Here is a 56,646-nt window from a genome sequence, read left to right as displayed (position 1 = left end):
AACCCCTCCGATCTTGCCATGCACGTGGTTCTGCCGGAACTGGATGGCCGGATTCTCGCCGGTGCGATTTCGTTCAAGCAGGCGCGGGCGGATGGCGGTGCCAGCCTCCTGAATGTGCCGGAAGCGGATCGTATTGAACAGGTGGCGAACCGCATCGGGGCGTTTCTGCGATTGAAACAGGCTCCGCCGCAGGATCGTCGTATCGTCATTCTGATGCCGGATTATCCGGGTGCGGCACCGGGGCGCACGGGTTATGCCGTCGGTCTGGATGTGCCGCAAAGCGTGCTTGAAATGCTGCGCGATCTTGCCGACGAGGGATATGCGGTGTCGGATATTCCAGACACGGCGCGGGCGCTACTCGACTGCGTTGAACAGCAGGAAGCGACGGTCGATCTTTCCGACTATCGCGATTTCCTGACCGCATTGCCGGCCGCTGCCGCAACTGCCCTGAATGCAACATGGGGAACTGCGGAAAGTGACGATGTGCTTGTCGATGGCGCATTCCGCTTTCGCGTTGCCCGCTTTGGCAATGTGTACGTGGCGCTTGCGCCGGACCGGGGTCGCAATGAGGATCGGCGGGTGGATTACCACGATCCTGCCCTGCCGCCGCGTCACGCGCTTGTCGCTTTCGGCACATGGATGCAGCGGGTAGCGGCTGCACACGCCATCGTGCATGTCGGCGCGCATGGCACGCTGGAATGGCTGCCGGGCAAGACGGTGGCGCTTTCGCGCGATTGCTTTCCGGAAATCGTCACCGGTCCGCTGCCGGTGGTCTATCCCTTTATCGTCTCCAATCCCGGCGAGGCGGCGGTGGCAAAACGGCGGATTGCGGCTGTGACCATCGGCCATGTTCCGCCGGTGCTGGTCAATGCCGGGCTCTCGCCGGAACAATCGGCGCTGGAACAACTGGTTGACGAATATGCGCAGGCCGATGGGCTGGATCGCCGCCGCCGCGATCGGCTGGCGAAACTGATCGTTGAAAAGGCGCTGGAAACCGGGCTTGCGGCAGAGGCGGGTGTGTGTGCGAAGGACGATGCCGATGCGGCTTTGTCGCGCATCGACGCCTTTCTCTGCGACCTCAAGGATTTCGCCATCAAGGATGGCCAGCATATTTTCGGCCGGCACCCGGAAGGCGAGGCCGATCCGTTGAGGCTTGAAAGCGCGAGGGCGGAAAAAGCCGCGCTGCTTGCCGCGCTCGACGGTTGTCACATTCCCCCCGGCCCTTCCGGCGCACCCGCGCGCGGAAGGCTCGACGTGCTGCCCACCGGCCGTAATCTTTATGCCGCCGATCCGCGCACCATGCCGACGCCCACGGCCTTCGAGCTCGGCCGCATGGCGGGTGAGGAGGTGCTGCGCCATCATCTGCAAAGCCATGGCGACTGGCCGAAACATCTGGTTTTTGATCTCTGGGGCAGTGCGAGTCTCCGCAATGGCGGTGAGGATGTGGCGCAGGCGCTGCATCTGATGGGTGCAAGGCCGATCCATGACCCGGCGACCGGCCGCGTTACCGGCATTGAGGTTCTGCCGCCGGCGAGCTTCGGGCGACCGCGGGTCGATGTCACTTTTCGCATTTCCGGCCTGTTTCGCGACATGTTCCCGGCACTGATCGCGCTGCTTGATGCGGCTGCCAAGGCCGTGGCGCGGCGGGATGAAGCGCCGGGCGACAATCCGCTGGCGGAAGAGGCGGCCGCGCTCGGGCATATTCCTGCGCGCATCTTCGGCTCCGCGCCCGGCACCTATGGTGCAGGTATCGAGGAAAAACTCGCCAGCGGAAAATGGGACGAACGCGAGGAACTGGGGCAGGCCTATCTCGATGCGGCAAGCCATGCTTTCGGCGGTGCTGATGGGCTGGAGATTTTTGAAGATGCCGGTTTTGTGGAGCTGGTGCGCCGGGCCGATCTCCTTGTCCATACCGGCGACGACCCCGGTCGTGATCTTCTTGACGGTTCTTCCGATGTGGCCTTCATCGGCGGCTTTTCTGCTGCGAAGGCAGTGTTGGGTGGTGTAGCCGATATTGTGGCGCTGGATACGACCGATCCGGCCCGCCCGCGTGCAAGGTCGATGACGCAGGCGCTGACGCGGGTGGTGCGCGCACGCGCCGTCAACCCGCGCTTCATTGCCGGCCAGATGCGGCATGGCCCACGCGGAGCGGCGGAATTTGCCGAAACGGTGGATAGGCTCGTTGGCTTTGCCGAAACCACCCATGTGGTTTCCTCCTCGTTGATCGAGACGCTTTATGATGCCTATTTCGGCAACGAGGAGGTGCGCGATTTCATCCTGCGGGAAAATCCGAAGGCAGCACAGGTGATGGCCGAACGTTTCCTGTCCGCTCGCCGTCGCGGCCTGTGGCACAGCCGGCGAAATGCGGTGGATGCGGAGCTTGAAATGCTGATCATGCCCCGTTCCGAAAGGGTGGGCGCATGATGGCTGGTGCTGCCGATCCCGTTCAGCCATTCGGTCGCCGTGGTCTTTGCCCGGCGCTCTCGGCACCCATGCGGACCGGCGATGGTTTTCTGTCGCGAGTAGCTTTCGAGGCGGATATATCGCCCCGTGCGATGGTGGTGCTTTGTGATCTCGCCGAGCGGCACGGGAATGGGCTGCTCGACATCACCGCACGCGGCAGTCTCCAGTTCCGTGGCCTGACGCCGGAAAGCGCATGCGCCTTGGAAAAGGATGTGCTGGCGCTTGGCCTGCCGCTGCGCGAAGGGCTGGCGGTCGAGACTTCGCCTCTTGCCGGCCGCGATGATGCGGAAATCGCTGATGGGTGTTTTCTTGCCGACCAGATTCGGAAAGAGGCCGACCGGCTCGCTCTTCATGAAAAGCTCGCCGCCAAGATTTCCATCATCATCGATGGCGGTGGATATCTCTCCATGGGGGAATTACTCGCCGATATTCGCCTGAAAGCAATCCGGCTGGGCAGCCAGACCTTCTGGCAATTGCTTGTCGGTGGGCCGGAAAGCAAAGCGCTGAATGCGGGATTGGTCGAGACGGACTCGGCGGTGGATGTCGTTCTGTCGCTTCTCCTTTATCTTGCCAGCAAAGGGCCGGTCGCCCGAGGGCGCGATCTGGACTATTCTAGCATCAAAGCGGTTTGTGGTGATCGGCTGCTGGATCGGGTGATAAAAAATGAGGCCGTCAGGGCTCCTTCTTCACCGCTGGGATTGATGGTGGCGGGCACGGGTCTTTTTGCCGCCGGCGCCGCGCCTGCCTTCGGACAGGTTCGAGGCTCGGATTTATCGCGTCTATGCCGAGGCGCTGATACGCTCGGTATCAGGGCTTTGCGACCATCACCAAACCATAGCATGCTATTTTTCGGATCGAAATCCGCTTGCGATGCGTTGCTTGAGGCTGCAGGGACAAGTGGTTTTGTTACCAAAGCCGGCGATGCGCGATCTTCCATCGCCGTCTGTCCCGGCGCGCCGGGCTGTGCATCGGCCTTTCTTCCCACCCATGAACTGGCCGCCTTTGCCTCCCGGGAATGCGCCTCGTTGCTCGACGGTTCTTTCACGCTGCATATTTCCGGCTGTGGCAAAGGTTGTGCACACCCTGCCCCGTCGCTTCTGGCCTTTTGCGGCACGGTCGATGGTCTTGCCTTTTCCGTTTCCGGCCGCGCCGGCGACCCGCCCGACGGGATTTTACCTTTCGCACAGCAGAGGACGGCGCTTTCGCGGCTTGCCCGTCTTTACGAAAAAGAACATAAGCCCGGTGAAAACGCCGCCACCCTGCTCGCCCGCCTGGGCGGGCAAGTGATTGGTGCGGCGCTTCGACAGGATGACCGATGACCGACTATGACTATATTCGCGATGGCAATGCGATCTACGAGCGCTCCTTCGCCATTATCCGTGAAGAAGCGGATTTATCCGCCTTTACCGAAGAGCAGGCGGATATCGCCATTCGCATGATCCACGCTTGCGGGCAGGTGGAAGCGGCCAGCCATTTCCGTTTCTCGGCTGACTTCGTTGCCGCTGCACGGGGTGCGTTACTGGCCGGAAAGCCCATCCTCTGCGACGCGCAAATGGTTGCCCATGGTGTGACCCACGCCCGGCTTCCGGCTGACAATGCCGTCATCTGCACGTTGCGTGATCCACGCACACCGGAGCTTGCGAAAAAGATCGGCAATACGCGTTCTGCCGCCGCACTCGATTTCTGGGCGGATCATCTGGAGGGCGCTCTGGTGGCCATCGGCAACGCGCCGACGGCGCTGTTTTATCTTCTCGAGATGCTGGAAAAGGGTGCGCCGCGTCCTGCCGCCATCATTGGCATGCCCGTTGGCTTTGTCGGCGCGGCGGAATCGAAGGATGCGCTGGAGGCAAGCGCGCTCGGCATTCCCTATGCCATCGTCAAGGGGCGCATGGGCGGTTCGGCCATGACGGCCGCCGCCATCAATGCGGTTGCGAGGGCAGGCCTGTGAGTGCGGCTCTTTTTGAACATGCCAAGGGTAAACTGGTCGGTGTCGGCACCGGGCCGGGCGACCCGGAGCTTCTGACGCTGAAAGCGGTGCGCGCCATTGAAAATACCGATGTGCTTGCTTTCTTCTGCAAAAAAGGCGGTAGCGGCAATGGTCGCGGCATTGTCGAAGCCTTTATCCGCCCCGGCACGCTGGAAATGCCGCTGGTCTATCCGGTGACCGTCGAAAGCGACAAGAACGGCGAGGATTATCGCGGCGCGATCGCCGCATTCTTTGATCAGTCGGCGAAAGACATCGCCGCCCATCTCGAGGCCGGGCGCAATGTGGCCGTGCTTTCGGAAGGCGATCCGCTGTTTTACGGCTCCTATATGCACCTTCATCTGCGGCTTTCGCCGTCCTATGATGCAGAAGTTGTTGCGGGTATCACCGCCATGTCCGGCTGCTGGTCCATGGCCGGGCTGCCGCTGGTGCAGGGCGATGACATATTGAGCGTGCTTCCCGGAACGCTGGCGGAAGATATTCTCGCGGAACGTCTTTCCGGCACGGATGGGGCCGTGATCATGAAAGTCGGGCGCAACCTGCCGAAAATCCGCCGGGCGTTGGAAAAGGCCGGCAAGCTCAGCGAGGCGCTTTATGTGGAGCGCGGCACCATGGCAAACAGCCATGCGGTGCCGCTTATCGAGCGTGACGCATCGCCGGCCCCCTATTTTTCGCTGGTTCTGGTTCCCGGCTGGAAAACCAGACCCTCGACAGGTGAAAAGCCATGACCGGCAGGCTCGTCGTCGTCGGCCTCGGCCCCGGCAGTGCAGCGCAGGTAACGCCGGAAGCGCTGGCTGCCGTCGAGGTTTCTGAAGATTTCTTCGGTTATATTCCTTATCTCGACCGCCTGTCGCTTGGTCCCCACCAGCGCCGCCATGCCTCCGATAACCGTGAGGAAATTTCCCGCGCCGAACAGGCGCTGCGGCTTGCGGCCGAAGGTGGCAAGGTCTGCGTGGTTTCCGGCGGCGATCCCGGCGTTTTCGCCATGGCGGCGGCCATCTGCGAGGCGATTGAGAATGGCCCGTCCGAATGGCGCAACATCGATTTTTCCGTCGTACCGGGTGTGACCGCCATGCTGGCGGTTGCCGCAAAGGCCGGCGCGCCGCTAGGCCATGATTTCTGCGCCATTTCGCTGTCTGATAATCTCAAGCCCTGGGGCATCATTGAAAAGCGACTGATCGCGGCGGCGGAAGCCGGTTTCGTGATGGCTTTTTACAACCCGGTCAGCAAGGCTCGGCCGCACCAGCTCGGCACTGCTTTTGATCTTTTGCGTGCCCATCTGCCCGGCTCGGTGCCGGTGATTTTCGGTCGCGCCGCAGGCCGGGCGGATGAGCGCATTCGGGTCGTGCCCCTGTCGGAAGCATCGAGCGATATGGCTGATATGGCCACCTGCATCGTCGTCGGTTCGGTGGAAACCCGTCTGATCAAGCGTTCCGGCAAGGAACCGATCGTTTATTCGCCGCGGTTTTCGAAAAGGGAGAGCTGATGGCGGATGGCGGTGAGTGCAGACGCTATGTCCGGCACCGTCGCGCCCTTCAGGGGCGCGTTGCCGAGAGGTTGCGGCCGCTCGATCATGATGACCGGCAGGCCAAGCCGTCTCGCCGCTTCGATCTTGCCGTAACTGGCGCTGCCACCGGAATTCTTGGAAACCACCGTCTCGATGCGGTTGTCCTCCAGCATGCGGATTTCGTCATCCAGTGCAAAGGGGCCGCGCGCGGTGATGTAGCGCGCATCCCGTACGTTCAGCGGTGGCTCCACGGGGTCGACGCTGCGGATGAGATAATTGTGCCGGGGTGCGGCTTCGAAGGGAAGAAGCTCCTGCCGGCCGAGAGCCAGAAATACACGCCTGCTTTCATCTCCGAGCACGTTAACGGCCTGTTCGACGGTTTCGACGCTCTGCCACCTGTCACCCGGCTGCTGCTGCCAGGCGGGGCGCGAAAGCGCGACGAGAGGAATGTCGGCCAGCCTTGCCGCTTCGACCGCGTTGACGGAAATTCTCGCCGCATAGGGATGGGTGGCATCAACCAGAATATCGAAGCCCTCGGAGCGGATGAAATCCGCCAGCCCCGCCGCGCCGCCAAAACCGCCGCTGCGCATTGGTACCGGTTGTTCGACCGGCGAGAGCGTGCGGCCCGCCATGGACAGCAGAATTCGGTAGCCGGAGTCCTCTGCCAGCCTGCCGGCCAGAATGCGGGCATCCGCCGTACCGCCAAGGATGAGTATGGAGCGTGTCATGACGTCTGAATATTCCGGAACGGCCAGCTCTTCTACTGAAAAGATAGCTTCTACTGAAAAGAGCGCTGCCGCAGAAAAGAAAAAAGAGCCGTGGCTTTCCATCGTCGGCATAGGCGAGGATGGACTTGATGGGCTCGGCAAAAATGCACTTCTGGCGATCGAAGCGGCGGAGGTGGTTTTTGGTGGCAAACGCCATCTGGAATTGGCGGCTGCGGCCATTCAGGGCGAGGCGCGCCCGTGGCCGGTGCCGTTCGATGTGGAGATGAGCGGTGTTCTCGCATTGCGTGGCCGCCGGGTGTGCGTGCTCGCCTCCGGCGATCCGTTCTACTACGGTGTCGGTGTTACGCTTCTGCGGCGGATTCCATCGGAGGAGACAGTCTGCCATCCCTCGCCTTCCGCCTTTTCTCTGGCTGCGGCACGGCTTGGCTGGGCCCTGCAATCGGCCGAATGCGTTTCGCTGCACGGGCGCTCCATCGATCTTTTGCGGCCGCATCTGCAGCCCGGCGCTCGGATCATCGCGCTGACCTCGGATGAGCGTGACCCCGCTTTGATTGCGGGGTTACTGGCCGAGTCCGGTTTTGGTCGGTCGCAATTCATTCTGCTCGAGGCATTGGGCGGAACGCGTGAAAGGCGGCGGCAAGCCCGGGCGGCTGATTTTTCCTTTGATGATATCGACCCGCTGAATGTGGTGGCGATTGATGTCGTGGCGGATGAGGATGCGCGTGTCCTGCCGTTCACGCGAGGGCTCGATGACAGCCTGTTCGAACATGACGGGCAGATCACCAAACGTGAAATCCGGGCGGTGACGCTCTCCTCGCTGGCGCCCCGGCGTGGAGAATTGCTGTGGGACATTGGCGCGGGCTCCGGCTCGATCGGCATCGAATGGATGCTGTCGCATTCTTCGCTGCGCGCCATCGCCATAGAGCAACATCCGGAAAGGGCGGAACGAATCGCCCGCAATGCTGATGCTTTTGGTGTTCCGGGGTTGGAGGTCATGATCGGTGTGGCCCCGGCAGCTTTTGAAGGCTTGCCCACGCCGGATGCTATTTTTGTTGGTGGTGGCGGCAGTGAAGCAGGTGTGTTCGAGGCTGCCATGGAGGCGCTGAAACCCGGCGGTCGGCTGGTCGCCAATGCGGTGACGCTGGAAATGGAGGCGGTCTTGCTGGATGCGAATGCGCGGTTTGGCGGTTCGATGATCCGGCTGGAGGTTTCTCGCGTAGCGGCTGTCGGTTCCATGTCAGGCTGGCGTCCGGCCATGCCGGTGACGCAATGGAGCTGGGTCAAGCCATGGTGACCGTGGCTGGTATAGGCTGCCGCAAGGGTATTCCTTCGGACGCGATCATCACGGCCATACGCGCCGCCGAGCGCACCTCTGGCGTGAAGGTTGACTCTTTGGCGACTGCTCCGCTCAAGGCCGGGGAAGCTGGCCTCGCGGAAGCGGCGAAAGCCCTGTCGCTGTCGCTTGAAATCGTAACGCAGGAACGGCTCGAGGCAGTTGCCGCCGAGACGATGACATTTTCACAGGTCAGTCTCGATCACGCCGGAACGCCCAGCGTCAGTGAAACCTCGGCGCTTGCGGCAGCTGGAGCAGGTGCCCGGCTGGTTGCGCCCCGCCTCATCGTCGGTGATGTAACTGTGGCTATCGCAACGACGGGCAATGCGCCACGTGGTAACGACTGCGCCATTGAATACGGAGAAGAAGAATGACGGTTCATTTCATCGGCGCCGGTCCGGGTGCCGCAGATCTCATCACGGTGCGTGGGCGCGATCTGATCGCTGCCTGCCCCGTGTGTCTTTATGCCGGTTCGCTGGTTCCGAAGGCCTTGATCGATTATTGCCCTCCGGGCGCGCGCATCATCGATACGGCTGCACTTTCGCTTGATGAAATCGAGGCGGAATTTGTTGCGGCGGCAGAGGCAGGCAAGGATGTGGTGCGGCTGCATTCCGGTGATCTTTCCGTCTGGAGCGCCATGGGTGAGCAGATCCGCCGGCTGGAACGGCTGGGGCTCGATTATACCGTCACGCCCGGCGTGCCCTCCTTCGCTGCCGCAGCCGCCACCCTGCAGCGGGAGCTGACGGTGCCGGAAGTGGCGCAGAGCCTTGTGCTGACCCGCATTTCCGGCCGAGCATCGAAGATGCCTGACGGTGAGACGCTGAAGGCTTTCGGCGCAACGGGCACGACACTCGCCATCCACCTCGCAATCCATGCCATCGGTAAGGTGGTGGAGGAGCTGACGCCGCTTTATGGGTCCGATTGCCCCGTTGCCATCGTGGTGCGCGCCTCCTGGCCGGATGAGCGGGTCATTCGCGGCACGCTGTTCGATATTGAGGGCAGGCTTGCAGCCGAGCCGGTGGAGCGCACGGCGCTGATCTTTGTCGGGCGCGGGCTTGCCTCGACGGATTTTCGCGAGAGTGCACTTTATAGTACCGACTATGTCCGCCGGTTCCGTTCTCCGAAAGGAGATGCGGCGGGCTGATGCGACGGTGTGGAGGCGGTGCGCCCCTTGAGCGCGCCCTGACGATCGAAAACCACAATATCGAGCGCGATGGCGGGCGTGTTCAGCGCCGCCGCCGCGGTTACCCAGGCTTTTTCCGCAACGGTCGCCCCGAGGTCTATCCCCGCGCCTTCGGCCAGTTGAAAGGCGTGCGCGACCATATTGGCCTGACGGATGGCAATGGCGAGATTGTCATCCCCTCCCGCCTCCGTGGCCAAAGCCGCCAGTGCTTCAAGGTCGGCAAGGCCTTTCTTGGAATGCACGTCGAGCATGCCCTGGGCGAGCTTGGTCATCTTGGCGACGCCGCCGGCAATCGTCACCCGCTCGACGGGGTGGCTGCGCACATATTTCAGCATGCCGCCGATGAAATCGCCCATGTCGATCAGGGCGGTTTCCGGCAGATCGTAAAGCGCCTGCCCGGCCTTTTCGGAGGTGTTGCCAGTGGCGCCGAGCACGTGGGTGCAACCGGTTGCCCGCGCCACATCGATGCCGCGCCAGATGGAGTGAATCCAGGCCGAGCAGGAAAAGGGAATGACGACGCCGGTGGTGCCGAGAATGGAAATGCCGCCGAGAATTCCGAGCCTGCCATTCAGGGTTTTTTCCGCCAGTCTTTCACCATCACGAACCGAAATCTCGACTTCGAAATCGGCATCCATTCCCGCTACTTCGCGAATGGCGGCCTCGATCATCTTGCGCGGTATCGGATTGATGGCGGGTTCTCCCGGCGGCAGCGGCAGGCCCGGCCGGGTAACGGTGCCGACGCCCTTGCCGGCCTTGAAGGTGATGCCGCTTCCAGGGCCTCCCCGTCTGACCGTGCTTTCAATCAGGGCGCCATGGGTGACGTCGGGATCGTCTCCCGCATCCTTGACGACGCCGGCCCGAGCGAAGTTTTCACCTTTTTCCTCTGTCGCGAGGGAAAATGCCGGCCTTGCGCCGCTTGGAAGTTCGACCTCGACAGGGTAAGGAAATTCGCCGGTCAGAAGGGCGGCGCAGGCCGCCTTCGTGGCGGCCGCCGCGCAGGTGCCTGTGGTCCAGCCGCGGCGAAGGGTCTTTCCATCCGTTTCCATATGAATTCCTATAGCCGGGACGGCTTTTTCCGTCATCGTTAAAAAGCAGCCAAAAAGAATGTCGATACCGCAGATTTTAAACAGCATTGCCGCAAAAGGTCCGGTCTTTGAGGCCGGTCACGTCTGGCTCGCGGGCGCAGGGCCTGGCGACGTGCGGTATCTGACGCTGGAAGTGGCACTGGCGCTTTCGCAAGCCGATGTCATCGTGCGTGATGCGTTGGTCAGCGATGATGTCGTCGCTCTTGGACCTCAAGCTGAAATCGTTTTCGCCGGCAAGCGCGGCGGCAAGCCCTCGGCGACGCAGGACGACATTACCGCGTCGCTGATCGATTTCGCCGCCCGAGGCAAAAAGGTGCTGCGGCTGAAGGGCGGCGATCCCTTCATCTTTGGGCGCGGTGGTGAAGAGGCGGAGGCGCTTGTCCGCGCCGGCATTCCATTCCGCATATTGCCGGGCATGACCTCTTCGCTTGCGGCTCTTGCTTCTGCGCGTATTCCGGCCACCATGCGCGGCATCAGCCGCGCCGTGACGCTCGCCACCGGCCATGCGGCGGGTACTGAAGAAGATCTTGACTGGCTGGCGCTGGCGAAAACGCAGGAACCCATCGTCGTTTACATGGGGCTTAAGAATATCGGCTCGATTGCTGGACTTCTGATGCAGGGCGGCCGTTCAGGCGTCACGCCGGTTGCGGTCATCATGTCGGCGACGACTGAGCAGGAGCGAATATTCATCGGCAAGCTGGAAAGCATAGCTGACGATGCAAAGCGGGAAAACTTCGAAGCCCCGGCTCTTATCGTCATCGGAGAGATCGTTTCGATGCGGGAACGGCTTGGAGTTTCAGGATCATGACGGCGCGGGCGATCATCATCGGTGCACCCCGTTCGGGGTCGGGCAAGACCAGCGTCACCATCGGTCTTCTCAGGGCATTTGCCCGGCGGGGCATCAAGGTGCGAGGCATCAAGACGGGGCCGGATTATATCGATCCCGGTTTCCACACCTTCGCCACCGGCACTCCCGGTCTCAATCTGGATAGCTGGGCTATGCAGCCGGATTTGCTGCGGCATCTATTTTCACAGCAGACCGAGGATGCAGAACTCGTTCTGATCGAAAGCGCCATGGGCCTGTTCGACGGTATTCCGGTGGCGGAAAACCGCACCGGTTCGGCGGCGGATCTGGCGCGGCTGTTCGGCATTCCCGTGCTGCTGGTGTTGGATGTGTCGGGCCAGTCGCAGACGGCGGCTGCTGTCGCCCATGGTTTCGCCCATTACGACCCAGATGTCACCATGGCGGCGGCGGTGCTGAACCGGGCCGGCAGCGAAAGACACCGGACACTGTGCACGGAAGCCATCGAAAAAATTGGCCTGCCCGTTGCCGGCTGTGTCCTGCGCGATCCCTCGCTTATCCTGCCTGAGCGGCATCTGGGGCTGGTGCAGGCCAGCGAACACCCGGAAATCGATGCGCATATAGAACGGCTGGCGGATGCGATGGAAAAATCCATCGATCTTGACGCCTTGTTTTCACTCGCTGCGCCGGTGAATGTGTCTTCCGGTTCGGTGGACGCAGCGATTGCACCGCCCGGCCAGCGCATCGCGCTGGCGGAGGATGCGGCTTTCACCTTCCTTTATCCGCATCTCAGGAAGCATTGGCACGCGTCCGGGGCCGAAATCGTGCCGTTTTCGCCGCTGGCTGATGAGGCGCCGGACGAGAGTTGCGATGTCTGCTGGCTTCCGGGCGGGTATCCTGAACTTTTTGCCGGAAAACTTGCGGATGCGGCCGGTTTCAAGGCAGGCATTACCCGTTTTGCCACGACAAGGCCTGTTCATGGCGAGTGCGGCGGTTACATGGTGCTTGGCGAGGCGCTGGAAGATGCCGAGGGGGTGACCCATGCCATGACCGGGCTTCTGTCACATGCGACCAGCTTTGCGACGCGCAAGATGAATCTCGGTTATCGCCAGGCAACGATTGCGGCAAGTGGGCCGCTCGGCGTGGCGGGGGATGTTCTGCGCGGCCATGAGTTTCATTATGCGCGGGTTACCGATCCCGGCCGTGACGAGCCTTTTGCCCAGATCGCCGACGGGCAGGGTCGTCCGCTCGGGCCATCGGGTGGCAGAAGAGGTCTCGTTTCGGGCACCTTTTTCCACGCCATTGCCAGAAGCGGCTGATTGGCCTGCGTCATAACCTTTCCATGGGATGTGCGGCAAAGTGGAGCAAGCTGCGAAAGTTTGTAGGCTCTGACCACGGGAAAGTGCTATAGATCGCCTCAGGGAACATGAGGAAGCGGAAATAGCGCCTGCGATCCATGTTCCGTGAAGTCTGGTCGGATAGAAAGCTGTTTCATATTTTCCGGCCCGAACCTGCTATCGCGCATTTTGTCCCGAGCGTGCCTACCGATGATAAAGCCCCGATTTTTTCTCTCTGCCGCTCTTGCTGCATCCATTCTGCTGGCTCCCTTCGGTGGGGGGATTAACAGCATGTTCGCTCACGGCGGCGAAGATTATGCGACGCTGGAAAAGCTGGGCGCAGCGCTGTTCGACGATCCCAATCTTTCGATGAACCGGACCATGGCCTGTTCCACCTGCCATATGCAGGCGGCCGGGTTTTCCGATGCACGGGAGAGCGAGAAGGTCGGTCGGGATGTCTCTCTGGGTGACGACGGTATTTCGCTCGGCGACCGCAATGCCCCGACGGCGACCTATGCGAGGTTCACGCCGCCTTTCGGCAAGAATGCGGCGGGTGAGTACGTCGGCGGGCAATTCTGGGATGGCCGGGCCTCGCTGCTGGAAGACCAGGCGGGCGGTCCGCCGCTCAATCCGCTTGAAATGGGCATGCCGGACAAAGCCTCTGTCGTAAAGCGGCTGAGGGAAAATCCTGACTATGTCGCAGCCTTCGGCACGCAATTCGGCAATGATGTCTTCCAGAGCGATGAAACCGCCTATGCCGCGATGACCAAGGCGTTGGCGAGTTTCGAGCGCTCGGACGAATTCTCGACTTTCGATTCCAAATATGACCGCTTCCTGCGCGGCGAGGAAAAGCTGACGGATCAGGAAGAGCTGGGCCGGGTTCTGATTTCCTCGACGCAATTTACCAATTGCAATACCTGCCATGAAATCCGCGGCGCCAAGGGGCTGGAAGACGGCCTGTTTACCAACCACAAATATTTCAATATCGGCGTTCCCGCCAATATGGCGGTCAGGGCTGTGAATGGCTCGAAACCAGATGCGATCGATCTGGGTTTGGCGCAAAATCCTGAAGTGGCCGGCGATCCGGCACAACGCGGCAAGTTCAAGGTGCCGACCCTGCGCAATGTCGCCGTCACCGGTCCTTATATGCACAATGGCGTGTTCAGGGATTTGCGCACGGTGGTGCTGTTTTACGTGAAATATAAAAGCAAAAAGCCCAGCCGACAGATCAACCCGGAAACCGGCAAGACTTGGGATGCGCCTGAGGTGCCTGAGAATATCGCCATGACGGAACTGACATCCGCGCCGGCGCTGGACGACAAGCGGGTGGATGCCATCGTGGCTTTTCTGAAGACGTTGACCGACCGGCGATACGAGCATCTTCTGCCCAAGGAGGATGGGCAGATGGCGGTGCCGCCTGCCCAACCGGTTCCTGTCAGCGTTACGCCGAAAGCGCCTTGAATTCGGCGAGAACCGCGTCACCCATTTCACCGGTGCCGACCTGGCGGCAGCCATCGGCCATGATGTCGGCGGTGCGGATGCCCTTGTCCAGCACGTTGGCGATTGCTGCTTCGAGCTTCGTCGCCTCGTCAACCATGTTGAACGAGTAGCGCAGGCACATGGCGAAGGAGGCGATCATGGCGATGGGGTTGGCGATGCTCTTGCCGGCGATGTCAGGGGCCGAACCGTGCACCGGCTCATACATGGCCTTGCGTTTGCCGGTCTTGGCATCAGGTGCGCCAAGCGAGGCGGAAGGCAGCATGCCGAGCGAGCCGGTGAGCATGGCGGCAACGTCGGAGAGCATGTCGCCGAAGAGGTTATCGGTCACGATCACGTCAAACTGCTTGGGCTTGCGCACCAGTTGCATGCCGCCGGCATCGGCCAGCATATGCTCCAGCTGAACGTCCTTGTATTTGGCGGCGTGGGTTTCGGTGACGACCTGGTTCCACAAAACGCCTGATTTCATGACGTTGCGCTTTTCCATCGAGCAGACGCGGTTATCGCGGGTGCGGGCCAGTTCGAAAGCGACGCTGGCGATGCGCTCGATCTCGAAAGTGTCGTAGATCTGCGTGTCGATGCCGCGCTTCTGGCCGTTGCCGAGATCTAAGATCTGCTTCGGTTCACCAAAATAGACGCCGCCGGTCAGTTCGCGAACGATGAGGATATCCAAGCCTTCGACCAGTTCCGGCTTCAGCGAGGAGGCGGCGGCGAGTGCCGGGTAGCAGATGGCAGGGCGCAGATTGGCGAAAAGTTCGAGGTCCTTGCGCAGGCGCAGCAGACCCGCTTCCGGGCGATGCTCGTAGGGAACGCCATCCCACTTCGGGCCACCGACGGCGCCGAACAGGATCGCATCGGCGGCAAGCGCCTTTTCCATGTCCGTATCGGAAATCGCCACGCCATGGGCGTCGTAAGCGGAGCCGCCGACGAGGCCTTCTGAAACGGTGAAGCCGGCATTGTGCGCGCTGTTCATATAATCGATCAGCTTGCGGACCTCAGTCATGGCTTCGGGGCCGATACCGTCACCGGGCAGCAGGAAAAGCGAACGGACTGTCATGGGAACCCTCCTTGGGCGGCGCGCCGGAAAACATCATGAAGGGTTTTCGGTGGCGGCGAACGCGGCGTCAAACTCGTTCCGTCCTATGCATGCAAAGTCGTATCGCCAGCCGGACGGGATCGAGGGCTTCTTATCTCCGCCTCAAGGGCTTTTCAAGCAAAGCAAAAGCCGATCCGGTACGGTTTGGTACGGGATCGGCTTTTTTGAAGGGCGGAAATGCGGTCAGGCCCAGGGGCGGACCGAGGCGTTCGCCTTTTCGAAAGTGTCGATGGCGCCGGAATGCTCCATGGTCAGGCCGATGTCATCGAGGCCGTTCAGCATGCAGTGGCGCTTGAATTCATCGATCTCGAAAGTGATGGTGCCGCCATCGGGACCACTGATTTCCTGGCGTTCCAGATCGATCGACAGAACGGCATTCGATCCGCGCGAGGCGTCATCAAGCAGCTTTTCGAGGTTCTCGGCGCTGACGACAACCGGCAGGATGCCGTTCTTGAAACAGTTATTGTAGAAGATATCGGCAAAGCTTGTGGAGATCACACAGCGGATGCCGAAATCGAGAAGCGCCCATGGCGCATGCTCGCGCGAAGAGCCACAGCCGAAATTGTCGCCGGCGACAAGAATCTGGGCGTTCTGATAAGCGGGCTTGTTCAGCACGAAATCCGGGTTGGGCGAGCCATCCTCAAGGTAACGCGACTCGGCGAAGAGGCCCTTGCCGAGACCGGTGCGTTTGATGGTTTTCAGATAGTCTTTCGGAATGATCATATCGGTGTCGATATTGACCACCGGCATGGGCGCGGCAACGCCCGTCAGCTTGGTGAATTTTTCCATCTGTCGCTTCCCGTGTTTCCCTTGAACAGATCCGGCACGGGCAATGCCTGCCGGATGTTCTCTCTCGGGAAATACTGCAAAACTCAGCGCTTTAGAAGCGCAAACCCGCGTTCTTCGGTACGCCTGACGCAGCGTCCTCGCATTTTGACCCGATTAAACGATCTCAGAGATCGATAATCGTGCCTTTGCCATCGTTCCAGACGCGCATGTCGCGCTGGTGGCGGGGCTTGACCGGAATGGGGGCCGGCTTAAGGCGCGCGGAAAGCATACGGGCAGCGCTGAGAACGGCGAGCACGCCGATGAAAGCGACCGTGAGCGATGCCGTGAAAAGAGCAGCCATGGCCAGAATTGCGATGCCGGAGGCGGCGATGAAAAATGAACGGATGCCTTGCATGATTCAACCTTTCTTTCCAGACGAATGTGGGCCTTCTTCTTCCGGCTTGCAAGAGGATTCAGTGGATTGTCAGCTTGCAGATGTCACAAAAGCTTGACACAAGTGCGGCATGGTCAATTTTTCTGAAAATATTCTTGTGAGACCGCGTCGCTCGTTGCTGTCGGTTCCGGCCATCAATGTCAGGGCACTCGAAAAAATCCGCGATCTCGATTGCGACGGCGTGATCCTCGATCTTGAGGATTCCGTCGCGCCCGACATGAAGGGCAAGGCGCGGGAAAATCTCCAAAAGCTGTTTTCAGACGCACCCTTTGCCGGGCGCGAGGCGATTATCCGCATCAATCCGCTCTCCACTCCGGACGGGAAGGCGGATTTGCAGCTCGTTCTTTCCTGCCGGCCGGATGCGGTTCTTCTGCCGAAGGTGGAGCAGCCCGCTAATATTCATGAAGTTGCCGACCTCCTGGCGGAGGCGGATGCGCCGCAGGCCATGAAGATCTGGGCAATGATCGAAACGCCGCTCGGTGTCCTTAACGCTGCGTCGATTGCCGATGCCGCCCATACGCCGGATGCGCGGCTTGCCGCTTTCGTCATCGGTCTTAACGATCTGCGCAAGGAAACCCGTGTTCCGGCCTTGCCCGGTCGCGCCTATCTTGTGCCATGGATGATGCAGGTGGTGCTTGCCGCCCGGGCTTATGGCCTCGATATCATTGACAGCGTCTCCAATGATTTCCGCGATGTCGCGGCTTTTCAGGTTGAATGCGAACAGGGGCGAGCGATGGGCTTTGACGGCAAGATGCTGATCCATCCCGCCCAGATCGAACCCGCCAACCGGCAATTCGGCCCGGATGAGGCGACGGTTGCGGAAGCTCGCGAGATTATTGCCGCTTTCGCAAAACCGGAATCTGTGGAATTGAACGTCATCAACATGAACGGGCGGATGATCGAGCGGCTGCATATGGTTGAGGCTGAGAGGCTGGTCGCCATGGCCGATATCATCGCCCAAAGAAAGGCAGAAAAGACGTGAAGGTCTATCGTTTCATAACCGGCCCCGACGACTCAAAATTCTGTCACCGGGTCACGGAAGCGTTGAACAAGGGATGGGAACTTGCGGGTTCGCCGAGTTATGCCTTTAACGCCGCAAGCGGTGTCATGCATTGCGGCCAGGCCGTGACCAAGGTGGTCGAGGGCAAGGAATATCATCCGGACATGAAGCTCGGCGAGCAATAAGACGCGCCGCGGCGGGCTACCGCTCCGCAGCGGCCTCGTCGGCGCTTTCTTCTATCCGCTCCATGTCGTCATCCGACAGGCCGAAATGATGGCCGATTTCATGGATGAGGACATGGGTGATGATATCACCAAGCGTTTCCTCGTTCTCGGCCCAGTAGTCGAGAATGGGGCGGCGATAGAGCGTGATGCGGTTCACCATCTCGCCCGTTTCCATGGTGAAACGTTCGGAGATGCCGCGACCCTCGAATAGTCCTAGAAGATCGAAGGGCGTTTCGAGCGCCATGTCCTCGAAGACTTCATCGGTCGGGAAATCCGCAATCTCGATAATGAGATCCTTCGTTAAGGCGCGGAATTCTTCTGGCAGGTGGCCATATGCCTCGATCGCAAGCGACTCGAAGGCGGAAATTGTCGGCGCATGGCGGTCCCGCCAATCGTCGGTCTGGTCTATGCGGGCCATTTCTGCTCCTTGTTGGTAGGCCCATATAAACACTTGCTGCGCAAATTTCGAGACCTGACTGCTTCACCCGCCGAAAAAGCATGAAATTCTTGGCGTTACAGTTACTTTTCAAGCCGTCGTCATCTTGACATAAACCGGCGTCTCGCGTAATCGGCACCCAAATTGATGGCGTAGTGCGCCTTCTGTTTATTCCGCCCTCAAAGGCGGCTTCACCGGCAGACATTCAAAGGGACGTTCTGTCCCGACGGGTTTCTACCAAATTCCGACTGATAAAAAGACGGCGAGCTTGCTTTGGCGGGCAGAGCCGGAACGAACATGAAAGGATAAAAAATGTTCGCAGTCATCAAGACCGGCGGTAAGCAGTACCGCGTAGCGGCCGACGCCGTGCTGACCATCGAAAAGCTGGAAGCAGAGGCAGGCGCAACTGTAGAATTCACCGAAGTTCTCGTTGTTGGCGAAGGCGCCGACGCCAAGTTCGGTGCTCCCTTCGTCAAGGGTGCCATCGTCAAGGCTGAAGTTGTCGAGCACAATCGCGGCAAGAAGGTTATCGCCTTCAAGAAGCGTCGTCGTCAGAACTCCAAGCGTTCGCGCGGCCATCGTCAGCATCACACTGTCGTCCGCATCACGGACATCGTTGCTGCCTGATCGGCGCGACACGGGAAACAAGGTTTAAAGGAGAACTCCAATGGCACACAAAAAAGCTGGCGGTTCCTCGCGTAACGGTCGCGATTCTGAATCCAAGCGCCTTGGCGTAAAGAAGTTCGGCGGCGAAGCCGTCATTCCAGGCAACATTATTCTGCGCCAGCGTGGCACGCAGTGGCATCCGGGCGCCAACGTCGGCATCGGCAAGGACCACACGATTTTTGCGCTGACCGCTGGCAATGTAAACTTCCGCACGAAGGCCAATGGCCGCGTGTTCGTATCCGTGGCTCCGAAAGCGGAAGCCGCAGAATAAGCCGGTAAGCGTCATATGCAGCCGGTGTCCCATCGACCCGGCTGAGACGTATCAGGTTCAGTCAAGAAAACAGGGGAGATGGGGCACCACCCAACTCCCCTTTTTCTTTAACCTCATGGAGGGACTGAACCATGCAAGCTGAATTGTTAAGGGTCGACCAATCACGGTCACCCGAGGAACGGCCGAGGCCCGATCGGTCGAGGAGCGATTGCCCCGTTTTACTGTCGCAGAGGCTGGTTTTACGCAAGCCTCACGAAGAAGACATCGACGCCCTTGCCCATCTTGCCAACAATGCCAATATCGCGACCATGGTGTCGCGTATGCCGCACCCTTACACGGCCAAAGACGCCGCGGATTTTGTGCGACGCTCCAAAGTTGGCGAGATTGGCAAGTGCGTCTATGCGATTACCCGCATGGACAACGGCGAGTTTCTGGGCTGCTGCGCGCTCGAACCCCAGGAAGACGAAAAGACGCTGGAGATCGGTTACTGGCTGGGGGAACCCTACTGGAACCGCGGCTATATGACGGAAGCGGCGCATGCGCTGATCGACATGGCCTTCCGCACGCGCGAAATCGACCAGATCGATGCCCGTTGCCGGGTCACCAACATCGCGTCGCGCCGCGTCATCCAGAAGTGCGGTTTCCAGTTCCAGGGGTCCGGCATGGTCGGCTCGCTGGCGCTTGGCGGCATGGTGCCGGTCGAATGGTACAGGCTGGACCGCAAGACCTGGGTTTCGCTGAAGAGCTGGGGGGACATGGGATGAGTGCGCTCGAACTGACCCGTCGTCGGGCTGCCACCACCGCGGCGCCGCCCGGCCCCTGCCCCGTCATCGAGACGCAGCGACTGGTGTTGCGGCCGCAGCGACTTTCCGATGCCGGCAGCATTGCGGAATCGCTTGGCGATTTCGCCGTGACGAAGATGCTGGCGCGCGTTCCCGCGCCCTACCACAAGCAGGATGCGCTGGAATGGTTGGTGCTGCGTACCTCCGGCACGCTGCCCGACTGGGATTTCGCCATCACCAGCGGTGACGATACCCTGATTGGCATCGTCTCGGTGGAGTTGCGGCATGGCGAGTGGCATCTCGGCTACTGGCTGAACCGCTTCTACTGGGGCAAGGGTTACATGACCGAGGCGGTTGCTGCCGTGGTCGAGCGGTTTTTCCGGCGCATGCCCGGGATGATCCTTCATTCCGGCGTGTTTGCGGATAACCCCGCTTCGCTGCGTGTGCAGGAAAAACTCGGCTTCCGGGTGACCGGTTGCCACCAGATCTACGCCACGGCGCGGGCCGCGATGGTGGCGCATATCGATACGATGATCACGGCAGAGGATTTCATCCGGCCGCACCGCTGACAATCAAAACAAGGCCGGTTTACCCCAAACCGGCCTTGTCTCACGCAGGGGCTTGCCGCACGATAGTCTTTGACCTCGTGACGAAGCGCTTGTATTCGAAACGACGATATTTTTGTTTGACGCAATGCCATGATTGTTGCGTCCGCAAACCGATAGAACGGCAGTCCGATGAAATTTCTCGATGAAGCAAAAGTCTATATCAAGTCCGGTGATGGTGGTGCTGGCGCCGTTTCCTTCCGGCGTGAAAAATTCATCGAATTCGGCGGCCCTGATGGCGGTGACGGCGGACGCGGCGGCGACGTCTGGGTCGAAGTGGTCAACGGTCTCAACACGCTGATCGATTTCCGTTTCCAGCAGCATTTCAAGGCCTCGATCGGACAGCACGGCATGGGCAAGACCCGCACCGGCGCCAAGGGTTCGGACGTGGTGCTGAAAGTGCCTGTCGGCACCCAGATTTTCGAAGAAGACAACGAAACGCTGATCATGGACCTCACCAAGGAAGGTCAGCGTTTTCGTCTTGCCGCCGGCGGCAATGGCGGTTTCGGCAATGCCTACTTCAAGTCGTCTACCAATCAGGCGCCTACCCATGCCAATCCGGGTCTGGCCGGCGAAGAAAAGACAATCTGGCTGCGGCTTAAGCTGATTGCGGACGCTGGTCTCGTCGGTCTGCCAAACGCGGGTAAATCCACATTTCTTGCGACGGTGACGCGCGCGCGTCCGAAGATCGCCAATTATCCCTTCACCACTCTTCATCCGAATCTTGGCGTGGCGACCATCGATGGTCGTGAATTCGTACTGGCTGATATTCCGGGCCTGATCGAAGGTGCGCATGAGGGCGTCGGCATCGGCGACCGGTTCCTCGGCCACGTGGAGCGTACCCGAGTGCTTCTGCACCTCGTCTCCGCACAGGAAGAAAAGGTCGGAAAGGCCTATAAAACCGTCAAGGCCGAGCTGGATGCCTATGGTGGTGGGTTGACCGACAAGCCGGAAATCGTGGCGCTGTCACAGATCGACGTGCTTGATGAGAAAGAACTGAAGAAAAAGGCCAAGGAACTGGAAAAGGCCTGCGGTCGTCCGCCGCTTCTTCTGTCGGCTGCCGCGCATATCGGCATGACGGAAGCGCTGCGCGCCCTGCGCGATATCATCGTTTCGGCAAGCAATGGCGGCGATACCGCCCTTCCAGACCGGTCGATGCCGCATGAGAGCGAGGTCGAGGAAGAGGACGATCGCCTATGAGCCTGACGCGCAAGCCGCTGGCGAGCCACCACCGGATCGTCATCAAGATCGGGTCGGCGCTTCTGGTGGACCGTAAAACCGGCCTCAAGAAAGACTGGCTGGACGCGATCTGCGAGGACATTGCTGCGCTCAAGAAAAACGGCGCAGATGTTCAGGTCGTGTCTTCCGGCGCCATCGCGCTTGGCCGCACCGTTCTCGGCCTGCCCTCCGGTGCGTTGAAGCTTGAAGAGAGCCAGGCAGCGGCGGCTGTCGGCCAGATCGCACTGGCGCGGGCATGGTCGGAAAGCCTGTCGCGGCATGAGATCGTCGCGGGTCAGATTTTGCTGACGCTCTCCGATACCGAAGAGCGCCGCCGTTATCTCAATGCACGCGCCACCATCAACCAGTTGCTGAAGATCGGCGCCATTCCGATCATCAATGAAAATGATACCGTGGCGACCACCGAAATCCGTTATGGCGACAATGACCGTCTGGCCGCACGTGTGGCGACCATGACGGGTGCGGATCTGCTGGTGCTGCTGTCGGACATTGACGGGCTTTATACCGCTCCGCCGCATCTCGATCCGGATGCGCAATTTCTCGAGACGATTGCAGACATCACCCCCGAAATCGAGGCCATGGCGGGTGGTGCGGCTTCCGAGCTTTCGCGCGGCGGCATGCGCACCAAGATCGATGCGGGCAAGATCGCGACCGCTGCCGGGTGCGGAATGATCATCGCCTCCGGCAAGACGCTCAACCCGCTGAAGGCGATCGAAAACGGCGCTCGTTCCTCATGGTTTGCGCCATCGGGTACGCCGGTGACGGCGCGCAAGACCTGGATTGCCGGACAATTGCAGCCGGCCGGCGAAATCCATGTGGATGCCGGTGCGGAAAAAGCCCTTTATGCCGGCAAGAGCCTGCTTCCCGCAGGCGTAAGGGTGGTGAAGGGCAATTTCGGTCGCGGCGATGCAATCGCCATTATCGGTGTCGAAGGCCGGGAGGTTGCGCGCGGTCTTGCGGGTTATGATGCGGAAGAGGCGCGTCTCATCATCGGCCACAAGTCCAACGAGATCGAGGCCATCCTCGGTTATGTCGGCCGTGCGGCGATGATCCATCGCGACGATCTTGTGATGACCGGCGCTGCCGTCAAAGTGAAACATGCAAAAAAGGATGAGGTCCATGCCTGAACAGGCCGTGAAGCAGAGCCATGATATTGACGCGTTGATGATGACCATCGGCGCTCAGGCAAAAGCTGCTTCGCGACCGTTGTCCATCGCAGGGACGGATCAGAAGAACCGCGCGCTTCTTGCCATGGCATCCGCCATAGAGGCGTCGAGGGATGTGATCCTTGCCGCCAACAAGAAAGATCTGGCGGCTGCGGACACTGCCGGGCTTGCCGCTTCCTTTATCGACAGGCTTACCCTCAACGAGGCGCGGATCGCCGGCATTGCCGAAGGCATTCGCTCGGTTGCTGCGCTGGCCGATCCGGTCGGCGAGGTCATCGCCGCCTGGGATCGCCCTAATGGGCTGAAGATCGAGCGCGTGCGTACGCCGCTCGGCGTCATCGGTGTTATCTACGAAAGCCGCCCCAATGTGACGGCGGATGCCGGCGCGCTCTGCCTCAAGGCCGGTAGTGCCGTCATCCTGCGCGGCGGATCGGATTCACAACATTCATCGCGTGCTATCCATGCCTGCCTTGTGGAAGGTTTGAAGATTGCCGGTCTGCCCGAACATGCCATCCAGCTGGTGCCGGTGACGGACCGCGCCGCCGTCGGCGCGCTTTTGGGTGGATTGAGCGGCACGGTCGATGTGATTGTGCCGCGCGGTGGCAAAAGCCTGGTTGCCCGGGTGCAATCGGAAGCGCGGGTGCCGGTTTTTGCGCATCTGGAAGGCATTTGCCATATCTATGTCGATGCCTCAGCCGATCTTGCTATGGCAAAGCGTATCGTCGTCAACGCCAAGATGCGCCGCACCGGCATTTGTGGTGCGGCCGAAACCCTGCTGGTGGATGCCGCCGCTGTTTCCACGCATCTGGCGCCGCTCGTCAATGACTTGATCGCAGCCGGTTGCGAAGTGCGCGGTTCGCAGGCGGTCCGTCATGTGGTCGAGGGTCTGAAGGCCGCGACGGAAGAGGACTGGCGCACCGAATATCTCGATGCGATCATTTCGGTTGCCGTGGTGGACGGTATTTCGGGTGCGATCGATCATATCGGCACCTATTCCTCCAACCATACCGAGGCGGTGATCGCTGAGGACCCTTACGTGGTCGAACGTTTCTTCAATGAACTCGATTCGGCCATTCTGCTGCATAATGCATCGACGCAATTTGCCGATGGCGGTGAATTCGGCATGGGTGCGGAAATCGGCATAGCCACCGGAAAGATGCATGCGCGCGGCCCCGTCGGCGTCGAGCAGCTCACTTCGTTCAAATACCGTGTGCATGGCACCGGCCAGACACGGACCTGATATTTGCCGACTGAGAAGCGCCTGGACCGACGTTATCTCACCATGCCGCATGCGGAGCGCGGCATGGTTGTCGGGCTGTTCGGCGGCTCTTTTAATCCGCCGCATGCCGGCCATGCGCTGGTGGCCGAGATCGCACTGCGTCGGCTGGGTCTCGACCAGCTCTGGTGGATGGTCACGCCGGGTAATCCGCTGAAAAGCCGCTCCGAACTGGCGTCCCTTGAAGACCGTATAGCTGCCTGCGAAAAACTCGTGAGCGATCCGCGTATCAAGGTGACGGCATTCGAAAAATCGCTGGGCATCAGCTATACGGCCAATACGCTTGCCAAGGTGAAGGCGAGAAATCCGCATGTTCGCTTCATCTGGATCATGGGCGCCGACAATCTGAAAAGCTTTCATCGCTGGCAGAAGTGGCGCACGATTGCCGAGACTTTTCCTATTGCCGTGATCGACCGGCCCGGCTCCACCCTGTCTTACCTCTCCTCCACCATGGCGCAGGCCTTCAGCCAGGCGCGGATAGACGAGGATGATGCGGGGGTTTTATGGAAAAAGCGGGCGCCCGCCTGGGTCTTCATCCATGGTCCGCGTTCGACGCTCAGTTCCACGGCGCTGCGCAATAATCACAAATGATGTATGCGGCGGTCGTTGAAGGCTCCATATCTTGAAAAGTTAATGCTTTGATGCCACCTTTATAAGGTGACGCAGAGAATCGCGTCGCCCAGTATCTGTTTTGTCATTCTTGGAAAGGGAAAACCTCTGACAACAGTACACAGCAAGGGAAAAGCATTTGTTGCTATCCCGAAGGGCCAGGACAGTGGCGACGATGCCGCCGATCATGCCCTCGAAACCGTCCTCGCGAGCCTCGAGGACTCCAAGGCTGAAGATATCGTATCTCTCAACATTGCCGGAAAATCGGCGCTTGCTGACTACATGGTCGTAGTCTCCGGGCGATCGAACAGGCACGTTTCGGCGATTTGCGAGCATCTTCTCAAGGATATGAAGGATGAGGGGTTCGGCAACGCCCGCGTCGAAGGTCTGGAGACCGGCGACTGGGTACTGATTGATGCCGGCGATGTCATCGTTCATGTGTTCCGTCCGGAAATCCGCGCCTTCTACAACATTGAAAAAATGTGGGCGACGCCGGAAATGTCGGAAGAAACGCTGCATTGATGCGGTGAGCCTTTGATCGAGTGCATCGTGTTTGCCGAAAGTCATCTCTGCCTTCGGCACGATACCTCTGGCCGGAAATCGAACCGGCCGCATAGGAATCCGCATTCCATGCTGTTAAGAGCGTGACCCTGTTTGTCACGACAGTTACAGGTTTGCGATGCGGATTTCGATTTTTGCGGTGGGACGGCTTAAAACCGGCCCTGAAAAGGATCTTGCGACCCGTTATATCGAACGCCTCGCGAAGACCGGCCCGGCAATCGGGCTGGAGTTTTCGCGGGTGATCGAGGTCGCGGAAAGTCGGGCGTCGAATGCGGAGACGCGCAAGCGCGAAGAAGCGGCGATGCTTGAAAAACACCTGGCCGACGGTGCAGTGCTGGTGCTGCTCGACGAGCGCGGCAAGGCGCTGGATAGTCCTGCATTTGCCACGTTTTTTGGCGACCTGCGCGATAGCGGCAAGCGGGACCTCATCATTGCCATTGGCGGCGCTGACGGTCTCGATCCCGCGCTTTACGACAGGGCGGCGGCCGTTCTCAATCTCGGCAAGCTCACATGGCCACATCAGATCGTTCGTATTTTGATCGCCGAACAGCTTTACCGCGCCGTCACAATCCTTTCCGGTCACCCGTATCATCGGGTTTGAGCGGGTTTAGGGTATAAAACTCGTCTCAATTTCAACATGAAGCTCCGCGACACGAAAAGGCGCAGATGGCTTTGCCGTTGCCCTCTTTCAGGCCCCTTGGAAGATCGCAGCAAAATCTCTAGTATCAGCGCCTCTGCTTCGGCATCAAAGAAAGATCAAATGGACAAAAGGTCTCAACGAAAACAGCGCGCTGCCCTTGCGGGCGCGGTTATTGCTGCTTTCGTCATGGGGGCCGGTCCAGCCTATTCGCGGGACGAGGCGGGCGCGGTTCCGGCCGAGAATGGCGATTCATCGCCGGACGAATTGCAGACACTGGAGAAGCGCCGTGACCAGAACCGCCAGGATCTGGAGGAACTGGTCGACAGCATCGGCCTTTCGGAGGACAAGACCCGCAATCTTGAGGAAAGCATCGCTTCCCTCAATCAGGACAGCGCCCGCATCCGGGAAGAGCTGATCGCATCTGCGGCGCGGCGCAAGGCCCTGGAAACCAAGATCAGTGACGGTGAGGATCGCCTCGCCAAGCTTTCCGTTCGCGAAGACGGTGTGAAAGCGTCGTTACGTGAAAGGCGCGGCGTGCTGGCGGAAGTTCTGGCCGCATTGCAGCGCATGGGCAGAAACCCGCCGCCTGCCCTTCTCGTTTCGCCGGAGGATGCACTTGCTTCCGTGCGTAGTGCTATTCTTCTCGGTGCCGTCGTTCCGGGCATTCGTGGTGAAACCGACAAGCTGGTGTCCGCTCTCAAAGAATTGACTGATCTCAGGCAGGCAATCGCTCGCGAAAAGGACGATCTTACGGGTATGATGACGGCAAGTCTGGAAGAGGAAAAACGCCTCGACCTGCTGATTGCCGAAAATGAGCGCAAGAACACCCAGACGGCGGCAGAGCTTGAGGCGGAACGCAAACGATCCGAGGAACTGGCAAGCAAAGCGACCAGTCTTGAAGGTCTGGTCAGTTCGCTTGAAGGCGAGATTACGTCAGTACGGGAAGCCATGGAAAAAGCGCGGGCTGAAGAGCAGCGCGTGGCACGTCTTTCGGAAGCCGAACGCGAAAAGGAGCGCGCTGCGGCTGCGGCTGGAATGCCTGATAAAAACCGCATTGCGCCCGCATATCCCTTCGCGAGTTTGAAGGGAAAACTGGAGGTTCCGGTCGCGGGCGAGGTGCTCAGGCGCTTTGGTGATGCTGACGGTACTGGCCATTTTTCCAAGGGAATTGTCGTTGCGAGCGGACCCGAAGCCATCGTAACGGCGCCTGCAGACGGATTTGTGGTGTTTGCCGGAGATTTTCGCAGTTACGGCCGGATGATCATCCTCAACACGGGTGATGGATATCATGTGGTGATGACGGGCATGGACAATGTGAGGACACGGCAGGGAATGTTCGTGTTCTCCGGAGAGCCCATCGCCTCCATGGGTGCAAAAAGAGTAGCGAGTGCAGCAGCATTGGCGCTGGAAACCGACAGGCCAACGCTTTACATTGAGTTCAGGAAAGATGGTGTGCCGGTTGATTCCCAACCTTGGTGGACCGCAAAAAATACCGGAAGGGCGCACAATGATTCGTAAGGTTTCGCTTCTCCTTATCGGTGGGCTTATGGGCGCCACGGCGATGAGCGTGATTTATTCGGCGAGCATGCCGGCACAGGCGGCCGGGCCTTCGACCTACAAGGAGTTGTCGATATTCGGCGACGTGTTCGAGCGCGTGCGCGCACAATATGTGACGCCGCCGGATGACGAGAAGCTGGTGGAAAATGCCATTAACGGCATGCTCAGCTCGCTCGATCCGCATTCCAGCTTCATGAATGCCAAGGATGCCACCGACATGCGCACCCAGACCAAGGGTGAGTTCGGCGGTCTCGGCATCGAAGTGACCATGGAAAACGAACTGGTCAAGGTCATCTCGCCAATGGATGATACGCCGGCTTCCCGCGCGGGTATTCTTGCTGGCGACTTCATTTCGGAAATTGACGGTACACCGGTTCGCGGCCTCAAGCTGGAGCAGGCTGTTGAAAAGATGCGCGGTGCGGTCAAGACGCCGATCAAGCTGACGGTCATCCGCCAGGGCGCTGACAAGCCGCTTGAAATCACCGTTGTGCGTGACATCATTGCCGTTCGTGCGGTCAAGTCCCGCGTTGAGGGTGACAATGTCGGTTATCTGCGTGTCATCTCCTTTACCGAGAAGACCTATGATGATCTCGAAAAGGCGATCAAGAAGATCAAGGCGGATGTGCCGGCCGACAAGCTGAAGGGTTACGTGCTTGACCTGCGCCTCAACCCGGGCGGTCTGCTCGATCAGGCGATCAATGTCTCCGACGCTTTCCTTGAGCGTGGCGAAGTCGTTTCGACTCGCGGCCGCAATCCGGATGAGACCCGCCGCTTCAATGCGACGGCAGGCGATCTGACCGACGGCAAGCCGGTGATCGTGCTCGTCAACGGCGGTTCGGCTTCGGCCTCGGAAATCGTTGCCGGCGCCCTGCAGGATCTGCGTCGTGCTACCGTTGTCGGTACGCGCTCCTTCGGTAAGGGTTCGGTCCAGACGATCATTCCGCTTGGCGATGCCGGTGCGCTGCGTCTGACCACGGCGCTTTATTACACGCCGTCGGGCAAATCCATCCAGGGCACGGGCATCGAACCCGATATCAAGGTGGAACAGCCGTTGCCGCCGGAATTGCAGGGCAAGGTGACCACCGAAGGTGAATCCGGTCTTTCCGGTCACATCAAGGGCCAGAGCGAAACGGATGAAGGTTCGGGCTCTTCCGCCTATGTTCCGCCGGAAGCCAAGGACGATATCCAGCTCAACTATGCGCTGGATCTGTTGCGCGGCAGCAAGACTGATCCGTCTTTCCCGCCGAACCCGGACAAGGCTGTAGTCAACAAGCAGTAAGATAGATGCGCCGGCCAGCCGGCGCATTTTTTCGATTGCTTAGAGCGGGTCGCGATTTCCAGATGCGCTGCCTTTGCTTTAAGTCCCTGTTTTTTCGCATGTCATCCTCGCAAACTGCCGCATAGTTTTCTGCGTGACATGCTTTGACCGTTTGGACGGACCGTTCATTGCCTTCGGACCTGCGAAAACCGCTTCTGGGTCGTCAGAAAAAAAGCGTCGGTATCAACCGGCGCTTTTCCGTCATTATGGTTTTGTCCGTGCTTGCGGTTTTCTCAATCGGCGGGCTCTCCGTCTATACCGCGCTCTCGCCAGGCAACCTGCAGAAGACAGGCCCCGGGCCGGATGTTCAGCCACAGCCGCCCCACAGCGCGCCTGAAACGGCGGTTACCGATGGGGCCGGTTCTGCTGAGACGGCCGGCCTGAAACCGGAAAGCGGTCGCTCTGGCGCCAATATCAACAGGGAAACCATGCCGGACGGCAATGTCGTATCGGTCTATTCTCCGAGACCCCGCGATGGCAATGGGCCGGTGCTGATGAGTGGCCAGACCTATGGTCAGGACCCGCGCATGGCCGCTCGTCCCAATGAAGAGTTGCTGGAAGAGTCCGCTTTCGGACCGCTGCCGGTCGTTGGCGCCGATGGCCTGCGGCCGATGGAGCAATATGCGCGGCCCTGGTCGGGCGCCCGTGGCACCCGGGTGGCAATTGTCGTCGGCGGCCTTGGCCTCAGCCAGACGGGTTCGCAAAAGGCGATCCGGGATCTCCCGCCGGAGGTGACGCTTGGTTTTGCCGCAAGCGGCAACAGCCTGCAGCGCTGGATGCAGGAAGGGCGCCGAGAGGGCCATGAAATCCTTCTGCAGATACCGCTGGAGCCTTTCGGTTATCCCGGCACCAACCCAGGGCCGGACACGCTGCTGGCCGGCGATCCTGCGAAGGTCAACATCGACCGGCTGCATCGCTCCATGGCGAAAATCACAAATTATACTGGCATCATGAACTATCTTGGCGGGCGTTTCCTCGCGGAACAGGCGGCGCTGGAGCCGGTGATGCGCGATATCGGCAAGCGCGGGCTGCTGTTTCTGGATGATGCTTCATCGGCACAGTCGTTGAGCGGCGGGATTGCCAAGGCGATCTCCGCCCCGCAGGGTTTTGCCGATGTTCTGCTCGATGGCGAAGTGACTGAAAGCGCCATCCTGCGCAAGCTGGATGAGCTTGAGCGAATTGCGCGCCGCAACGGCCAGGCGATCGGTGTCGCTTCGGCTTTCGACGAAAGCATTGCCGCCATCTCCAAATGGTCGCGGGAAGCGGGCGGGCGGGGTATCGAGATCGTTGGCATTTCTGCGCTTGTTTCGCAGCCGGCGGGGCAGTAAACCTTCTGCGCGGCCATTTCATGCGCTTTTGCGGCGCTCAGCAATGCGGGTTTCCCATGACAATCAAAGCAGAAGATTTGCCTTACCGCCCCTGCGCGGGAATAATGGTTCTCAACGCCGAAGGCCTTGTCTGGGCCGGCCGGCGCATCAGTGAAGGCAATTCTGAATATGACGGCTCACCGCAATTGTGGCAGATGCCGCAGGGCGGCATCGATGATGGCGAGCGGCCTTTGACGGCCGCCATTCGTGAACTTTATGAAGAGACCGGAATGAAGACGGTGACTCTGCTTGCGGAAGCGAGTGACTGGATCAACTACGATCTGCCGCCCGAACTGATCGGTATCGGTTTAAGGGGCAAATATCGTGGGCAGGCGCAGCGCTGGTTCGCTTTCCGTTTCGAAGGCGATGAAAGTGAAATCCAGATCGACCCGCCGCCGACGGGCCACACGGCCGAATTTGATGCCTGGGGCTGGAAGCCGATGGAGAGCCTTCCGGAATTGATCGTACCGTTCAAGCGCGCGGTCTACGAGCAGGTGGTGGCAGAGTTCCGGCACCTCTCCGGCAGATAAATAAAAAGGCGGCCATGGGCCGCCTTTTCCTTGTCCAGTGTCGAAAGCTTATTCCGCTTCGTTGGCGGAATCGGCGTTGAGCTGACCATATTTTTCCACGCCGATCTTGCCGAGCAGATCAAGCTGGGTTTCGAGGAAGTCGATATGGCCTTCTTCGTCGATCAGCAGGGCTTCAAACAGCTTCATGGAGACGTAGTCTCCGGCCTCGGAACAGATGTCACGCGACTTCTTGTAGGAGGTGCGTGCGTCGTATTCGCCCGCCAGGTCGGCTTCCAGCACTTCCTTGACGTTCTGGCCGATGCGCAGCGGAGCCAGCGTCTGAAGGTTGGGATGGCCTTCAAGGAAGATGATACGATCGATGATCTTGTCGGCGTGCTGCATCTCTTCGATGGATTCAGCGCGCTCCTTCTTTGCGAGCTTTGTGTAGCCCCAGTCGTTCAGCAGCCGGTAATGAAGCCAATACTGGTTCACTGCACCGAGTTCGAGAAAAAGGGCCTCGTTAAGCCGCTCGATGACTTTTTTGTCGCCTTTCAATGTCCGCTCTCCTGTTCTCTTCATGGAATCGCTTCAGGCGGGACATAAAATCAAAAACATCGGCCTCAGTCGAGTGGCGACGGGCGTGATATTCTTCGGTGGTCTTGATGATCAGATCGACAACGGTCGGGAAACAGCCGCAACAGCGGCCACGTTTTTCCATGGCGTGATACACTTTGGCGGGAACGATCAACTGCCAACAGTCCTCGTCGAGGAGTTCGTTGATGACGTCCCGGATATCGTGATCGGTGATGTAATTGCAGCTGCAAACCAGCATGATGGACTGCCTGTATGACGCAACACGTTGTTTTCGTTCTTAAACCAAAACAGGACACCAAATGTCAAGAAAAACCTCCTTTTGAATCGGAGCGGAATTTCTAGACTCATTCTAAACTATACAAAAACTGTCGTATTTTCATTGGTTTAGCGAGTGACACTTTCTAGTCTTTCGTGCTCAAGTTTTTGTGCGCGGCAAAATTACGGAAGTAATTATCACGAAAAGTTTACTGACTTGGGTGTCGCCAAAGTGAAGGGTGGCCGATCTCAGGCGAAATATTGCCCGCCATTGGCCGTCATGGTGGAGCCAGTGATGAAGCCGGCCTCGTCGGAAACCAGAAACAGGACGCAGCGGGCGATTTCTTCCGGTTCGCCCAGCCGCCCGACCGGAATTTGCGGGACGATCCGTTCGGCAAGCACTTTTTCCGGTATCGCTCTCACCATCTCGGTACCGATATAGCCGGGGCAGATGGCGTTGACGGTGATGTTGCGGCTGGCGCCTTCCTGGGCGAGCGCCTTGGTGAAGCCGATATCGCCCGCCTTGGAAGCGGAATAGTTGGCTTGCCCCGCCTGACCCTTCTGACCGTTGATCGAGGAAATATTGACGATGCGGCCGAAACCGCGATCGCGCATACCCGGCCAGACGGGGTGCGTCATGTTGAAGACGCCGGTGAGGTTGGTGTCGATCACCTCGCGCCATTGTTGCGGCGACATCTTGTGAAACATCGCATCGCGGGTGATGCCGGCGTTGTTGACGAGAACCTCGACGGGGCCGAAGGTCTCTTCCACCTTTGCAATGCCGTCGACGCAGGCGTCGTAGTCGCGAACGTCCCACTGAAAAGCAGGGATGCCGGTTTCTTTCTGAAAGGCTTCAGCCCTGTCGGTCGTGAAGGCGTAATTGACGGCGACCCGGTAGCCGGCCGCCTGCAAGGCGCGGGCAATCGCGGCGCCTATGCCGCTTGTCCCGCCGGAAATCAACGCAACCCGGCTCATATCGGCCTCCATGTCCTGAACTGCTTTTGCCGTGCTCAACGGCCACAGAAATACGGCCAATGGGAGGCCGCTTCTACCCTATTGTTCGCCGAACAGGAATTGATTTTTGGAAAGCCGCACAGCCGTTTCAGAGCGCCTCAATGCACATGGCAACACCCATGCCACCACCGATGCAGAGTGTCGCAAGGCCCTTGGACACGTTGCGGCGGCGCATCTCGTAAATGAGGGTGTTGAGGACACGCGCGCCGGAAGCACCGATCGGATGGCCGATGGCGATTGCACCGCCATTGACGTTGACGATATCAGGATCGAGGCCCAACTCGCGCACGACCGCACAGGATTGGGCGGCAAAGGCTTCGTTGGCTTCGACAAGGCCGATATCATTGATCGACCAGCCGGCCTTGGCCAGCGCCTTGCGGGAGGCGGGAATGGGGCCGGTGCCCATGATCTGCGGATCAACACCCGCCGTTGCCCAGGAGGCGATGCGCGCCAGCGGCTTGATGCCGCGTTTTGCCGCTTCCTGTTCCGACATCAAAAGTGTGGCGGCTGCGCCGTCATTCAGGCCGGAGGCATTGCCTGCTGTCACAGTGCCTTCCTTGTCGAAGGCAGGGCGAAGCTTCGCCATGGTTTCCAGCGAAGCGCCGGCGCGGATATGTTCGTCTGCATCGATGATGATATCAGCCTTGCGGCCTTTGACCGTGAAGGCGACGATTTCATCGGCAAAACGGCCGGCATTCTGTGCGGCTTCAGCCTTGTTTTGCGATGCGACAGCAAATTGATCCTGTTCATCGCGGGAAAGTTGCCATTGGCGGGCGATGTTCTCGGCAGTGATGCCCATGTGATAGCCATAGAAGGCATCGGTCAGGCCGTCTTTCAGCATGGTGTCGATCATCTTGAAATCACCCATTTTCACGCCGCCGCGCAAATGCGCGCAATGGGGCGCCATGGACATGGATTCCTGACCGCCGGCAATGATGATGGCCGCGTCGCCGGTAACGATCTGCTGCATGCCGAGGGCGACGGCGCGCAGGCCGGAGCCGCAGAGCTGGTTGAGACCGAAGGCGGTCGCCTCCTGCGGAATGCCGGCCTTCATGGCCGCCTGCCGCGCGGGGTTCTGCCCTTCGCCTGCCGTCAGCACCTGACCGAGAATGACTTCATCGACTTCGTTTGCCGCAACACCCGCGCGCTCCAGCACGGCGTTGATGACGGTTGCTCCCAGCTCATGGGCGGGTGTGTTGGCGAAGTGGCCATTGAAGGAACCGACGGCGGTGCGCGCGGCGCTGGCAATCACGATTGAAGGCAGGGTCATCTCTATTCTCCTCACATGCGGGCGGAGACTGGCAAAGCTTTCAATACAAGTCAAATGCCGAAAGTTGCTTTAAAAGATGTTGCTAAATCACCCGGGAATCTTGCGAAAAATTGCTGCGCAAAAAACAAACTGTTGCGATGCACAAAACATTTGTCAGAGGGCTCGTTTTGCGCATACACTTTGCGCCGGGAAGAGCACCAAGACCAAAAAAAAGAAAATACCATCATCGCGAGGAGGCGGGCATGGCGAAACACGACGGCGAAACAATCATTAAAAAATACGCCAACCGGCGGCTCTATAATACCGGCACGAGCACCTATGTGACGCTCGATGATCTCGCGCAGATGGTCAAGCGCGGTGAGGACTTCAAGGTTCAGGACGCCAAGTCGTCCGAAGACATCACCCATGCGGTTCTGACGCAGATCATCGTCGAACAGGAGGCCAAAACCGGCAATACGTTGCTGCCGACGGCGTTTCTGCGGCAGTTGATCTCCTATTATGGCGACCAGATGCAGATGGTCGTGCCGACATTTCTCGAACATTCGATGAAGACATTCTCGGACCAGCAGAGCCAGATGCAGGAGCATATGGCCAAGGCGTTCGGCGACGGCTCGCTTGCCCGCAATTTTCAGGCGCCGCTGCAAATGATGGAAGAGCAGATCCGCCGCAATACGGAACTGTTCCGGCAGGCGATGCAGGGTTTTACGCCTTTCGCAATGCCGCAGGCGCCGAAGGAAACCCGCAAGCCGAACGCGTCCGAAATCGACGAGCTGAAGGCGCAGCTGCGCGCATTGCAGCAAAAACTCGATCAGCTCTGATCCTGTTCTGTGCGGGCCGATGCCGGGTTTGATCAACCGCATCGGCTGCTGCGTCGAAGTTTCAGCCTGCCGTTCTTTCCGGCACGCGCAGCAACAGCAGAAATCCAGCTCCCAGGAACAAGATAAGCGTGGCCATGCCGATATGGGCTGAACCGCTTATGTAGGTTGCTATGGAAAATGACAGCGTCGCCATGAAACTCGTGGCGCGTCCGGAAAGCGCATAGATGCCGAAATAACGGCCCGCTTCTGCAACAGTGATATTGCGGGCGAGATAAGAGCGGGAGGATGCCTGGACGGGGCCGAAGGCAAGGCCGATCAAAATGCCATAGAGCAGATAGGCTTTTTCCGCGCCTGTCGCGAAGATGCCGCCATTGTCCGCCGTGGATAATTGTATCCAGCCAAACAGGGTCGAGCCCTTTTCCGTGGAGACGATGCCGAGCGTGGCGAGCAGCAAAAGCGCCAGACTAATAAGAATGGTGATGCGCGAGCCGAGTTTCTGATCGACCCGTCCGGCGGCAAAACAGCCCGCGATGGCGACGACGTTGAGGAGGATGCCGAAGAGGCCGATTTCCATCGTCGCCCAGCCAAACATGCCGGCAGCAAATGCTCCGCCCAGTATGAGAACGCCATTGACGCCATCCTGATAAAGCATGCGCGCGATCAGGAACCGCAAAAGCACGGGGCGGTAGCGCAGCTCGCGGAGCGTGATCTTCAGTTCCCCCAGCCCCGAACGGATTGCTGCCTTGAAAGGCAGGCCTTTTTCGGCGTCCGGGGTCAACAGAAACATCGGCAGAATGAAGATGAGGTACCAGAGCGCGGCGAGCGGGCCGGTTATTCTGGCGTCCTCACCGGTTGCCGGGTCGAGACCGAAAAGCGGCTTGATGCCGGCGATGGTCAGCCCGGTCTGTGGGCTTGCGGCCAGAAGCGTCACCACCGCAATCAGCACCACCATGCCGCCTAGATAACCCAGTCCCCAGGCGAGATTGGAGATGCGGCCGACATTTTGCGGATTGGTCAGTCGCGGCATCATGGAATCGTTGAAGACAATCGAAAACTCCGCCGCGATGGAGGCAAGGATCATGCAGATGATCGGCAGGATAAGCGGTGAGCCCGGCGCTGCAAACCAGAGGAAAAACAGGCTGACGATCTTGATGATGGCAAAAAAGGCGATCCACGGTTTGCGCGCGCCGGATTGATCAGCGATGGAGCCGAGGATGGGTGAGAAGAGGGCGATGATGATCGAGGAGACCGTCGCCATGTTGCTCCATGTCGCCTGCGCGGCAATCGGATCATCGGTAAGACGGGCGACGAAATAAGGCCCGAAAACGAATGTGGTGACGACGGTGAAAAACGGCTGCGCCGCCCAGTCGAACATGACCCAGCCCCAGATGCCGCGTTTGGCAACCACTGTTTCCGCGTTTTGGGAGGGGACAGTCATTCATCGTCCTATCGGATAATCGGGAAGATAGAGTGCGGGATGCCGGTCATTCGCTTGTTTTTTCGCCATCCGGGTCGATAACCCGGATGGCGTTTTTAAGAGTGCCGATCAGCGTGCCTGAACGATATCGCCAAGCAACCCCGCCGCCACGGTCAGGCGGGCAAGGTTGGTATCACCGCTTTCACTGAGCGCGCCCAGCTCGGAGACGATGCGGTTCACCCGCACGCGGTCGGCGGCATACCAGGCCTGAACCGGATCTTTCTCCTTTGCATATTCCGTCAGCGCAGAGATGACGATCCGGCGTCTGGAGGAAGAGATCTGGTCCTGGCTGCGCAGAAGAGCCAGGCTCTCGTAATGATCGACCGGTGCGATGCGCTGGCTGGCATCCAGCAAGCGTGCCACACGGAAGGTCGATGAAACGGTGGCATAGCTTTCGGCGGCGCGGGCAAGCGTCGTGCCCGCACTTTCGGCGATACGCATGATCTCGGGCACATAGACCAGCAGGGAAAGCGTATCCAGCTCTTCCAGAAGGGCGGCCGGAACGCCGTCGATTTCCGTGACGCCAAGCTCGCGACGATATTTAGCCGCTGCCGGCGACAGCGTCTTGATGGCGGTTTTCAGTCGCTCGATCTCGGTCGCCATGTCGCCTGTTGCAGCGCCTGCGCTTCGGGTCTGCAGGTAAAGCCTGCTTGCATCGGAGAAGATGCGGGTGATGGTGGCATAGAGCCCGTTCTGGACTTGCCCACCGATCTTGCCATCAAGCGCGTCGACCTCACTCCACAGACGTTTGAGGCCGAAACCATCTTCGACGATGACGGCCGCCTTGACGACGTCAGGTGCAAGAAGACCGCTTGCATCGCCAAGTTTCTGCACGAAGCCCGGGCCGCCACGGTTGACCACGGCGTTCGCGAGCGCGGTTGCAACGATCTCGCGGTGCAGGCGATGCGCCTTGATATCGTCGGCATAGTTCTTCTGCATCTTGGCCGGGAAATAGTCGACGAGCAGATGCTGGAGATAAGGCTCATCCGGCAGCGGGCTCGCCACCAGTGCGTCGAACAGCGTCAGCTTGGCATAAGACAGAAGCACACCGATTTCCGGCCGGGTCAGCGGCTTGCCAGAGGCATATCTTTCGCTGAACTCGGCATTATCAGGCAGGGTTTCGACCTTGCGGTTCAGCTGCCCCGTCGCCTCCAGTGCACCCATCAGGCGGCCAAGTTCTTCGCGGTTTGCGAGCCCCAGCCGTTCCGTCAGCGAGATCGCCAGTGACTGCAGGTAGTTGTTGCGCAGCACCAGCTGCGCCACTTCCGGCGTCATGGAGGCAAGAAGCTGATTGCGCTTCGGCATCGTCAGGCGACCGCTATTGACGGCGGAGGCGAGCGCGATCTTGATGTTGACCTCGACGTCGGAGGAGTTCACCCCGGCCGAGTTGTCGATGGCATCGGAGTTGCAACGCCCGCCCGAAAGCGCATAGGCAATGCGGCCCTTCTGGGTGATGCCCAGATTGGCGCCTTCGCCGATGACCTTGGCGCGCAGTTCGGTGGCGTTGACGCGGATCGGGTCGTTCGCCCTGTCACCCACCTCGGCATTGGTTTCCACCGCCGCCTTGATATAGGTGCCGATGCCGCCGAACCAGAGGAGATCGGTCGGCGCCTTCAGAATGGCGGTCATGATCTCGAAGGGCGTGGCGACGGATTTGTCGATGCCGATGGCAGCCACGGCTTCCGGCGTCAGCGTCACGGATTTTTCGGAACGCGAGATGATCATCGCACCGCCGGAGAGGGCCGAGCGGTCATAATCCTGCCAGCTGGAGCGCGGCAGTTCGAAAAGCCGCTTGCGCTCTGCAAAGGACCTGTCGGTATCGGGGTCCGGATCGATGAAGATGTCGCGGTGATCGAAGGCGGCGACGAGCCTGATCTTTTCCGACAGCAGCATGCCATTGCCGAAGACGTCGCCGGACATGTCGCCAACACCCGCCACGGTGAAGGGCGTGGTCTGGATATCGGTGTCCATTTCACGGAAATGGCGCTTTACCGTTTCCCATGCGCCGCGTGCGGTGATGCCCATTTTCTTGTGGTCATAACCGGCGGAACCGCCCGATGCGAAGGCATCGTCCAGCCAGAAGCCGGCGTCGTGGGCAAGGCCGTTTGCCGTATCGGAGAATGTCGCCGTCCCCTTGTCGGCAGCAACGACGAAATAGGGGTCATCACCGTCGAGCCGCAGCGTATCGGCAGGCGGTATGATGGCGTCATCGACGATGTTGTCGGTGATGGAGAGCAGGGTGCGGATATAGGTCTTGTAGGCCTCGCGGCCGGCATTAAAGACCTCATCGCGGGAGCCGCCGGCGGGAAGGTTCTTCGGGAAGAAACCGCCCTTGGCGCCAACCGGCACGATCACCGCATTCTTGACCTGCTGCGCCTTCACGAGGCCGAGCACTTCGGTGCGGTAATCCTGGCCGCGATCCGACCAGCGCAGACCGCCGCGTGCAACCTTGCCGAAGCGCAGATGCACGCCTTCGACCTCGGTTCCGTAAACGAAGATTTCGCGGAAGGGACGCGGATCAGGCAGGCCGTCCAGGTGTTTCGGATCGAACTTGAACGCCAGGAGGTCTCTTGGCGTGCCGTCGGCATTTTTCTGGAAGTAGTTGGTGCGCAGCGTCGCATCGATGGCGTTGACGTAACGCCTCAGCGTGCGGTCTTCATCGAGATTGGGTACGCCGCTCAATGCCGCTTCGATCGCCTTGTGTATTTCAGAGAGTTTTTTCAGCCGCTTCTTTTCGTCGACAGACGGGTCGAAGCCAGCCTTGAACAGCGCGAAAATATTGCGGGAAATGGCCGGATATTTGAAGAGCGTTTCGGAGATATGCTCCTGCGAATAAACAATGCCGGTCTGACGGAGATAGCGTGCATAGGCGCGCAAAACGGAGACTTCGCGCACGGACAGGCCGCAGGCGAGGATCAGCCGATTGAAGTTGTCATTATCAACCTTGGCCGAAAAGGCGGCAAGGAAGGCCTCCTCGAGTTTCGGCCCGTAATGCGGCAGGTCGAGTGTCGTGCCCGCCGCGACGGATAGCTCCATGTCGTGCAGCACGATGTCGCGCTTTCCGTCATCTGAAACGACCCCGATATCGAAGGTACGTTCGCTGATGACGTTGAAGCCCAGATTTTCCAGCAGCGGCACGCGGCGCGAAAGCGGCAGGTGGCCGTCGCGGTGGAAAATCTTCAGCGACAGCGTGTCGGCGGACTGGCCATCCTGCTGGTAGAATTCAATGCGGACCGGCTCACCATTGGCGGCAGCCAAAATGTCCGGCATATCGCCGATCGCTTCTTCAGGCGTGAAGGCTTCCTGATAGGCCTGATCGACCTCCAGCACCGGTGCGCCGGGTTCGGACAGGGTGACGAGGTGGTCTATCCAGCGTGCCGCAATATCGCTGACGGCGTCTTCCAGCCTGTCCTGAGCGATGCGCGGCGTCTTGCCTTCCGTGCGGCCGACGATGAAGTGAACGCGGGCAACGGCGCCTTCCGGGAAGGCGGGATAATAAGCGGAAATATGCCCGTCATAGACCTTGCTCAGATAATCGCCGATCTTCTCGCGGACATAAGAATTGTACTCCTCACGCGGCACGAAGATGATCGCCGAAACGAACCGGTCGAACCGGTCGATACGGGCGAGGACGCGTACACGCGGCCGGTCGCTCAGTTCCATGATCTGCTCGATGAAGCGGATCAGAAGATCCGTCTCGATCTGGAAGAGATCATCACGGGGATAGGCTTCCAGCGTGTTCTGCAGGATGCGGCCGGAGTGGCTGTTCGGATCGAAGCCGAAATGCCGCTCGACATCCGCGACCTTGGCGCGCAGCAGCGGGATCTGCTTGACCGAACGTGTATAGGCAGTCGCCGTGAAAAGGCCGACGATGCGCAATTCGCCGATGACGTTGCCGTCCTCGTCAAAGCGCTTGATGCCGATGTAATCCATATAGGCACGGCGGTGCACGATCGATTTTACATTGGCCTTGGTGACGATGAGGAAATCCGGGCCATCAAGGAAGGCAAGGATCTCAGGCGTCGTTGTCACGGCATTCTTGCCGAGGCGCAACACGCGCACATCCGGATCGCTGAGGCTGCCCAGGCCGACGCCGTCACCGCGTTCGATCTTGGCGTGCTTCCCCTTGCCGGAATAGGTGTAATCCCGCATGCCGAGGAAGGTGAAATTGTCATTGCGAAGCCAGTTGAGGAATTCGACTGCTTCCGTACGCTCGGTCTTGCGCCGCGAGGAGCCGCGCTTGGACAATTCGTCCAGCGCCTCGTCAAGCTTCGCCAGCATCGGCCGCCAGTCACGATAGGCGGATTGCACCTGTGTGAGAACAAAGCGCAGCCGTTCTTCCAGCGTTGCGGCGGCCTGCTGTGTCAGCGGCGCAATATGCAGCTGGATGAGGCTGATATTGTCAGCGGGATCATCCTCGGGTTCTGCAAGGCGGTAACCGGCCTGCGCCTCGTCATCACGCACGAGGATGGGATGCACTGCGAGGTAAAGGCCGCGATAGGTGCTGGTGACCTCACCCATGACAGAATCATAAAGGAAAGGCATGTTGCGGCCGATAATGGTCAGGACCGTTACCGGAATCTCGCGCGGCGAAACACCTTCTACCTGAGCAATGCTGATGTGGGGTGTCTCTCCGGACCAATGCGAAAGCGCCTGGAAACTGTGAGCCGCGCTCGCAGCCAGCATCTCGGCGGAATAATATTCTATATCGTCGGCACTTGCCCTTCCATAAAGAATACCTGGATCAAGAAATTGGACATTTTCGGCAATTGCCTGCTGGCGCGCTTTTTCGATCTGTTTTTCGCGTTTTGGATTATTTCTGTAGCCCATTTGACGTGGATTCCTCCAAAAATCACACTTTAATGTAAAAAAGCATCGTCAATTTACGGATTTTGCCTTTTCAGTCGAATCGGATATTGGCGTGGAATTACGAAGAGTTTAAGAGGCTTTCGTATTTCTTTGGTCGGTAAGTGAAATTTTTTTGCTTCTTTTGCCATGAGGGTCTGTCGCAAAGCATTTGACAGTATTTTAGCGGCTAATTTTTAGGCGGTTATTGAGCCGCCATGTGATGTTGCGGCCACGGTCGAAGCAAATTATTGATTTGCGCCTATTTTTGTGGTACACCAACGACACTGATCCACAGCGTGGCATTTGTGTGCCCAAAAACACCACGAAAGCAACACCTCTTTTGCACGCGGTTTCCGTGACATATCGAGCGTTTACGTTATCGAACCCCGCAAGACGGGAAGGTGTTTTTTTGCGTGCACGGCTGGACCAGTGCGGAGTCACCTGACGGTTCCCCCGTCTCATCAGGGCCTGACCGACCCAACCCCGGCATTGCCGGGTATGTAACAGGGAGTTTTTAGAACGAATGACGACCCAGCAGAAGAAATCTCCAGCACATCACGGTTTCAAGACCGGTGAAGCGATTGTGTATCCCGCTCATGGTGTCGGTACCATTTCTGCAATCGAGGAACAAGAAGTTGCCGGCATGAAGCTTGAGCTTTTTGTCATCGATTTCGAAAAAGACAAGATGCGTCTTAAAGTTCCCGTCGCCAAAGCTGTCAGCATCGGCATGCGCAAGCTTTCCGAAGGCGATTTTGTCGAGCGGGCGCTGAAAGTGGTGCAGGGCAAGGCACGCGTGAAGCGTACCATGTGGTCGCGCCGCGCCCAGGAATATGATGCGAAAATCAATTCCGGCGATCTTATCGCAATCGCGGAAGTGGTGCGCGATCTTTACCGTGCCGAAAATCAGCCGGAGCAGTCCTATTCCGAGCGTCAGCTTTATGAAGCTGCTCTCGATCGCATGGCGCGCGAAATTGCCGCCGTCAACAAGATGTCCGAAACCGAGGCTGTTCGCCTAGTGGAAGTCAACCTTGCCAAAGGCCCCAAGCGTGGCAAGGCTGTTGAAGAGGACGATTCTCAGGACGAAGCCGCTTAACACAAGGCTTCTCCTTTCTAAAAAAACCCGCCGGAATGGCGGGTTTTTTGTTGTCCGATTGCAGGATGCATCTCAAAGGATGCGAATTTTCGTGCCCTTGCGCATATGCGGCAGAATACGCCGCATGTCTCTGGCGTGCAGGGCGACGCAGCCAGCGGTCGGCTCATATCCCGGGCGGATCAAATGCATGAAGATCGCCGAGCCTCGGTTGCGGCTTCTCGAGGTGATGTTCCAGTCAAGCACCAAGCAAACGTCGTAGAGACCGTCCTTGCGCATCATTTCCTCATGGCTTGGCGCAAACGGCGCCTTGGCCAGCCTGTTGTAATTGGCGTTACGGGGTTCGTCGCACCACAGCATGGACCCGCGCGTCCGCTGCATCGGCAATGTTGTGGTGATGCCGGTATTACGGTCGCCGCGATAAAATCCGTGCAGCAGGCGGGTGAGGGAAATGGGTGATTTGCCGTCTCCCTCGCGTTTCATCGCGGTGCGGCCGTTGCGCCCGATTGCGGCGGGAAAGGTGAGGTGTCCGAGCTGGACAATGGCACGGCTGATTTTTGACGGAGCCGGCCGAACCACGAGCGTTGATGCGCGTTTACGTTGTCTTGGCGAGGGTTTGCTCATGTTTTTCACGAGATTTTGCTTTGCAGGTTATTTAACGTGAAGTCATAGCACTTCGTTATATCATGGCAATGGGTTGACCTTTTACCGGCAAACCGCTGAATTGGCTGATAATTAGAGCGCCGCGCGTCATTATCGATGCGCAGCGAATGCTCTAACTCTTTTAAACTAGGCATCGTGCTTCCCTAAAATCGAGCCCGATTTTTTGAGCCGAGGCGCTAAAGTAAGAAAGGCTGAGAATCCGAATGACGGCTCGCACTATCCTTCTGGTGGACGATGACGACGATCTTCGGGAGACGCTGACCGAGCAATTGTCTCCCTATGAGGAATTCTCGCTGCTGAGCGGTGCAAATGCCGCGCAGGCGATGCAGACCGCCAAGACCGCCCAGGTTGATCTCCTCATCATGGATGTCGGCCTTCCGGACATGGACGGCCGAGAGGCCGTGAAGCTGTTGCGCAAGGGTGGCTTCAAGGCGCCGATCATCATGCTGACCGGCCATGACACCGATTCCGACACGATCCTCGGGCTTGAAGCGGGCGCCAATGATTACGTGACGAAGCCTTTCCGCTTCGCCGTGCTTCTGGCGCGCATTCGGGCGCAGCTGCGTCAATATGAACAGAGCGAGGATGCGGTTTTCACCGTTGGTCCCTATCAGTTCAAGCCCAGCCAGAAGCTTTTGACGACCGAAGACGGCAAGAAAATCCGGTTGACGGAAAAGGAAGCGGCGATCATCCGTTATCTCTACCGTGCCGGCAGCGCCGTTGTTACCCGCGACGTCCTGCTGGAAGAGGTCTGGGGTTATAATTCCGGTGTGACGACGCATACGCTCGAAACGCATGTGTATCGTCTGCGTCAGAAGATCGAACGAGACCCTTCCAACGCTGAAATTCTGGTCACCGAGAACGGCGGATACAAGATCGTACCCTGAGCAGTGCGCTCTTTACGTCCCCCATATGTCGCAGTTAAAGGTTCACGCCGCGCGTCCGAAAAGGCGCGCGGCGTTCTAACACCTTGTATTTTGAAGGCTGATATTGGAAAACCGCTATAGTGATGCAGGCGGTTTTCCGGAGTAACGAACGACATGGCCTTGACGGACGATATCATGCTGCTGGGGCAAGTGCCGTTGTTTGCGGGGTTCAGCGACGATCAGTTGCGGCTCATAGCCTTCGGTGCGGAACGCCGCAGGGTATCGGCGGGGCAGACGCTATTTCGGGAGCATTCGCCGGCGGAATGCGCCTTTGCGGTGACATCAGGCCATTTCGAGCTTTTTACGGCGGGGCGGGACGGTAAACCCGAACTGCAGGCAACACCGGGCAAAGGAGCGCTTCTGTCCGAACTTGCCCTTTTTACCCTCTGTGAACGGAAATTCACTGCCGTTGCGGCGGAGGATTCCGAGGTCATCCGGATAACGCGTATCCTGTTTCACCGGCTGGTGGAGGAGTTTCCGGAGGTTGCCGATATCGTGTCGGCACGCATCCGTGACAATATCGCCGCGCTCGCGGCGGGTGCGGCCCGTTTACAGAACCGCTTCGTTTGAGGCCGCCTGGAAAACGCTGCTTCAGAACCGGAAATGAGCCGTAACCGGAACGTGGTCCGATGGCCGGTTCCAGCCGCGTGCCTCCTGCAATATGTCGATTTTTTCGAGCGAGGGGCCGAGATCCTGCGACGACCAGATATGGTCGAGACGCCGGCCACGATTGGCCGCTTCCCAATCCTTGGCGCGGTAGCTCCACCACGTATAGATCTTTTCCGTTTCCGGCACGTTCAGGCGCATCAGATCAAGCCAGTTGCCCTGCTTCATGATGTCAAGCATGCCGTCGGTTTCGACAGGCGTGTGGCTGACGATCTTCAGAAGTTGTTTGTGTGACCAGACGTCATTTTCAAACGGTGCGATGTTGAGATCGCCGACAAGGATGGAGGAAGTGCCGGGCACGCCATCGGCCCGCAGCGCCTTCATTTCCTCGATGAAATCGAGCTTGTGGCCGAACTTCGGATTGATCGACCGATCCGGCTCGTCGCCACCGGCCGGAACGTAGAAATTGTGCAGCCGCACCCGGCGCGATCCGACCTGAAAAATCGCCGAGATGTGCCGCGCATCGCCAATACCGCAATAGTCCTGCCGGTGGTCTTCGGTCAGCGGAATTTTCGAGGCGATCGCCACACCGTGATAGCCCTTCTGGCCGTGGATGATGACGTGCTCATAACCCAGCGCCTTCAGCGGTTTCATCGGAAACTCGCCATTCGGGCATTTCGTCTCCTGCAGGCAGAGAATGTCGGGTTTGTAACGCACCAGAAACTGCTCAACGATCGGCATTCTCAGCCGGACAGAGTTGATGTTCCAGGTGGTTATCGAAAACGACATACTGTGCTCCGCGTTTGCTGCCCCGAACTCCGTTGTTTCGAGACATGTTTCCGGGGCGCAGGCTTATAACATCGCGATGAAAACGGGAATGTATTTTAGCGGCAAAATGAAAAAGGCGACCACAAGGCCGCCTTCGAATCGTTTTTCCAAAATAGAGCGTGCTCAGCCGCGCTTGCGCACTTCCTCATAGTTGATGTTGAAGACGCGCTCATCGAGGTTCACACCCGTCTGCACGTTGAAGATCATGACGGTGGTGTCCTTGTTCTGCGCATCGGTCGTCGTCCATTGCCTGAGATCGAAGGTTTTCGGGTCGAACATCAGGGTGATGGTCGAATCGCCGAAGATGCTCTTGTCGCCCAAAACGATGGTGGTCAGGTCCGATTCTTCCTTCACGTCCCGCACCTTCTGGTTACCGAGGTCGATCTTGTCGGACAGAAGCAGGCTGAGAGGCGTCTTGGACAGCGGATAGAGATCCCATGTCTTCAGCTTCATGTTGCCGATGACGACATTCTTGCCATCGGCGATGACCCGCATGGGTGAGGGGTCTTCATAATTGAAGCGAAGCTTGCCGGGCCGTTCGATGTAAAATTTGCCGCCGGTCTGTTCGCCGCGCGGGCCAAACTGCACAAATTCGCCCATCATGGTTTTGACCGACGAGAAGTGATTGGCGATTTTCTGCGCGGTTGCGCCATTGCCGGCTGCCTGGGCAAAGGCGTCGAGCGGCGACAGGCCCGCCATGACCGCGGCCATGGAAAATGCCGTCAGCACGCCACGCCGCGTCATCCCGTTTTCAGGTGCGCTTGCGGTGGCCGTTTCGCCGGTGGTGAGGTCGTTCATTCTGTTCTCCTTCATCGCAGCGATTGTCCGCATAAAAGGCGGCGGCTTCATGACGTTGGAAGCGTGTAATAACGCTTCTTGGCGCCGCTTGGTTGCGCGAGGCGTCGGGCCTTTGCCTTGTGCATGTCGTTATCCCGAAACCGCTATGCACTTTCGGGGGGCATGCCATTACCGCTCGATGATATCCGCTTCCGTGGGTACGAGGATTTCGCGTTTTCCGGCATGATTGGCGGGGCCGATGATGCCCTCCTGCTCCATGCGCTCGATCAGCGAGGCGGCGCGGTTATAGCCGATGCCGAGACGCCGCTGCACATAGGAGGTGGAGGCTTTTCCATCCCTCAGTACGACGGCGACAGCCTGGTCATAGGGGTCTTCGGAATCGGAGAAGTTGCCAGTGCCGGCCGGGCCGCTGCCAGCGCCATCCTCGTCGTCTTCCTCGGTGATCGCCTCCAGATATTCCGGCGAGCCTTGTGTCTTCAGATAGGCGACGATTTCCTCCACCTCGTTGTCGGAAACGAAGGGGCCGTGCACGCGCTGGATGCGCCCGCCGCCCGCCATGTAGAGCATGTCGCCCATGCCGAGCAGCTGTTCGGCGCCCTGCTCTCCAAGAATGGTGCGGCTGTCGATCTTCGAGGTCACCTGGAAGGAGATACGGGTGGGGAAGTTGGCCTTGATGGTGCCAGTGATGACGTCGACGGACGGACGCTGGGTGGCCATGATGACATGGATGCCGGCAGCGCGCGCCATCTGCGCCAGGCGCTGCACCGCGCCTTCGATGTCTTTGCCCGCTACCATCATCAGGTCGGCCATTTCGTCGATGATGACGACGATATAGGGCAGGGGCTTCAGATCGAACTCTTCCGTCTCGTACATCGCTTCGCCGGTCTGGCGATCGAAGCCGGTCTGCACGGTGCGGGTGAGGATTTCGCCCTTGTCGAGTGCCTGCTGCACGCGGCTGTTAAAGCCGTCGATATTGCGCACGCCGATCTTCGACATCTTCTTGTAGCGTTCCTCCATCTCGCGCACCGTCCATTTCAGGGCCACGACGGCCTTTTTGGGATCGGTGACAACGGGGGAAAGCAGATGCGGAATGCCGTCATAGATGGAGAGTTCGAGCATTTTCGGGTCGATCATGATCAGGCGGCACTGTTCTGAAGACATGCGGTAAAGCAGCGACAGGATCATGGTGTTGATGGCGACCGACTTGCCCGAACCGGTGGTGCCGGCGACGAGAAGATGCGGCATCTTGGCGAGATCGGCGATGACGGGCTCGCCACCGATCGTCTTGCCGAGCGCCATTGCGAGCTTGGCCTTGCTGTTTTCGAAATCGCGGCTGCCAATCAGTTCGCGCAGGAACACGGTTTCGCGCGTCTGGTTCGGCAGTTCGATGCCGATGGCGTTGCGGCCGGGCACAACCGCGACACGGGCGGCAATCGCGCTCATGGAGCGGGCAATGTCATCTGCAAGGCCGATGACACGCGAGGATTTGATGCCGGGTGCCGGCTCCAGTTCATAGAGCGTGACGACAGGGCCGGGGCGGACATGGATGATTTCGCCCTTGACGCCGAAATCCTCAAGGACCCCTTCCAGCAGACGGGCATTCTGCTCGAGTACTTCTTCGCTCAGCATATTGTCGCGCACGACGTTCTTCGGTTCCGCCAGAAGATGAACGGTGGGCAACTGGAAGCCGTCTGCGGCGATAAACGAGGCCTGCGCTTCCCTTGCCACGCGTTCGCTGGGTTTGGGGCGTGCCGAGGCAGCGGTTATTCTGGGCTGCCCGCGTCCGGGTGCCTGTCTGGGGGTGAATTTCTGATCGGTCTCGTCGGCACTGTCGTCGTCCGACAGGATGCCGCTCGGCAGACGGCGTCCGTCCGCGTCGAAAGACGCTTCGTCATCCATGTCGCCATCATGATCGAGCGCGATGGAGGGAGGCGACATCTGCCGGCGTGATGCGGCACGTTCCTCGAAAGATGGTTCGGAGCGCTGGTCAAGGCGGTTGATTGCGGTCTTCAGGCGTGAGGGCTCGTTCAGCGTGCCGAATTCATATTCGTTGAAATCGTAGGGATGCTCGAATTCATCGTGCAGGGACTTCGATTTCAGGCCGAACAGGCGGCGTAAGCGCGCCTGAGTGGTGTACCAGTAATGTGTGAGCGCGCCGAAGGCGAGAATGTTGGCGAAGAAGCCTTCACTGTCGTCTTCATCATCCTCTTCGATCTCACGCGCGGCGCGAGTCTTGCTCGCAACCGGCGCCGGTTCTTCCCGCTCGAGTTCATCGTCCAGGCCGCCGACAACGCCTGCGGCAAACAGCATCAGCCAGGCGGCGGGCGCTGCGAATATGACGCCCAGCACGGTTGCAATGGTGCCGGTTGGGTAAGCGCCGATAAAAAGGGCGGGAAAGCGGAGAATCATGTCGCCGATGACGCCGCCGATGCCGTTTGGCAGCGGCCAGGTGACGGGGGCGGGAAAACAGCCAAGCGAGGCGGCGCAGACGATGGTGCCTGCGACCCAGGCGACGAGGCGTGCGGGTAGCCGGCTGAATTTGCGGCCGGCGATCAGGGTGATTGCCCAGGCGATGACCGGAAGAAGGGAAATGATTGCGGAAAGCCCGAGGAACTGCATGACGATATCGGCGAAGATGGCGCCGCCGTAACCCAGGAGATTGGTGGGCTGGTTCCCCGTGGCATAGGACAGGCTTGGATCGGCGACATTCCATGTGGCGAGAGCGGCAATGCCCAGCGCGATCGTCGCAAGCAGGGCAAAACCGGCCAGAGCCATGATCTGACGTACGAAAAACGCCGTCAGCACGAAGCGCGTGTGACGACCATCGAATGTCGGAGATTGCATTCTGCCCATGTCCCTGAACCCGTCGTTTTTGTGGTTTCGGCAAGATCCGGCAGTTGACCTGATCCCGGATTGACAGGGAAAACTAACCGCTTGCTGGTTAATGTCGTGTTAACCATGCGGATTTTTGACGTCTTCGGCGGATTTGCGGCAAAGAAAAAGGCCCGTCGAAACGGGCCTTTCTTTTTGGGAAAGGGGATGGAGAACCCCTTTTCCAGATATCAGGAGTGGTAAGCGGCTTCGCCGTGGGTTGCGAGGTCGAGACCTTCGCGTTCCGCTTCCACCGGAACTCTGAGGCCGACGATCACGTCAACGATCTTGTAGAGGATCGCCGAGACGATGGCGCACCAGACGATGGTGATGGCGACGGCGACGAACTGCGTCCAGACCTGCGAGGCAATGGAGAAGTCCGCCTTGCCGGTGCCGCCGAGCAGCGGCGAGGTGAAGATGCCGGTGCCGAGGGCGCCGATGATGCCGCCGATGCCGTGCACGCCGAAGACGTCGGCCGTGTCGTCATAACCGAACTTGTTCTTCACCACGGAGACGAAGAAGTAGCAGATCGGCGAGACGATGAGGCCGAGAACGATGGCACCCATCGGGCCGACAGAGCCGGCAGCAGGCGTGACGGCGACGAGGCCGGCGATCATGCCCGAAGCGGCGCCCAGCATGGAGGCCTTGCCGCGGGTGAAGCTTTCAACCAGCGACCAGGAAACGATGGCGGCAGCCGTTGCGAGGAAGGTGTTCATGGTTGCGAGAACCGCACCGCCGGATGCTTCGAGGTTGGAGCCGGCGTTGAAGCCGAACCAGCCGAACCACAGCATGGCTGCGCCGACCAGCGTCAGCGTCATGGAGTGGGGTGCCATCATGTCCTTGCCGAAGCCGGTGCGCTTGCCGACCATGATCGCGCCGATCAGACCTGCAATACCGGCATTGATGTGAACGACCGTGCCACCAGCGAAGTCGAGAGCGCCCATGCCGAAGATCAGGCCATTTGCGTCCCAGACCATGTGTGCAATCGGGAAGTAGACGAAGGTGGCCCACAAGATGGTGAAGAGGATGACGGCGGAGAACTTGACGCGTTCCGCAAACGCACCAACGATCAGCGCCGGTGTAATGGCCGCAAAGGTCATCTGGAAGGCGATGAAGGTGTATTCGTAGATCACCACGCCTTCAGAGAAGGTTGCCGAGGTGCTGTCAAGCGAAACGCCGGACAGGAACAGCTTGCCGAAGCCGCCGAAATAGGGGCCGGTGCTGCCGCCGAAGGCGAAGGAGTAACCGTAGATCACCCAGACGAGCATCATGACTGCGGCAACGACCGTGCACTGCATCAGAACGGAGAGCATGTTCTTGGTGCGGACAAGGCCGCCGTAAAACAGCGCCAGACCGGGAATGATCATGAACAGCACGAGGATCGTCGCGACATACATGAAGGCTGTGTCGGCTTTTTCCGGAACGGGTGCCGCTACTGCTGCCGGCGCGGCATCCTGGGCAAAGGCGATGGCCGGGGCCATCAGGGCTGCCATACCGGCGCCCAGCTTGCCGAGTGTTGAAAACTTGTTGAATTGCATAGCGAGAAAACTCCCCTGTCAGCCGTGCTTCAAAGCGCTTCTGTGTTGGTTTCGCCGGTACGGATGCGCACGGCCTGTTCGATAGAGTAGACGAAGATCTTGCCGTCACCGATCTGCCCGGTCTTTGCCGCGGATGCGATCGCCTCGACAGCCTTGTCGACGACGTCGGATGCGACGGCGATCTCGATCTTCAGCTTGGGAAGGAAGCTCACCGCATATTCCGTGCCGCGATAAATCTCGGTATGCCCCTTCTGGCGTCCGTAACCCTTCACTTCGGTCACGGTCAGGCCCTGGATGCCGACGCCGGTGAGCGCTTCGCGCACCTCATCCAGCTTGAACGGCTTGATAATGGCCATCACAATTTTCATCTGGTTTCCCATCCTTTGTTTGTCCTCGGCACGGAGCCGACTCTCCTTGCCGCTGGCAGATCAGTAACAGCGACTGCGGACATACATTCAAAGGGCGTGCCAGTTTTGGACGGGGCGTCTAACTTATTGAAATATAAAATTTATATGACAGGCGTCTGAAAAACGGGCACGAAGACGCGCAATTTTCGTCTATTAAATGTGCGGTTTTTGAAAAAAGCACATTATTTAATCAGTTGCCCTTTTGCGGATCAGACCTTCCTGTGCCACGGATGCGACCAGTTCACCCTGTCTGGTGAAAATATTGCCACGGGTCAGGCCGCGGGCGCCTGAGGCGCTGGGGCTGTCCTGCGTATAGAGCAGCCAGTCGTCCAGCCGGCAGGGACGGTGGAACCACATGGCATGATCGAGGCTTGCCACCTGAATGGATGGATCGAAGATCGTCGTGCCATGGGCATAAAGCGAGGTGTCGAGCAGGGTCATGTCCGAGAGATAGGCGAGAATGGCCGATTGCAGGCGCGGATTGTCAGGCACGTCGCCAACGGCGCGGACCCAGATGTCCTGCTGCGGTTCCAGTTTTTCCTTCGAGATATAATGGGTCAGTGAAACCGGACGTATCTCAATCGGCCGCTTGTTGCTCCAGTAGTTCCGGATCGAAGCCGGCGCCTTGGCCAGAAAGGCTGCCTGCATCTGCTCTTCACTCATCAGTTTTTCGGGCGGCGTTACATCAGGCATTTTTATCTGATGGGTAAAACCGTCCTCGAAGATCTGAAACGACGCCGACATGGAAAAAATCGCCTTGCCATGCTGGATGGCAACCACGCGGCGGGTGCAGAAGCTTGCGCCGTCGCGGATACGCTCCACCTGGTAGACGATAGGCACCAGCGGATCGCCGGGGCGCATGAAATAGGAATGCAGCGAATGCACCTCGCGGTTATCATCCACCGTTCTTTGTGCCGCAATCAGGGCCTGAGCGATGACCTGGCCGCCGAAAACCCGCTGCCAGCCGATTTGCGGGCTTTCGCCGCGAAACAGGTTCTCTTCCAGCTTCTCGAGATCGAGCGTGGCGATGAGATTGACCATCGGGTCTGACGTTTGCGAGGGATGCGACATTTTTTCGACCTGCTCCGGCTGTAGGAAGATGTCACATGGTCTATAGTGCGGCTATGATGCGTGCACAAGATTTGAGGAGAAGCGCGATGCTGGACGTGGTGGTGGCAGGCGGCGGATATGTCGGCCTTTCGGTTGCTGTCGCAATCAAGCAGGCGGCCGGGCACCTCAATGTGCAGGTGATTGAGGCTGCTCCTGATGATGTGTGGAAGAAAGATGTGCGCGCCTCCGCCATTATTGCGGCGGCCACGCGCATGCTCGAAGTCTTCGGCATATGGAGCGAAATCGAGCCTGAAGCGCAGCCTATCAACAGGATGATCGTCACCGATTCGAAGACTGCCGATCCGGTTCGCCCGGTGTTTCTGACCTTTGATGGAGCGGTGGAAGAGGGCAGGCCGTTTGCCCATATGGTTCCGAATGTTGCGATGGTCGGGGCGCTGAGGGGCCTGTGCGACCGCCTCGGCATCGAAATCCGCCACGGGCTCAGCGTTTCCGGCTTTACCGCGGGTGCGCAGTCGACGGCAATCAGCCTTTCCGACGGCTCATCTGTCGACGCGCGATTGTTGATTGCCTGTGACGGGGTTCGCTCAGCGCTGAGAGATATGGCCGGCATCAAGACCGTGCAATGGGATTATGACCAGGCCGGTATCGTCACCACTGTCGAACATGAGCGGCCACATGAGGGCTGCGCGGAAGAGCATTTCCTGCCGTCAGGACCTTTCGCCATCCTGCCGCTCAAGGGAAACCGGTCGTCGCTTGTCTGGACCGAACGCAAGGCTGATGCCGACAGGCTGGTGGCCTCCGATGATCTGGTGTTTGAGGAGGAACTCGAGCGCCGGTTCGGCCATAAGCTCGGATCTATCCGCCCGGTTGGCCCCCGCCGGGCCTTTCCGCTGGGTCTGACGCTGGCGCGCTCCTTCGTCGCCCCTCGTTTTGCGCTTGCCGGCGACGCGGCGCATGGCATTCACCCGATCTCGGGGCAGGGTCTCAATCTCGGCTTCAAGGACGTCGCGGCTCTCGCCGAAACCGTGGTCGAGGCCGATCGTCTTGGCCTCGATATAGGCTCTCTCAATGTTCTGGAGCGTTATCAGTCCTGGCGGCGTTTCGATACGCTGCGAATGGGCGTGACGACGGATGTGCTGAACCGGCTTTTCTCCAATGATGTCGGTCCCATCCGCATCATGCGCGATTTCGGTCTTGGCGTGGTCGATCGTTTGCCGGGTCTGAAATCCTATTTCATTGGTCAGGCAGCCGGCACGACGGATGCAAATGCGCCGCGCCTGCTTACCGGCCAGACGCTCTGATCCAGCACCTTTCGCAGGTTCCAGATCGGCTTTTCCGCGATTGCCGCTTGACAGTCGATTCCGGTATTTTCTGTCTGAAGGTTTTGCCATAAAGCTGAATCCGGCCAAGGACTTATCCGGATTCATAATCTTGTATGGGCCGTGCTTTCACCAACCAGATGTTGCGGAGAACAAAAGCTGAATCACCGTGAGTCAGCGATTCGTATTCGATTCGTTCGCAGACTGTTCTTTGCCATGCCTGATTCCGTTTTCGCCGGATTCTTTTTTCTTGATTAACCGGCTGAATCTGCATGGAAAATTGCGGGAATGAGGCATCTTGCATCAGTTTGCAATCAAGGCCTATTGCCTTTGCGGACGGGCGTTGCCATGTGTGGTGCGCGTGACCACGTCCATGATGGCGGCAGGGCACGGCAAAGCAGATGAAGTCGATTCGCGGATAGTACGTTGAATTTTCGCCCCATGATCCTGAGCGGCCGCGGTGTCACGGCCGTTCTCGGCCCCACCAATACCGGCAAGACCCACTACGCGATCGAGCGCATGGTCGCGCATGGCAGCGGTGTTATCGGCCTGCCGCTGCGTCTTCTGGCGCGCGAGGTTTATACCCGTCTGGTGGAGAAGGTGGGTGCGCCGAATGTGGCGCTGATTACCGGCGAAGAAAAAATATCTCCTCCCAAAGCCAAATATTCCGTCTGCACCGTGGAAGCCATGCCGCGCGAGACGACCGCCGCCTTTGTCGCGATCGACGAAGTTCAGCTCGCCGGTGATCTGGAGCGCGGCCATATCTTCACCGACCGCGTGCTGCATCTGCGCGGGCGGGAGGAAACACTGCTTCTGGGTGCCGGCACGATGCGCCCGATCCTCGAAAAGCTGCTGCCGGGACTTACGGTGGTCGAGCGGCCGCGCCTGTCGCAGCTCTTTTATGCGGGGCAGAAAAAGATTACCCGCCTGCCGCAACGCACGGCAATCGTCGCGTTTTCCGCAGAAGAAGTTTATGCCATCGCCGAGCTGGTGCGCCGCCAGCGCGGCGGCGCGGCCGTGGTTATGGGCGCGCTCTCGCCGCGCACGCGTAACGCCCAGGTCGGGCTCTACCAGTCCGGCGATGTTGAATATCTGGTGGCGACGGATGCTATCGGCATGGGTCTCAACCTCGATGTCGATCATGTCGCCTTTGCGCAGGACCGTAAATTCGACGGTTATCAGTTCCGCAATCTCAATCCCGGCGAAATTGGCCAGATCGCCGGCCGCGCCGGCCGCCATCTTCGCGATGGCACCTTCGGCGTAACGGGGCGCGTCGATCCGTTCGACGATGAGCTGGTGGAGCGGATCGAAACCCATCAATTCGATGCGGTGAAAGTGCTGCAATGGCGGACGAAAAATTTCGATTTTTCCTCCATCGCCAATCTGCGCCTGAGCCTTGATGCCGCTCCGACAATCCAGGGACTTTCCCGAGCCTTACCCGCCATCGACCAGCAGGCACTGGAATATCTGTCGCGTTACCCCGAAATCATCGATGTGACGACGAGCGATGCGCGGGTGGAAAAACTCTGGGAGGCCTGCGCGCTTCCCGACTATCGCCGTATCGCGCCAGCCCAGCATGCCGACCTGATTTCGACGCTTTATTTCGACCTCGTGAAACGTGGTGCGGTGAACGAAGATTTCATGGCTGAGCAGGTGCGCCGCGCCGACCGCACGGATGGAGAGATCGATACATTGTCTGCGAGGATTGCGCAGATCAGAACATGGACTTATGTATCGAACCGCCCAGGATGGCTTGCCGATCCGACACACTGGCAAGAAAAGACGCGGGAAATCGAGGATCGATTGTCCGATGCGCTACATGAAAGGTTGACGAAACGCTTTGTTGATCGCAGGACATCTGTGCTCATGAGGCGCCTGAGAGAGAATGCGATGCTTGAAGCTGAAATCAGTGTAAATGGTGATGTCTTCGTAGAAGGACATCACGTCGGCCAATTGGCCGGATTCCGGTTCACGCCGGTGTCGGGAATGGAAGGGCCGGATCAGAAGGCCGTGCAAGGTGCGGCCCAGAAGGCGCTCGCTCTCGAATACGAGGCGCGTGCAGCGCGTCTGCATGCCAGTGGAAACGGCGATCTCGCTTTGAGCTCCGATGGTCTGGTTCGCTGGTTGGGCGAACCGGTGGCCCGCCTTTCGGCAGGTGATAACATCATGAAGCCGCGGGTGATCCTGCTGGCCGACGAACAGTTGAGCGGCAATGCCCGTGACCATGCGCTGGCGCGCGTCGAACGTTTCGTCAATCATCAGATTGCGACCGTGCTGAAGCCACTGGATGACATTTCGCGCGCCGAAGACCTTCAGGGTCTGGCGAAGGGTCTGGCGTTCCAGCTGGTCGAAAATCTTGGCGTTCTGTTCCGCCGTGACGTCACCGAAGACGTGAAGTCGCTGGATCAGGATGCGCGTGCCTCCATGCGCCGCTACGGCGTGCGTTTCGGTGCCTATCACGTCTTCCTGCCTGCACTGCTGAAGCCGGCTCCGGCCGAGCTTGTCACGCTGCTCTGGGCGCTGAAGAATGACGGCCTCGGCAAGCCGGGTTATGGCGATCTCATTCCGGTTCTGGCCGCCGGCCGCACCTCGGTGGTGACCGATCCCGCTTTCGAGCGGATGTTCTACAAGCTTGCCGGTTTCCGTTTCCTTGGAAAGCGCGCCGTTCGTATCGACATTCTCGAGCGCCTGGCCGATCTCATCCGTCCGCTGTTGCAGTGGAAGCCCGGCCAGCAGCCGCGTCCGGAAGGCGCTTATGACGGCCGCCGTTTCACGACGACGACCGCGATGCTTTCCATTCTCGGCGCAACGCTTGACGACATGGAAGAGATCCTCAAGGGTCTTGGTTACCGCGCCGATCAGGTGACGGCGGAAGAGGCGCAGGCCTTCCTCGCCAATCAGGCCGGTGCTGCTGCTCCGGCCACTGCCGATCAGGTGACGGCCGACGAGGAAAGCGCTGAAACCGAGCAGGACGAGCCGGCTTCCGAAGAGCAGGCATCCGAGACGGTGGCTGTTGCGGAAGTCGAAGCCGCTGAAGAAGCGCCGGTTGCGGAAGCTGTCAGCGAGGAGGCTGCTGTCGGCGAAGCCGTACCCGCTGAAAGCGCTGAGGCAACCGAGCCGAAGCCCGTTCTTCTGTGGCGTCCGGGTGGCCGCAATGAAAACCAGCGCGGCGACAACCGTCGTCCCGGCAATCGCGGTCATGGTCGTGAGCAGGGCCGTGAACAGGGAGCGCGCGAGCAGGGCGAGCGTCGTGGCGAAGGCCGTCGTGACAATCGTGACGGTGCAAATCGTGACGGAGCAAATCGCGAAGCTGCCAATCGCGGCGGTGAGGGCGAGCGCAAGCGTGATGGCGGACGCCCTGATCGCGGCAATCGCAATGATCGTCAGGATCGTGGCGAGCGCAAGGACAGGCCTGATCGTAACGACCGCGGCGGAAAGCCGCAGGGTCAGCAGCGTTTCGAAGCCAAGCCACCCCGCAAGGAGAAGCCGATCGATCCGGATTCGCCTTTCGCAAAGCTCGCTGCTCTCAAGGAGCAGCTGAAGAAGTAAGCCCATGGGGAGCAACGAACAGCCACTGGAGAGCACGCGTCAGCGTCTGGACAAGTGGCTGTTCTTTGCCCGCATGGCCAAATCCCGTTCGCTTGCCCAGGGCTACGTTCAGTCGGGTCAGGTCAAGGTCAACGGTGTCACTATTCGCCAGCCCAGCCATACGGTAAAGGCAGGTGACAGGCTCGATATCGGTTTCGAGCGCATGGACAGGGTGCTGGTCGTAAAGTCCGGAGGGGCACGG

53 protein-coding genes (2 of these 53 only partly in view) are annotated in these 56,646 nt (G+C 59.4%); 34 read left to right on the top strand and 19 right to left on the bottom strand.

Annotation, left to right across the window (positions count from 1 at the left end; genetic code table 11):
• The 5 genes in view from cobN to QSV77_RS12425 are tightly spaced (each overlapping or abutting the next) and all read left to right on the top strand, a layout consistent with a single transcriptional unit that may run on beyond the window.
• Positions 1–2,424 carry the 3' portion of a cobaltochelatase subunit CobN gene (gene cobN / locus QSV77_RS12445; protein ID WP_302733679.1) on the top strand. Its footprint begins 927 nt before the window's first position, so only the last 2,424 of its 3,351 coding nucleotides appear in the window; its start codon lies beyond the left edge, outside the window; the stop codon is at positions 2,422–2,424.
• Entirely contained in the window at positions 2,424–3,782 is a 1,359-nt protein-coding gene (gene cobG / locus QSV77_RS12440) for a precorrin-3B synthase (protein ID WP_302733939.1), read from the top strand. The genes cobN and cobG overlap by 1 nt, the downstream gene beginning before the upstream one ends.
• Positions 3,779–4,411, top strand: a complete 633-nt coding sequence (locus tag QSV77_RS12435; protein ID WP_302733678.1) for a precorrin-8X methylmutase — start codon at positions 3,779–3,781, stop codon at positions 4,409–4,411. The genes cobG and QSV77_RS12435 overlap by 4 nt, the downstream gene beginning before the upstream one ends.
• Positions 4,408–5,175 (top strand): precorrin-2 C(20)-methyltransferase, encoded by a 768-nt coding sequence (locus QSV77_RS12430; protein WP_302733677.1) that lies wholly within the window; start codon positions 4,408–4,410, stop codon positions 5,173–5,175. Before QSV77_RS12435 ends, QSV77_RS12430 begins: the two co-directional genes overlap by 4 nt.
• A complete protein-coding gene (locus QSV77_RS12425; RefSeq protein WP_302733676.1) occupies positions 5,172–5,933 on the top strand; it encodes a precorrin-3B C(17)-methyltransferase in 762 nt (253 codons plus the stop codon). The genes QSV77_RS12430 and QSV77_RS12425 overlap by 4 nt, the downstream gene beginning before the upstream one ends.
• On the opposite strand, the gene QSV77_RS12420 is transcribed toward QSV77_RS12425, so the two are convergent.
• The gene (locus QSV77_RS12420) at positions 5,900–6,682 is read right to left on the bottom strand and encodes a cobalt-precorrin-6A reductase (RefSeq protein WP_302733675.1); all 783 of its coding nucleotides are present in this window, start codon (positions 6,680–6,682) and stop codon (positions 5,900–5,902) included. The genes QSV77_RS12425 and QSV77_RS12420 overlap by 34 nt on opposite strands.
• On the opposite strand from QSV77_RS12420, the gene cbiE reads away from it, so the two are divergent.
• The 3 genes from cbiE to cobM are packed head-to-tail and all read left to right on the top strand — an operon-like array spanning position 6,681 to position 9,159.
• Positions 6,681–7,976, top strand: a complete 1,296-nt coding sequence (gene cbiE / locus QSV77_RS12415) for a precorrin-6y C5,15-methyltransferase (decarboxylating) subunit CbiE (RefSeq protein ID WP_302733674.1) — start codon at positions 6,681–6,683, stop codon at positions 7,974–7,976. The two genes, QSV77_RS12420 and cbiE, sit on opposite strands and share 2 nt — an antisense overlap.
• Positions 7,970–8,389 carry a cobalamin biosynthesis protein gene (locus QSV77_RS12410; protein WP_302733938.1) on the top strand — a complete coding sequence of 140 codons (420 nt, stop codon included), beginning with the start codon at positions 7,970–7,972 and terminating at the stop codon, positions 8,387–8,389. The genes cbiE and QSV77_RS12410 overlap by 7 nt, the downstream gene beginning before the upstream one ends.
• Positions 8,386–9,159, top strand: a complete 774-nt coding sequence (cobM, locus tag QSV77_RS12405; protein WP_302733673.1) for a precorrin-4 C(11)-methyltransferase — start codon at positions 8,386–8,388, stop codon at positions 9,157–9,159. Before QSV77_RS12410 ends, cobM begins: the two co-directional genes overlap by 4 nt.
• Here the strand turns inward: cobM and QSV77_RS12400 are convergent.
• Positions 9,114–10,244, bottom strand: a complete 1,131-nt coding sequence (locus tag QSV77_RS12400; RefSeq protein ID WP_302733671.1) for a cobalt-precorrin-5B (C(1))-methyltransferase — start codon at positions 10,242–10,244, stop codon at positions 9,114–9,116. The two genes, cobM and QSV77_RS12400, sit on opposite strands and share 46 nt — an antisense overlap.
• Positions 10,245–10,302: 58 nt before the next feature.
• On the opposite strand from QSV77_RS12400, the gene cobA reads away from it, so the two are divergent.
• The 3 genes from cobA to QSV77_RS12385 all read left to right on the top strand — a co-directional run bounded on the left by cobA (position 10,303) and on the right by QSV77_RS12385 (position 13,883).
• Complete coding sequence (cobA, locus tag QSV77_RS12395; protein ID WP_302733670.1) at positions 10,303–11,091, top strand: uroporphyrinogen-III C-methyltransferase; 789 nt, start codon at positions 10,303–10,305, stop codon at positions 11,089–11,091.
• Complete coding sequence (locus QSV77_RS12390; RefSeq protein WP_302733669.1) at positions 11,088–12,404, top strand: cobyrinate a,c-diamide synthase; 1,317 nt, start codon at positions 11,088–11,090, stop codon at positions 12,402–12,404. The genes cobA and QSV77_RS12390 overlap by 4 nt, the downstream gene beginning before the upstream one ends.
• Before the next feature lie 228 nt (positions 12,405–12,632).
• Positions 12,633–13,883: a cytochrome-c peroxidase gene (locus tag QSV77_RS12385; protein ID WP_309568471.1), complete on the top strand. Its 1,251-nt coding sequence runs from the start codon at positions 12,633–12,635 to the stop codon at positions 13,881–13,883.
• Here QSV77_RS12385 and leuB read toward each other — a convergent pair.
• The 3 genes from leuB to QSV77_RS12370 all read right to left on the bottom strand — a co-directional run bounded on the left by leuB (position 13,864) and on the right by QSV77_RS12370 (position 16,198).
• Positions 13,864–14,976: a 3-isopropylmalate dehydrogenase gene (gene leuB / locus QSV77_RS12380; protein ID WP_302733668.1), complete on the bottom strand. Its 1,113-nt coding sequence runs from the start codon at positions 14,974–14,976 to the stop codon at positions 13,864–13,866. The two genes, QSV77_RS12385 and leuB, sit on opposite strands and share 20 nt — an antisense overlap.
• A 222-nt stretch (positions 14,977–15,198) precedes the next feature.
• Positions 15,199–15,804, bottom strand: coding sequence for a 3-isopropylmalate dehydratase small subunit (gene leuD, locus QSV77_RS12375; protein WP_142842171.1), 606 nt, complete (start codon positions 15,802–15,804; stop codon positions 15,199–15,201).
• 163 nt (positions 15,805–15,967) lie between these two features.
• Positions 15,968–16,198: a hypothetical protein gene (locus QSV77_RS12370; RefSeq protein ID WP_046799661.1), complete on the bottom strand. Its 231-nt coding sequence runs from the start codon at positions 16,196–16,198 to the stop codon at positions 15,968–15,970.
• A gap of 109 nt (positions 16,199–16,307) precedes the next feature.
• Between QSV77_RS12370 and QSV77_RS12365 the strand changes: the two genes are divergently transcribed.
• Positions 16,308–17,219, top strand: coding sequence for a CoA ester lyase (locus tag QSV77_RS12365; RefSeq protein WP_302733667.1), 912 nt, complete (start codon positions 16,308–16,310; stop codon positions 17,217–17,219).
• On the top strand, positions 17,216–17,422 hold the full coding sequence (locus QSV77_RS12360; protein WP_003492695.1) for a DUF1737 domain-containing protein: 207 nt from the start codon (positions 17,216–17,218) through the stop codon (positions 17,420–17,422). Before QSV77_RS12365 ends, QSV77_RS12360 begins: the two co-directional genes overlap by 4 nt.
• Positions 17,423–17,438: 16 nt before the next feature.
• On the opposite strand, the gene QSV77_RS12355 is transcribed toward QSV77_RS12360, so the two are convergent.
• Complete coding sequence (locus QSV77_RS12355; protein ID WP_046799659.1) at positions 17,439–17,879, bottom strand: metallopeptidase family protein; 441 nt, start codon at positions 17,877–17,879, stop codon at positions 17,439–17,441.
• A gap of 330 nt (positions 17,880–18,209) precedes the next feature.
• On the opposite strand from QSV77_RS12355, the gene rplU reads away from it, so the two are divergent.
• The 14 genes from rplU to QSV77_RS12285 all read left to right on the top strand — a co-directional run bounded on the left by rplU (position 18,210) and on the right by QSV77_RS12285 (position 30,484).
• Positions 18,210–18,524 (top strand): 50S ribosomal protein L21, encoded by a 315-nt coding sequence (rplU, locus tag QSV77_RS12350; RefSeq protein ID WP_003492690.1) that lies wholly within the window; start codon positions 18,210–18,212, stop codon positions 18,522–18,524.
• A gap of 40 nt (positions 18,525–18,564) precedes the next feature.
• Complete coding sequence (gene rpmA, locus QSV77_RS12345; RefSeq protein ID WP_003492686.1) at positions 18,565–18,834, top strand: 50S ribosomal protein L27; 270 nt, start codon at positions 18,565–18,567, stop codon at positions 18,832–18,834.
• A gap of 131 nt (positions 18,835–18,965) precedes the next feature.
• Positions 18,966–19,598, top strand: coding sequence for a GNAT family N-acetyltransferase (locus QSV77_RS12340; RefSeq protein ID WP_302733665.1), 633 nt, complete (start codon positions 18,966–18,968; stop codon positions 19,596–19,598).
• Entirely contained in the window at positions 19,595–20,185 is a 591-nt protein-coding gene (locus QSV77_RS12335; protein ID WP_302733664.1) for a GNAT family N-acetyltransferase, read from the top strand. The genes QSV77_RS12340 and QSV77_RS12335 overlap by 4 nt, the downstream gene beginning before the upstream one ends.
• A gap of 168 nt (positions 20,186–20,353) precedes the next feature.
• The gene (gene obgE / locus QSV77_RS12330; RefSeq protein ID WP_006310970.1) at positions 20,354–21,421 is read left to right on the top strand and encodes a GTPase ObgE; all 1,068 of its coding nucleotides are present in this window, start codon (positions 20,354–20,356) and stop codon (positions 21,419–21,421) included.
• Positions 21,418–22,587, top strand: a complete 1,170-nt coding sequence (proB, locus tag QSV77_RS12325) for a glutamate 5-kinase (RefSeq protein ID WP_271362580.1) — start codon at positions 21,418–21,420, stop codon at positions 22,585–22,587. The genes obgE and proB overlap by 4 nt, the downstream gene beginning before the upstream one ends.
• A complete protein-coding gene (locus QSV77_RS12320) occupies positions 22,580–23,866 on the top strand; it encodes a glutamate-5-semialdehyde dehydrogenase (protein ID WP_302733663.1) in 1,287 nt (428 codons plus the stop codon). Before proB ends, QSV77_RS12320 begins: the two co-directional genes overlap by 8 nt.
• Before the next feature lie 3 nt (positions 23,867–23,869).
• Positions 23,870–24,493, top strand: coding sequence for a nicotinate-nucleotide adenylyltransferase (locus QSV77_RS12315; RefSeq protein WP_269700946.1), 624 nt, complete (start codon positions 23,870–23,872; stop codon positions 24,491–24,493).
• A 66-nt stretch (positions 24,494–24,559) separates the two neighbouring features.
• Positions 24,560–25,033 carry a ribosome silencing factor gene (gene rsfS, locus QSV77_RS12310; protein WP_302733662.1) on the top strand — a complete coding sequence of 158 codons (474 nt, stop codon included), beginning with the start codon at positions 24,560–24,562 and terminating at the stop codon, positions 25,031–25,033.
• Positions 25,034–25,190: 157 nt separating this feature from the next.
• Positions 25,191–25,673 carry a 23S rRNA (pseudouridine(1915)-N(3))-methyltransferase RlmH gene (gene rlmH / locus QSV77_RS12305; RefSeq protein ID WP_142842174.1) on the top strand — a complete coding sequence of 161 codons (483 nt, stop codon included), beginning with the start codon at positions 25,191–25,193 and terminating at the stop codon, positions 25,671–25,673.
• Positions 25,674–25,832: 159 nt separating this feature from the next.
• Complete coding sequence (locus QSV77_RS12300) at positions 25,833–27,230, top strand: murein hydrolase activator EnvC (protein ID WP_271362578.1); 1,398 nt, start codon at positions 25,833–25,835, stop codon at positions 27,228–27,230.
• Complete coding sequence (locus QSV77_RS12295) at positions 27,220–28,548, top strand: S41 family peptidase (protein WP_302733661.1); 1,329 nt, start codon at positions 27,220–27,222, stop codon at positions 28,546–28,548. The genes QSV77_RS12300 and QSV77_RS12295 overlap by 11 nt, the downstream gene beginning before the upstream one ends.
• A 167-nt stretch (positions 28,549–28,715) precedes the next feature.
• Positions 28,716–29,915 (top strand): divergent polysaccharide deacetylase family protein, encoded by a 1,200-nt coding sequence (locus QSV77_RS12290; protein ID WP_142842177.1) that lies wholly within the window; start codon positions 28,716–28,718, stop codon positions 29,913–29,915.
• A gap of 56 nt (positions 29,916–29,971) precedes the next feature.
• Entirely contained in the window at positions 29,972–30,484 is a 513-nt protein-coding gene (locus QSV77_RS12285) for an RNA pyrophosphohydrolase (RefSeq protein ID WP_302733660.1), read from the top strand.
• Positions 30,485–30,532: 48 nt separating this feature from the next.
• On the opposite strand, the gene bfr is transcribed toward QSV77_RS12285, so the two are convergent.
• The 4 genes from bfr to QSV77_RS12265 form a co-directional block, all read right to left on the bottom strand.
• Entirely contained in the window at positions 30,533–31,018 is a 486-nt protein-coding gene (bfr, locus tag QSV77_RS12280; protein WP_046799648.1) for a bacterioferritin, read from the bottom strand.
• Complete coding sequence (locus QSV77_RS12275; RefSeq protein WP_080600126.1) at positions 30,984–31,295, bottom strand: bacterioferritin-associated ferredoxin; 312 nt, start codon at positions 31,293–31,295, stop codon at positions 30,984–30,986. Before QSV77_RS12275 ends, bfr begins: the two co-directional genes overlap by 35 nt.
• 266 nt (positions 31,296–31,561) lie before the next feature.
• The gene (gene phbB, locus QSV77_RS12270) at positions 31,562–32,287 is read right to left on the bottom strand and encodes an acetoacetyl-CoA reductase (protein WP_269700960.1); all 726 of its coding nucleotides are present in this window, start codon (positions 32,285–32,287) and stop codon (positions 31,562–31,564) included.
• Between the two features lie 127 nt (positions 32,288–32,414).
• The gene (locus tag QSV77_RS12265; RefSeq protein ID WP_269700962.1) at positions 32,415–33,596 is read right to left on the bottom strand and encodes an acetyl-CoA C-acetyltransferase; all 1,182 of its coding nucleotides are present in this window, start codon (positions 33,594–33,596) and stop codon (positions 32,415–32,417) included.
• A gap of 242 nt (positions 33,597–33,838) precedes the next feature.
• On the opposite strand from QSV77_RS12265, the gene phaR reads away from it, so the two are divergent.
• Entirely contained in the window at positions 33,839–34,414 is a 576-nt protein-coding gene (gene phaR, locus QSV77_RS12260; protein WP_003520279.1) for a polyhydroxyalkanoate synthesis repressor PhaR, read from the top strand.
• A 61-nt stretch (positions 34,415–34,475) separates the two neighbouring features.
• Here phaR and QSV77_RS12255 read toward each other — a convergent pair whose 3' ends face one another.
• Both QSV77_RS12255 and QSV77_RS12250 read right to left on the bottom strand, forming a co-directional pair.
• Entirely contained in the window at positions 34,476–35,852 is a 1,377-nt protein-coding gene (locus tag QSV77_RS12255) for an MFS transporter (RefSeq protein ID WP_302733658.1), read from the bottom strand.
• Positions 35,853–35,960: 108 nt separating this feature from the next.
• Complete coding sequence (locus tag QSV77_RS12250; protein WP_302733657.1) at positions 35,961–40,721, bottom strand: NAD-glutamate dehydrogenase; 4,761 nt, start codon at positions 40,719–40,721, stop codon at positions 35,961–35,963.
• Between the two features lie 541 nt (positions 40,722–41,262).
• Between QSV77_RS12250 and QSV77_RS12245 the strand changes: the two genes are divergently transcribed.
• Entirely contained in the window at positions 41,263–41,832 is a 570-nt protein-coding gene (locus QSV77_RS12245) for a CarD family transcriptional regulator (protein ID WP_004444078.1), read from the top strand.
• Positions 41,833–41,904: 72 nt separating this feature from the next.
• On the opposite strand, the gene QSV77_RS12240 is transcribed toward QSV77_RS12245, so the two are convergent.
• A complete protein-coding gene (locus tag QSV77_RS12240; RefSeq protein WP_271362572.1) occupies positions 41,905–42,453 on the bottom strand; it encodes a L,D-transpeptidase in 549 nt (182 codons plus the stop codon).
• 242 nt (positions 42,454–42,695) lie between these two features.
• On the opposite strand from QSV77_RS12240, the gene QSV77_RS12235 reads away from it, so the two are divergent.
• Together QSV77_RS12235 and QSV77_RS12230 are read left to right on the top strand one after the other, a co-directional pair.
• Positions 42,696–43,379: a response regulator transcription factor gene (locus QSV77_RS12235; RefSeq protein WP_003492637.1), complete on the top strand. Its 684-nt coding sequence runs from the start codon at positions 42,696–42,698 to the stop codon at positions 43,377–43,379.
• A gap of 153 nt (positions 43,380–43,532) precedes the next feature.
• Positions 43,533–43,988 (top strand): cyclic nucleotide-binding domain-containing protein, encoded by a 456-nt coding sequence (locus QSV77_RS12230; RefSeq protein ID WP_046799641.1) that lies wholly within the window; start codon positions 43,533–43,535, stop codon positions 43,986–43,988.
• A gap of 21 nt (positions 43,989–44,009) precedes the next feature.
• On the opposite strand, the gene QSV77_RS12225 is transcribed toward QSV77_RS12230, so the two are convergent.
• From QSV77_RS12225 to tesB, 6 genes are all read right to left on the bottom strand, one after another.
• Positions 44,010–44,813: an exodeoxyribonuclease III gene (locus tag QSV77_RS12225; RefSeq protein ID WP_271362571.1), complete on the bottom strand. Its 804-nt coding sequence runs from the start codon at positions 44,811–44,813 to the stop codon at positions 44,010–44,012.
• Between the two features lie 162 nt (positions 44,814–44,975).
• The gene (locus QSV77_RS12220; protein WP_161991382.1) at positions 44,976–45,701 is read right to left on the bottom strand and encodes an outer membrane lipoprotein carrier protein LolA; all 726 of its coding nucleotides are present in this window, start codon (positions 45,699–45,701) and stop codon (positions 44,976–44,978) included.
• Between the two features lie 117 nt (positions 45,702–45,818).
• Positions 45,819–48,494, bottom strand: a complete 2,676-nt coding sequence (locus QSV77_RS12215) for a DNA translocase FtsK (protein WP_302733656.1) — start codon at positions 48,492–48,494, stop codon at positions 45,819–45,821.
• Positions 48,495–48,712: 218 nt separating this feature from the next.
• Positions 48,713–50,059, bottom strand: a complete 1,347-nt coding sequence (locus QSV77_RS12210; protein ID WP_302733655.1) for an ammonium transporter — start codon at positions 50,057–50,059, stop codon at positions 48,713–48,715.
• A gap of 29 nt (positions 50,060–50,088) precedes the next feature.
• Complete coding sequence (locus tag QSV77_RS12205; protein WP_019565993.1) at positions 50,089–50,439, bottom strand: P-II family nitrogen regulator; 351 nt, start codon at positions 50,437–50,439, stop codon at positions 50,089–50,091.
• Positions 50,440–50,652: 213 nt separating this feature from the next.
• Positions 50,653–51,537, bottom strand: coding sequence for an acyl-CoA thioesterase II (tesB, locus tag QSV77_RS12200; protein ID WP_302733654.1), 885 nt, complete (start codon positions 51,535–51,537; stop codon positions 50,653–50,655).
• Between the two features lie 56 nt (positions 51,538–51,593).
• Here tesB and QSV77_RS12195 point away from each other — a divergent pair, with 56 nt between their 5' ends.
• The 3 genes from QSV77_RS12195 to QSV77_RS12185 all read left to right on the top strand — a co-directional run.
• Positions 51,594–52,838 (top strand): ubiquinone biosynthesis hydroxylase, encoded by a 1,245-nt coding sequence (locus QSV77_RS12195; RefSeq protein ID WP_302733936.1) that lies wholly within the window; start codon positions 51,594–51,596, stop codon positions 52,836–52,838.
• A 459-nt stretch (positions 52,839–53,297) separates the two neighbouring features.
• Positions 53,298–56,405, top strand: coding sequence for a helicase-related protein (locus tag QSV77_RS12190; RefSeq protein WP_302733934.1), 3,108 nt, complete (start codon positions 53,298–53,300; stop codon positions 56,403–56,405).
• Positions 56,406–56,409: 4 nt separating this feature from the next.
• Positions 56,410–56,646, top strand: partial view of an RNA-binding S4 domain-containing protein gene (locus QSV77_RS12185; RefSeq protein ID WP_046799633.1) — the 5' portion only. It continues 180 nt past the right edge of the window; 237 of the gene's 417 nt are visible here — the first part of the coding sequence; its start codon is at positions 56,410–56,412; its stop codon lies off the right edge, out of view.

Source organism: Agrobacterium sp. V1 (assembly GCF_030518355.1).
Classification (GTDB): Bacteria; Pseudomonadota; Alphaproteobacteria; order Rhizobiales; family Rhizobiaceae; genus Agrobacterium; species Agrobacterium cucumeris.
Note: the sequence above shows the minus strand (reverse complement) of the source record. Positions and strands in the feature narration are given on the sequence as shown.

Excerpts from the sequence above, each read along its gene's own strand:
- cobG (WP_302733939.1), top strand. The coding sequence starts at position 2,424 with ATGGCTGGTGCTGCCGATCCCGTTCAGCCATTCGGTCGCCGTGGTCTT.
- QSV77_RS12435 (WP_302733678.1), top strand. The coding sequence starts at position 3,779 with ATGACCGACTATGACTATATTCGCGATGGCAATGCGATCTACGAGCGC.
- QSV77_RS12425 (WP_302733676.1), top strand. The coding sequence starts at position 5,172 with ATGACCGGCAGGCTCGTCGTCGTCGGCCTCGGCCCCGGCAGTGCAGCG.
- cbiE (WP_302733674.1), top strand. The coding sequence starts at position 6,681 with ATGACGTCTGAATATTCCGGAACGGCCAGCTCTTCTACTGAAAAGATA.
- QSV77_RS12420 (WP_302733675.1), bottom strand. The coding sequence starts at position 6,682 with ATGACACGCTCCATACTCATCCTTGGCGGTACGGCGGATGCCCGCATT.
- QSV77_RS12410 (WP_302733938.1), top strand. The coding sequence starts at position 7,970 with ATGGTGACCGTGGCTGGTATAGGCTGCCGCAAGGGTATTCCTTCGGAC.
- cobM (WP_302733673.1), top strand. The coding sequence starts at position 8,386 with ATGACGGTTCATTTCATCGGCGCCGGTCCGGGTGCCGCAGATCTCATC.
- QSV77_RS12400 (WP_302733671.1), bottom strand. The coding sequence starts at position 10,244 with ATGGAAACGGATGGAAAGACCCTTCGCCGCGGCTGGACCACAGGCACC.
- cobA (WP_302733670.1), top strand. The coding sequence starts at position 10,303 with ATGTCGATACCGCAGATTTTAAACAGCATTGCCGCAAAAGGTCCGGTC.
- QSV77_RS12390 (WP_302733669.1), top strand. The coding sequence starts at position 11,088 with ATGACGGCGCGGGCGATCATCATCGGTGCACCCCGTTCGGGGTCGGGC.
- QSV77_RS12385 (WP_309568471.1), top strand. The coding sequence starts at position 12,633 with ATGATAAAGCCCCGATTTTTTCTCTCTGCCGCTCTTGCTGCATCCATT.
- leuB (WP_302733668.1), bottom strand. The coding sequence starts at position 14,976 with ATGACAGTCCGTTCGCTTTTCCTGCTGCCCGGTGACGGTATCGGCCCC.
- leuD (WP_142842171.1), bottom strand. The coding sequence starts at position 15,804 with ATGGAAAAATTCACCAAGCTGACGGGCGTTGCCGCGCCCATGCCGGTG.
- QSV77_RS12370 (WP_046799661.1), bottom strand. The coding sequence starts at position 16,198 with ATGCAAGGCATCCGTTCATTTTTCATCGCCGCCTCCGGCATCGCAATT.
- QSV77_RS12365 (WP_302733667.1), top strand. The coding sequence starts at position 16,308 with ATGGTCAATTTTTCTGAAAATATTCTTGTGAGACCGCGTCGCTCGTTG.
- QSV77_RS12355 (WP_046799659.1), bottom strand. The coding sequence starts at position 17,879 with ATGGCCCGCATAGACCAGACCGACGATTGGCGGGACCGCCATGCGCCG.
- rplU (WP_003492690.1), top strand. The coding sequence starts at position 18,210 with ATGTTCGCAGTCATCAAGACCGGCGGTAAGCAGTACCGCGTAGCGGCC.
- rpmA (WP_003492686.1), top strand. The coding sequence starts at position 18,565 with ATGGCACACAAAAAAGCTGGCGGTTCCTCGCGTAACGGTCGCGATTCT.
- QSV77_RS12340 (WP_302733665.1), top strand. The coding sequence starts at position 18,966 with ATGCAAGCTGAATTGTTAAGGGTCGACCAATCACGGTCACCCGAGGAA.
- QSV77_RS12335 (WP_302733664.1), top strand. The coding sequence starts at position 19,595 with ATGAGTGCGCTCGAACTGACCCGTCGTCGGGCTGCCACCACCGCGGCG.
- obgE (WP_006310970.1), top strand. The coding sequence starts at position 20,354 with ATGAAATTTCTCGATGAAGCAAAAGTCTATATCAAGTCCGGTGATGGT.
- proB (WP_271362580.1), top strand. The coding sequence starts at position 21,418 with ATGAGCCTGACGCGCAAGCCGCTGGCGAGCCACCACCGGATCGTCATC.
- QSV77_RS12320 (WP_302733663.1), top strand. The coding sequence starts at position 22,580 with ATGCCTGAACAGGCCGTGAAGCAGAGCCATGATATTGACGCGTTGATG.
- rlmH (WP_142842174.1), top strand. The coding sequence starts at position 25,191 with ATGCGGATTTCGATTTTTGCGGTGGGACGGCTTAAAACCGGCCCTGAA.
- QSV77_RS12300 (WP_271362578.1), top strand. The coding sequence starts at position 25,833 with ATGGACAAAAGGTCTCAACGAAAACAGCGCGCTGCCCTTGCGGGCGCG.
- QSV77_RS12295 (WP_302733661.1), top strand. The coding sequence starts at position 27,220 with ATGATTCGTAAGGTTTCGCTTCTCCTTATCGGTGGGCTTATGGGCGCC.
- QSV77_RS12285 (WP_302733660.1), top strand. The coding sequence starts at position 29,972 with ATGACAATCAAAGCAGAAGATTTGCCTTACCGCCCCTGCGCGGGAATA.
- QSV77_RS12275 (WP_080600126.1), bottom strand. The coding sequence starts at position 31,295 with ATGCTGGTTTGCAGCTGCAATTACATCACCGATCACGATATCCGGGAC.
- phbB (WP_269700960.1), bottom strand. The coding sequence starts at position 32,287 with ATGAGCCGGGTTGCGTTGATTTCCGGCGGGACAAGCGGCATAGGCGCC.
- QSV77_RS12265 (WP_269700962.1), bottom strand. The coding sequence starts at position 33,596 with ATGACCCTGCCTTCAATCGTGATTGCCAGCGCCGCGCGCACCGCCGTC.
- phaR (WP_003520279.1), top strand. The coding sequence starts at position 33,839 with ATGGCGAAACACGACGGCGAAACAATCATTAAAAAATACGCCAACCGG.
- QSV77_RS12255 (WP_302733658.1), bottom strand. The coding sequence starts at position 35,852 with ATGACTGTCCCCTCCCAAAACGCGGAAACAGTGGTTGCCAAACGCGGC.
- QSV77_RS12250 (WP_302733657.1), bottom strand. The coding sequence starts at position 40,721 with ATGGGCTACAGAAATAATCCAAAACGCGAAAAACAGATCGAAAAAGCG.
- QSV77_RS12245 (WP_004444078.1), top strand. The coding sequence starts at position 41,263 with ATGACGACCCAGCAGAAGAAATCTCCAGCACATCACGGTTTCAAGACC.
- QSV77_RS12240 (WP_271362572.1), bottom strand. The coding sequence starts at position 42,453 with ATGAGCAAACCCTCGCCAAGACAACGTAAACGCGCATCAACGCTCGTG.
- QSV77_RS12235 (WP_003492637.1), top strand. The coding sequence starts at position 42,696 with ATGACGGCTCGCACTATCCTTCTGGTGGACGATGACGACGATCTTCGG.
- QSV77_RS12230 (WP_046799641.1), top strand. The coding sequence starts at position 43,533 with ATGGCCTTGACGGACGATATCATGCTGCTGGGGCAAGTGCCGTTGTTT.
- QSV77_RS12225 (WP_271362571.1), bottom strand. The coding sequence starts at position 44,813 with ATGTCGTTTTCGATAACCACCTGGAACATCAACTCTGTCCGGCTGAGA.
- QSV77_RS12220 (WP_161991382.1), bottom strand. The coding sequence starts at position 45,701 with ATGAAGCCGCCGCCTTTTATGCGGACAATCGCTGCGATGAAGGAGAAC.
- QSV77_RS12215 (WP_302733656.1), bottom strand. The coding sequence starts at position 48,494 with ATGCAATCTCCGACATTCGATGGTCGTCACACGCGCTTCGTGCTGACG.
- QSV77_RS12210 (WP_302733655.1), bottom strand. The coding sequence starts at position 50,059 with ATGCAATTCAACAAGTTTTCAACACTCGGCAAGCTGGGCGCCGGTATG.
- QSV77_RS12205 (WP_019565993.1), bottom strand. The coding sequence starts at position 50,439 with ATGGGAAACCAGATGAAAATTGTGATGGCCATTATCAAGCCGTTCAAG.
- tesB (WP_302733654.1), bottom strand. The coding sequence starts at position 51,537 with ATGTCGCATCCCTCGCAAACGTCAGACCCGATGGTCAATCTCATCGCC.
- QSV77_RS12195 (WP_302733936.1), top strand. The coding sequence starts at position 51,594 with ATGCGTGCACAAGATTTGAGGAGAAGCGCGATGCTGGACGTGGTGGTG.
- QSV77_RS12190 (WP_302733934.1), top strand. The coding sequence starts at position 53,298 with ATGATCCTGAGCGGCCGCGGTGTCACGGCCGTTCTCGGCCCCACCAAT.